Genomic DNA, 56,994 nt, shown 5'->3' on the forward strand with positions numbered 1-56,994 from the left:
CAACCGGGTATAACTACGCGTGGCCGCGGCCCCCCGGGGGTTGTGGCCGGGCGGGGGGGGGGGCGGGCCGGGGCGGCCCCCCAACCCCGGATGATCGGTAGAACGTCTGGTGGTCGGCAGCTCGAGCTGCCGACCACCTGACGTTCTACCGATCACCCAGGTTCGGGCGCCGGCCCGGTCCGGCACCGACGCGCTCCTGGCCTCAGCCCCGGGCGAGCAGCTCCAGCGTGTCGATCACGCGGTTGGAGAAGCCCCACTCGTTGTCGTACCAGGCCACGACCTTGACGTGCTTGCCGTCCACCCGGACCAGCGCGGAGTCGAAGATCGCCGAGGCCGCCTCGCCCGTGATGTCGCTGGAGACCAGCGGCTCGTCGGAGTAGTCGAGGATGCCCTTCAGGGCGCCGTCGGCCGCCGTGCGGTACGCCGCCAGCACCTCCTCGCGGGTGACCTCGCGCTCGACCGTGGTGTTCAGCTCCACGACGGAGCCCACCGGCACCGGCACGCGGATCGAGTCGCCCGACAGCTTGCCGTTCAGGTTGGGCAGCACCAGGCCGATCGCCTTGGCGGCGCCCGTCGTGGTCGGCACGATGTTGACGCCGGCGGCGCGGGCCCGGCGCGGATCGCGGTGCGGCCCGTCCTGCAGGTTCTGCTCCTGGGTGTAGGCGTGCACGGTGGTCATGAACCCGTGCTCGATGCCGGCCAGGTCGTCCAGCACCGAGGCCAGCGGCGCCAGCGCGTTCGTGGTGCACGACGCGTTGGAGACGATCACGTGCTCCGCCGGGTCGTACGCGTCGGTGTTCACGCCGTAGGCGAGCGTCACGTCCGCACCGGCCGAGGGGGCGCTGACCAGCACCTTCCGGGCGCCGGCGTCGAGGTGCGCGCGGGCGGCGTCGGCGGAGGTGAAGCGGCCGGTGGACTCCAGCACCAGGTCCACGCCGAGCTCCGCCCACGGCAGCTTGCCGGGCTCGCGCTCGGCGAGCACCTTGATGCGGTGGCCGTCCACGACGAGCTCGTCGCCGTCGACCTCGACCGGGCGGCCCAGCCGGCCGAGCGCGCTGTCGAACTTGAGCAGCTGGGCGAGGGCGTCGGGGGCGGTGAGGTCGTTGATCGCGACCACCTCGAGCGTGGTGTCGCGCTCGAGCAGCGCGCGCAGGGTGTTGCGTCCGATCCGGCCGAAGCCGTTGATGGCGATGCGGGTCATCGGTTTCCTTTCGTCAGCAACCATGCTGCGCTCACCGGCGCCGGCCCGAAAGCGGCTGGAAGGCCACTGTGCGCAAGGATCCCGCCAGAGGTTTCGCCACCGGTCGCAAGGATCCCGCCACCCCTTGTCGGAACCTCTCGCGCGGGTCGGGGCCCTGGAAGCTACGCGTCCCCGCCCGGGCCCGACGAGAACGTGTGCCGGTACTCCGTGGGCGACGTCCCCAGGATCCGGTGGAAGTGCAGACGCAGGTTGGCCGCGGTGCCGAGGCCGACCCGGTGCGCGATCTGCTCCACGCTCAGGTCGCTGCGTTCCAGCAGCTCGCGCGCCAGGTCCACGCGCGCCCGGAGCACCCACTGCATGGGCGTGTAGCCGGTGTCCTCGACGAACCTCCGGGAGAAGGTGCGCGCCGAGACCCGCGCGTTGCGCGCGAGCGCCTCCAGGGTCAGCTGCTCGGCGAGGTGCTCCAGGGCCCACTCGCGGGTCTCCGCGAACAGGTCGCCGAGCGGCTCGGGCACGCTGCGCGGCACGTACTGCGCCTGTCCCCCGCTGCGGTAGGGGGCAGCGACCAGCCGCCGCGCCACATGGTTGGACAGGCCCACGCCGTGGTCGCGCCGCACCAGGTGCAGGCACAGGTCGATGCCGGACGCCGCGCCCGCCGAGGTGAGCACGCCGCCCTCGTCCACGAACAGCACGTTCTCGTCGACCTGCACCAGGGGGTGCCGCTCGCGCAGCGCCCGGGTGTAGTGCCAGTGGGTCGTGGCGCGCTTGCCGTCGAGCAGGCCGGTCGCGGCCAGCGCGAACGCCCCGGTCGAGATGGCGGCCAGCCGCGCCCCGCGCGCGTGCGCGGCCTTCAGCGCGTCGACGACGACGGCGGGCGGGTCGGCGGCGGCCGGTGTCCGGTACCCGGGGACGAACACGGTCTCCGCGCGCTCGAGCGCGTCCAGGCCCTCGGCCACGTGGTAGGAGAGGCCGTCGCCGCCGGTCACGAGCCCGGGCGCGGCACCGCAGACCCGCACCTCGTACGGCATGCTCGGCCGGTTGGCGAACACCTGCGCCGGGATGCCGACGTCGAGCGGCTTGGCGCCCTCCAGCACGAGCACGGCGACCTGGTGGTTCCTCCGGTGGGCAGCACTCACGCGAGGAATCCTAGGCGGCGCGCCTCGCCGGCGGGTGCTCTCACGCTGGACTCCCGCGACTCCGTCATGCCGTTCTACGAGCGCCTGGGCTTCACGGCGCAGGGCGGCATGATGACGCGGTCCCGGCGCTAGCCGATCCGGCTCCCGGGGCCGGCACGGGCGCCGGCCCCGTGGACTCGCGCAGCACCAGCCGGTTCAGCGGCCGCCGCGCGGCCTCGGGCTCCGGCTCGCCACGAACCAGCGCGATGAGCCGCTCCATGGCCACCCGCCCCTGCTCCTCGCGGTCCACGACCACGGTGGACAGCGACGGCGTCGCGAACCGGCCCAGCTCCAGGTCGTCCCAGCCCGAGACGCTCAGCCGCTGCGGCACGCCCCAGCCCCGGTCCAGGGCGGCCCGGACCGCGCCGGTCGCCATCGGGTCGTTCGCCGCGATCACCGCCGTGACGGGACTGTCCTCGGCCAGGGCGCGCACCGCCTCGTACCCGCACTGCGCCGACCAGTCGCCGTCGACGACGCCGTGCGAGACGAGCCCGAGCCGCTCGATCACCTCGGTGTACACCTGCCGCCGGGCCCGGGCCGACGACCAGGCGTCCGGCCCCGCGACGTGCATGAAGTGCCGGTGCCCGAGGGCGGCGAGATGCTCGATGATCTCGCCGACGACGGAGGCGTCCGCGAGCTCGCCAATGCCGCGCAGCTCGTCGTCGTACTCCCCCACCACGACGAACGCGGCGCTGGACGCGGTCCGGGGCTGGTCGCTGAGGCCGGGCAGCGAGCTGAGCGAGAGCACGCCCTCGACCTGTCCCGAGGAGATCAGCTCCCGCGCGTGCTCGCTGCGCTCCACCGGTCCGCCCTCGACGCTGACGACCTCCATGAGGAACCCCGCTTCGTGCGCGACCGCGGCGGCGGCGCTGAGCAGGCGCGTCGGCAGCAGGAGCGCGGGGGCGGGCAGCACCACGGCGAGCCGGCCCGTGCGACGCGTGCGCATGGAGCGGGCCACCAGGTTGGGTCGGTAGCCGAGCTCCTCGATCGCCGCCTCGACGCGCCGTACGGTGTCGGGCTTGAGGCCGCCGTTGTGCCGCAGGTACCGCGAGACCGTCTGGTGGGAGACCTGCGCGAGGCGCGCGACCTGGACGATCGTCGGCCGGCGCACGGCATTCTCGGACATTCCGCCATCCTCTCGCTCGCGGCTGCCGGCGGGCCACCGACACCAGCGTTGACAGCATAGTGAACGTTCACTATGTTGACGCCGGACGGAAAGTGAACGATCACTATTCCGAGTGCACCACCTGCGAAGACGCATGACACGATCCGAAGGAGCATCTGTGTCCTCAGCTCCCACCACCCCTCACGGAGGGCCCGCCGCCGGCAGGCACACCCGTCCGGCCAGCTCGGAGCGCACGTCGTGAGCGCTATCGGCGAGCTGCGGACACTGCGTCGCGACGGCCGCGGCGGCCTGACCGCCGACCAGAAGCAGGCCCTGGCCAAGGAGCGCCGCCGGGACTCGAAGGCCGCAGCGGTCTTCCTCGCGCCCTGGCTCCTGGGCCTGGTCGGCATCACGATCGGCCCGATGATCGCCTCCCTGTACCTGGCGTTCACGGACTACAACCTCCTGCAGGACCCGAACTTCACGGGGCTGGAGAACATCCAGCGCATGCTCGGCGACGAGCGGCTGGGCAGGTCGCTGGTCGCGACGCTGACCTACGTGGTGGTCTCGGTGCCGATCCAGCTCGCGGTGGCGCTGGGCCTGGCGCTCCTGCTGGACCGAGGCATCCGCGGCCTCGCCCTGTACCGGTCCGTGCTCTACCTGCCCTCGCTGCTCGGTGCGAGCGTCGCCATCGCGGTGCTGTGGCGCCTCGTGTTCGGCGGAGAAGGCCTGGTCAACGCGTTCCTCGGCCTGTTCGGCATCCAGGGTCCCGCCTGGGTGGCCGAGCCGGACACCGCGCTGGGCACCCTGATCGTGCTGCACGTGTGGACCTTCGGCGCGCCAATGGTCATCTTCCTCGCCGGACTGCGGCAGATCCCGCGGCAGTACTACGACGCGGCGTCGACCGACGGCGCGAACAAGTGGCAGCAGCTGCGCAAGATCACGCTGCCGCTGCTGAGCCCGATCATCTTCTTCAACCTGGTGCTCGGGCTGATCGGCAGCTTCCAGTCGTTCACGCAGGCGTTCATCGTCTCCAACGGCAGCGGCGGACCGGCCGACTCGACGCTCTTCTTCTCGCTGTACCTCTACCAGGAAGGCTTCGCCGGCTTCCGCATGGGGTACGCCTCGGCCCTGGCCTGGCTGCTGCTCATCATCATCGGCGCGTTCACGGCCCTGAACTTCTGGGCCTCGAAGTACTGGGTGTTCTATGACGACTGAAACTCTCGCGACCACCGAACCGACCACACAGCCCGGCAAGCGCCCCCTCGTCATCAAGCACCGCCGACGCCGCCCGCGGGTCCTGGCCCACGTGGGTCTGATCCTCGTCGCGGTCGTGATGCTGTACCCGCTGCTGTGGATGGTAACCAGCTCGCTGCGGCCGAACGACGAGATCTTCACCAGCCCGGGGCTGCTGATCGACACGTTCGACCTCAGCCACTACCCCGACGGCTGGAACGCCTTGAGCAAGCCGTTCGGCAGCTACCTGCTCAACTCGGCCCTGGTCGTGCTGGGCTCCGTGGTGGGCAACCTCGTGTCCTGCTCGATGGCGGCCTACGCGTTCGCCCGGCTGCAGTTCCGCGCCAAGACCGTGGCGTTCGCCGCGATGCTCCTGACGATCATGCTGCCGGTGCACGTGCTGATCATCCCGCAGTACGTGATGTTCGCCCAGCTCGGCTGGATCAACACCTACCTTCCGCTCATCGTGCCCAAGCTGCTGGCCACCGACGCGTTCTTCGTGTTCCTCATGGTGCAGTTCGTGCGCGGCATCCCGCGCGAGCTCGACGAGGCGGCACGGATCGACGGCGCCGGGCACGCCCGGATCTTCCTCCAGGTGATCCTGCCGCTCATGGTGCCGGCGCTCGCGACCACCACGATCTTCACGTTCATCTGGACGTGGAACGACTTCTTCTCCCAGCTCATCTTCGTGACCGACCCCGACCTCTACACGGTCCCGGTCGCGCTGCGGCAGTTCATCGACGCCCAGTCCCAGTCCGACTTCGGGGCCCTGTTCGCGATGAGCGTCGTCTCGCTGATCCCCGTGTTCCTCGTGTTCCTGTTCGGGCAGCGCTTCCTGCTGCGCGGCATCGCGACGACGGGCGGCAAGTGATGAGCCGAGGACCTTCGACCGGAGGAGGAACCACGATGGAACGACGCGCGCGACGGGTTGCGCTGGCCGGGACGGCCCTCGCCCTGAGCGTGTCCGTGGCCGGGTGCGGCATCGCGCCCGACCCGGCCGACGCGGAGCTCAGCGAAGGGGAGGTGACCCTGACGATGACCTGGTGGGGCGCGGACGCCCGCCACCAGTCGACGCTCGACGCGATCAAGCTGTTCGAGGAGAAGTACCCCCGGATCACCGTCGAGCCGACCTACGCCGACTGGGGCGGGTACTGGGACCGCCTGGCGACCACGGCGGCGGCCGGCGACATGCCCGACGTCGTCCAGTTCGACCAGCTCTACCTCTCGTCGTACGCGGGGCGCGGGGCGCTCCTGGACCTCGACGCGGTGCCGGAGTTCCTCGACGCGAGCTCGCTGCCGGACAACGTGCTGGCGTCCGGCGAGGTCGACGGCAGCCTGTACGCCGTGCCGATCGGGGTGGCGGGGAACGGCGTCGTGCTGAACACCAGCCTCTTCGAGAAGTACGACGTGCCGGTCCCGGACACCGACACGTGGACCTGGGCGGAGTTCGACGCCGCCGCGCAGGCGATCACCGAGGCGTCGGGCGGCAAGGTGCGTGGCCTGTCCCCGTTCGGGGCGGACTCGTTCAGCCTGGAGGTGTTCGCCCGCCAGCACGGTGACCAGATCTTCGACGCCGAGGGCGACGTGACGATCGACCCCGCCACCGTCGCCGCGTACTGGCAGCGTGAGCTCGACTGGATCGAGTCGGGCGCGGCGCCGGACGCGGCCGCCCTGAGCGAGAAGGCGGGCGTACCCCTGGACCAGGGCGACACGGTCGTCGGCAGCACCGCCATGGCCTTCATCGCCGCCGGCCAGTTCACCGCGATCGCCGCCGCCGCGCCCGACTTCGAGTACGAGGTGGCGGACTGGCCCGCCGACCCGGACACGCCGGAGGGCTTCCAGTACCCCAAACCCTCGATGTACTGGGCGGCGTCGTCCCAGTCCGAGCATCCGGCCGAGGCGGCCCTGCTGATCGACTTCCTCGTCAACGACCCCCAGGTGGCCCGCGCCTTCGGGACCGACCGTGGGATCCCCGCCAGCGAGGCGTTCCAGGAGGCGCTCGAGCCCACGCTCGACGAGCCGGCGAGGAAGCTGCTCGACTTCACCAAGCTGGTGGGCGAGCGCTCCGGCGACGCCCCACCCATCACGCCGAACGGCGCGAGCGAGATCGAGACCATGCTGTCCCGGTACAACCAGCAGGTCCAGTTCGGGAAGCTCTCCCCGCAGGAGGCGGCCGCCGCCTTCATCGAGGAGCTGCAGTCCGCGGTCGACGCCGCGGGCTGACCCCGCCCGGTAGTGCTCGACCGGACCGCCTGCCCCCCTGGGACGGGCGGTCCGGTCGATCTGGTGCAACGTTGACTCACCCGCCGCGGATCACTAGCGTAAGGCCGAGATCAGAGTCGATCAGAGAGGCACCACCCATGGTCGTACGACGTTTCTTCGCCGTTCTCGCCCTCGCCACGCTCGCCCTGTCCACCGCCGTCGTGCCGGCCACGGCGACGAGCGGAGCCGAACCGCCACCGGGCGGGGCGGAGAACGGGACCCGCCTGATGGAGGGTGTCTCCCTGTACCCGCGGGCCGTCCGCCTGGAGCACTCGGGGGCGGCGAACGGCACCATCGTGGTCAGCACGGTCACGTTCGACGGCGACACCGGGCACGGCGCGATCTTCCGGAGCACGGACGCCGGCCGCAGCTTCGAGCGGGTCGGCACGGTCTCGGACCCGGGGGCGGCGCGGGGGCTGTGCTGCTCGACGCTGTTCGAGCTGCCGCGCAAGGTGGGCGACCTGCCGAAGGGCACGCTGCTCTGGTCGGCGTCGGTGGGCCAGCAGGAGGACGAGGCCACGCGCCGGATGACGCTGCCGGTGTGGGCCAGCCGCGACCAGGGCCGCACGTGGGAGCACGTGTCGACGGCGGCCACGGCGCCGGGCGGCAAGGGCCTGTGGGAGCCGGAGTTCGCCGTCTCCCCCGATGGCGAGCTGGTCCTGTACGTCTCGGACGAGAACCAGCAGCCGGCGCACAGCCAGGTGATCGTGCAGGCGACGTCGCCCGACGGCGTGACCTGGTCACCGCTGCGGGACGTCATCGCGCTGGCCGACTCCGGGCTGCGCCCGGGGATGCCGGTGGTGCGGCGGCTGCCGGACGGCGACTACCTGATGAGCTACGAGGTGTGCGGCCCGGTGCAGGACTGCCGGCACTACACGCGCCGCTCGGCCGACGGGACCACGTGGCAGCCGGTCACCGAGATCGGGAGCCCGGTCACGACGGCGGACGGCACGCACTTCCGGCACACCCCGAACATCTCCTGGTACGACGACGGCACGCGCGACGGGCGGCTGCTCGGCGTCGGACAGATGCTCTACGGGAAGGACGGGAGCGTCCTGCCGGGCAGCGGGTCGACGATCATGACCAACGAGGGCGTGCCGGAGGCCGCCTGGGCCACGGCGGAGGCGCCGGTGGGCATCCTCGACCCGTGGAACAACTACTGCCCCAACTACAGCCCCACGCTGCTGGCGCTGCCCGAGCGGGGTGAGCTGCTGGAGCTGTCCACGGGGTACGAGTCCGAGGGTGGAGCCTGCACCACGTACTTCGCGGTCGCGGGCCTGCCGGACTGAGCCGACGGCTCGGTGGCCGCCGCCTCACCGCGAGACGGCGGCCACCATCAGCACCACGGGCGCGACCACGAGCACGTACATCAGGCCGAAGAACAGCGTGTGCACGACGACGAAGCCGGCCAGCGTCCGCCAGTGCGCCGCCACGCGGAAGTGCTCGGCGAGCTTGCGCACGAACGACCAGGGGTGCAGCAGGTCCCAGGAGTTGAACCGGATGTACCGCCCCAGGTAGACGCCCACGCTCACCAGCACGAGGGTGACCCCGACCAGCACCCAGGAGTCGGGCTGCCGGTAGGGGTCGTCGTCGTTGGGCCGCACGATCAGCACGTAGGCGAACTGCACCAGCAGCACGTTCATCAGCATGTTCAGCACGCCCGACAGCGCCAGGGACAGCACCATGACGATGTCGTACCAGAGCGGTGCCGGGTCGTCGGTGGGCCGCCGGTGGGAGAAGTTCAGCTCGGTGACCAGGTAGGCCGCGTTCGGCAGCAGCAGCACCCAGACCAGGAGCACCAGCGCGATCACGGTCAGCATGAGCGCCTGGTTCGGCACGAACGTGATGATGCCCAGCACCAGCAGCAGCCCGATGCCGAGCACCACGGCCGGGGCCACGGACAGCCCGATGTTGAGCACCATCGGCCAGTACACCGGCAGGCGGAACAGCGGGGCCCGTAGCAGCACCAGCGCCAGGGCGAACACGTTGAGCAGGACGATGCCGGCGGGCAGCAGCAGGATCGCGTTCATCACCGGACATCATCACCGTGGCCCCGCCGTCGTGCCCGGTGAGGGACGACGGCGGGGCCACGTGTGCGTCGGCGCACCGGCGGCGTCAGCGCACGGGCGCCCCCGGCCCGAGCGGGATGCCCAGCGCCCACCAGGCGAAGAACAGCGCGGTCCAGGCCAGCGTCATGCACACGGCGAGCGGCAGCGTGTACGAGGCCAGGGTGCCGATGCCGGCGTCCTTGCGGTACCGCTGCAGGAACCCGAGCGCCATGATGAAGTACGGGCTCATCGGCGTGATCGCCGTGGACCCGGAGTCGGCGATGCGGAACAGGGCCTGCGTGGTCTCGGCGGGCACGTCGAGCAGCATCAGCATGGGCACGACGACGGGCGCCGCGATGGCCCACATGGCCGAGCCGCTGGTCACGAGCACGTTGACCACGGACAGCAGCGCGAGGATCGCCAGGAACACCACCCAGATCGGCACGCCGCTGGTCTCCAGCGCCTCCGCCGAGTTCACCGCGATGACGTCGCCGATGTGCGTCCAGTCGAAGTACGCCAGGAACTGCGCGATGGCGAAGAACAGCACGAGGACCGGCGCCATCTGCCGCACGCCCTCGGCCATCAGGCGCGGCACGTCCCCCGCCCTGGTGATCTCCCCGGACCGCCATCCGTACACGATGCCGACCAGTGCGAACAGCACGGCCACGATCGCCGCGATGCCGTCCAGGAACGGCGACTCGGTCAGGCTCCCGCCCTCGCCCCGCAGCGGGGACGACGGCAGCAGCACCGCCACGGCGATCAGCACGATCGCCGCCAGGCCGGACAGCAGCGCGACCCGCAGCGCCTTCCTGTCCCGCGGCGAGAGCTCGAGGCCTGCGACGTCGTCGAGGTCCGCGTCAGGATCCGCGCCCAGATCAGGCCGCTTGGCCAGCACCAGGTTGGTGACCAGGGTGATCACGATCGCCAGCAGCAGGGAGGAGCCGATGTTGAAGTACCAGTTGCTCACCGGCGAGACGTACGCGTTCGGGTCGATGATCCGCGCGGCCTCCGTGGTGATGCCCGCGAAGATCGCGTCGTTCGGCGTCGGGACGGGGCTCGCGTCGTAACCCGAGGCGATCGAGGTGTACGCCACGACGACGCCGAGGATCGGCGACTTGCCCACCGCCCGGAACGCCAGCCCGCCGAGCGGCACCAGGATGATGTACGCCGCGGCGCTGGCCACGTGCGAGACGGTGCCCGCGAACGCGACGGCGAACACCACCCAGGAGACCGGCACCCGGGAGACGGAGACCTTCATTGCCGCCGACAAGAACCCGGTGCGCTCCGCGATGGCGACCCCCATGATGACCACGACGATGGTGCCCATCGGTCCGAACGTCGCGAAGTTGTCCACCGCGGTGGACACGGCCATGGCCAGCCCCTCGCCGCTGAGCAGGTTCTGCACCACCACGGTCTCGCCGTCTGCAGGCGAGACCACGGACACGCCCGCCGCCGCCAGCCCGGCGCTCGTCACGCCGAGGATCGCCGCCAGAATCCAGAACAGCCAGAACGGGTGCGGCAGGGCGTTGCCCAGCCGCTCGACGACGGCGAGCGCCCGCAGCACGCGCGGCAGGCGGTCCGGCTCGGTGCCGGGAGCGGTCCGCTTCGAGGTCGCGGTCATGACGCCGCCCCCGTGTCGGCCCCGGCGAGGAACCGCACCGGCAGCCGCTCGTCGGCCAGGAACTCCCAGAGCACCTCGTGCGCCTCGATGCTGTGCGTCGCGTACCCGCCGCCGGAGTAGCTGTCCTCCCCCGGCCAGGTGTGCCCGCCGCCGAGCACCGCCACGTGCGTCACCTCGGCGCCCCGGTCGCAGCCGGTCCAGCGGGTCGTGGTGACGTCGAACGCCGTCTCCTCGACGTCGGGGCCCTCGGTGCACCCGTTGCGCTGCACCCAGCCGCCGGTCCAGTCGAGGATCGCCGGCAGGCCGCGGTCCGGGTCGCCCGCGTACGGGATGGTCACGTCGTCCGTGCCGTGGAAGTCGATCACCGGCACCGGCCGCGCCGGGTCGCAGTCCGGGTGGCCCGTGCCGTAGAAGGCTCCGGCCACCGGCGCGATCGCCGCGATCCGGTCCGACAGCTCGCACGCCAGGATGCCCGTGAAGCCCGCCCCGTTGGACTTGCCCGTCGCGTACACGCGCCGCGGGTCCACGCACAGGTCCCGCTCCAGGGAGTCCAGCAGGTCGTTCGTGTACGCGACGTCGTCGACGCCGGGGGCCGAGTAGGGCGCGCCCTCCCAGGCCTGCCGGTCGCCATCGCCCGTGCCGACCACACCGTTGCCGTACGCGACGATCGCGGGCAATGCGTCCAGCCCGGAGAACGCCTCCGTGCCCGCGCCCGTGTTGCCCCGGCCGTGGAAGACCAGGACCACGGGCCACGCCCGGTCGCCGCGGTAGCCGTCCGGCAGGTGGAGCTGCACGGTGCGCTCACGGCCGTCGCTGGTCAGGGTGCGCAGCACGCTGGTGCCGGGCTCCTGCCCGGGATCGGTGCCGCAGCCCGCGGAGCGCGGACCAGGGCTGGCGGACGCCGTCGTGGCGCCGACCGGCCCCGCCACGGTCGCCGCGGCGAGCGCCGCGGCGGCGAGGAGCGCCACGCGCCGGGCGGACCGACGTCGGCCCTCCCGGGCGGGTCGGGGTGCTGCTGTCGTCGTTGACATGCGAGTCCTTTCTGGGCGCCGGCCCGCGGCTGCGGGCACGGCGGAGCGGACACCCGGCGGGCCAGGTGCGTGCGGTGGGGGTTGCTCTGCTGTTCGGTGGTGTGCCGGCGCTACGCGGGCGGCCACTCCGTCAGGAAGGTCGTGATGCGGTCGACGATCGCCTTGACGATCGCGGCGCCGTCCTCGGCGGTGGCCCGGCGCGGGTCGCCGAGCACGCCGTTGGGGCTGAGCCGGTCGTACGGCAGGGTCAGGGCGGGCTGCGCGTGGCGGCGCGCCGTGCGGGAGACGTCGTCGAGCTGGTCCGGGCTGGTGGTGCCCGCCTCCAGGCGGTCGGTGTGCACCAGGTGCGGCGCGAGGTGCAGCATCTGCGCGGTCTCGGCCTCGCCGGAGTGCCCGTGTACGGCACTCGGATCCATCGCGGCCACGGCGTCGCCGGCGAGCGACGTCAGCGGCGACCAGGCGAGCTGGACCCCCGGGTGGGACACGAGCAGGTCCTGCGCCACCGTGGTCAGCGTGGCGTTGTTGCCCCCGTGCCCGGTGACCACGAGGAACCGGGTCCAGCCGTGCCGGTGCAGGCTGGTCACGTACTCCCGCACGACGGCGGCGAACGTTGTCGTCGTCAGGGTGACCGTGCCCGCGAACGCCATGTGGTGCGGCGAGACCCCCACGGGGATCGACGGGCCCACCACCACCCCGCCGGGCAGGTTCGCGGCGACCTGGGCCACCACGCCCTCGGCCCGCACCAGGTCGGTCCCGAGCACCATGCCGGGGCCGTGCTGCTCCAGCGCACCGGCCGGGATCAGCACCACTGTGCCGCGCGCGGCCGCGTCCGCCGCCTCCGCCGTCGTCATCTCCGCCAGGCGGAACGGGACGCTCACGGCGCCGCCTCCCCGAAGTCCGCCGCGTCCAGCGACTCCCGGATCGTGGTCAGGTGCACCCGCGTGAGGTGCTCCGCGGCCGCGCCGTCGCCGTCGCGCACCGCCGCCAGGATCTCCAGGTGCTCCGCGTGGTCGCGCTGCCGGTCGTCGTACCGGAACCGGATCTCCGTCTGCTCCGACGCCCGCACGTGCAGCAGCGCCTCCACCGTCTCGCGCAGCAGCCCGTTGCCCGACGCCGCCGCCAGCTCCACGTGGAAGTTCAGCGCCGGCCGGAACCCGTGCACCGGCGGCTGCAGTGCCGTCGCGGCCGCGGCCTCCAGCCGCTGCAGGGCGGCGGCGTCGCGGGCGCTCGCGGCGAGCGCGGCGATACCGGGCTCGATCACCAGGCGGGCCTGGACCAGCTCGATCACCGAGGAGCGCGTGATGTGCGGCCGGTGGGGGTTGGCCAGCACGGACCGCTCGATGCCCGGGCCGATGTAGGTGCCGGAGCCGTGCCGCAGCTCGACCACGCCGGTGGCCTCCAGCCGCCGCAGCGCCTCCCGGACGGTGGGCGTCGTGACGGCGAAGCGCTTGGCCAGGTCGCGGGAGGACTCCAGCACGTCGCCGGGGCCGAGGCTCTCGGAGCGGATCAGCTGGACGATGTCGTCCGCGAGCTGCTCGGAGAAGGAGGCTCTACCTTGAGTCATGGAAGTGACTAAATCACTTAACCACCGATCGGGTCAAGGTTGACCACAGCAGTCGCTGCCAGAACTGGGCCTCCTCCGGCAGCACCTGCTGTGGTCAACCACGCGGCTAGCGGCCGACCGCCAGGGCCGCGTAGTCCGGGAGGGCGATCTGGTCCACCGCCTTGTCGATGCCGCCCATCATCATGCTCGCCAGCGGCGTCCTCAGCAGCGCACCCATCACCGCCGTGCGGGCCCGGATCTCGAACCGCGACGGCGGCAGGAACCCCCGCGCGCCGCCCGGGAGCTGCTTCATGTTGACGGCGGCGTACGGCCGGACCAGCGCCTCGTACGCGGGAAACGCCACGGCGGGGTCGCCGCCCGCCCGCGCGAGCTCGCCCGCCAGCACGTACGCGCCCACCAGGGCGAGCGAGGTGCCCATGCCGACGGACCCGGCGGTGCACGCGTCGCCCAGGAGCGCGACGCGCCCGCGGTGCCACGAGGGCATCTCGATCCTCACGTGCCGGTCGAAGTAGAAGTCGTCGGCGCGCTCCATCACCGCCAGCAGGCGCGGCACCTCCCAGCCCTCCCCCGCCAGCACGCCGGCGACCAGACGCTTCTGCCCGGCGACGTCGCGCCGGTCGTACTCGAGCGGGTCCCCCGCGAAGTGCACCATGCCGCGGGCACCCCCGTGCGCCGGGTACAGGAGCACGTTGCGCCCACCGACGCCGTTGCCGGCCGGCATCGGGTACAACAGCTCCCAGCCGTCCAGGCCCCAGGTGTCGGCGCCGCCCGCGGGCTCGGCGGTGAACACCGCGCGGTGGTACCCGGAGTCGACGGCCCGCCAGGCGCCGTCGAAGGCCAGACGGCGCGTGGTGGAGAAGACGCCGTCCGCACCCACCACGAGGTCGAACCGGCGCGGGGCGGACCGCTCGAAGGTGACGTCGACGCCGTCGGGCCGCTGATCGAGCGCGACGACGCTGTCGTCGAAGAGGTACTCGACGCCGTCGGCGGCGTCCATGATGATCCGCATGAGGTCGCCGCGCAGGATCTCGATGTCCGCGATCACGCCGCCCGAGTGGCCGAACATCTCGGCGGGCAGCTCCATGGTGCGCCGCCCCGCGGCGTCGAGGTAGGCGATGCCCTTCACGCCCGTGTGGGCGGCGCGGACCTGCTCGGTGATGCCCATGCGGTCCAGCACGGCGCGGGCGGCGCCCCGCACGTCGATGCCCTGGCCGCCCGGGCGGGGCGCGGGGGCACGCTCGACCACGGTGACGTCGAAGCCGTAGCGGCGGAGCCAGAAGGCGAGGGCGGGGCCGGCGACGCTGGCGCCGGAGACGAGGACGTGGGTCATGGCTCTCCCTGTTCGAAGACTGGGCCCGCCGGGTTCGGCGAGCGGTTTCGTACACCGTACGAACCGTCCTATGCTGGGTAAAGGAAGCGGTAGTGCACCAGGTAGTGCACTTCGCGAACGCCCAGTTCAGCGGCTCGCACGCCAGCGAGAAGCCGCCCGGGTGCACTAGTACAGCGCGAGTACAGGGAGCCGCAGATGACCAGCACGTCCGAGCGCATCGCCGACGAGATCCGCGCGAGCATCCGGTCGGGCGAGCTCGCCCCCGGCGCTCCGGTGCCGTCCACACGCCGCATCGTCGCCGAGCACGGCGTCGCCATGGCCACGGCGAGCCGGGTGCTCGACGCCCTGCGCCGCGACGGGCTCGTCGAGGTGCGGCGCGGGGTGGGCACCGTGGTGGCGGCCGGGGCCGCGGACGGCACGGTGGCGGGCGGCACAGCGGCGGGTGGGCCACCCGCGAGCGCCCCCACGGTCGACGACGTGGTGCGCCTCGCGATGGCCACGGCCGACGCCGAGGGGTTGGGCGGGCTCTCCATGCGACGCATCGCGACCGACCTCGGCATCCCGACGATGACGCTGTACCGCTACGTCCGCGGCCGCGAGGATCTCCTGGCCCGGATGCTCGACACGGTGTACGCGACCTCCCCGCTCCCGGACCCGCTGCCGAACGGCTGGCGGGCCCGTGCGGAGGTCTGCGCGCGCACGATGTGGGCGGCGTTCCAGCGCCACCCGTGGGCGGCGCACGTGATGTCGATGACGCGGCCGCAGGTGCTGCCGCACGGCCTGCCGCACACCGAGGCGCTGCTGTCCGCGTTCGGCGACGTCGGCGGACGGCGGCTGGACCTGGACACGCGGATGCACCTGACCGTCTCGGTGTTCCAGCTCGTGCGCGGGCTGGGGGTGGGCATCGAGCCGGCGGTGCAGGCCCGCAAGGACGACGGGCTGACCGACGAGGAGTGGATGGACCGCACGCTGCCCGGCCTCCAGGCCGTCGCCGACGCGCGCCGCTACCCGCACCTCGCGGCGGCCACGGGCACCGAGATCGACCTCACGCTGGACACGCTGTTCGAGTTCGGCCTCGCGCGCCTGCTGGACGGGTACGCGGCGTTCCTCGGGGAGGCCAGCTGATGTCCCCGCGCGAGCGCGACAACCGGCTGCTGCTGCGCGCCCGGGACGCCATCGACCGGGACTACGCCCGGCCCCTCGACGTGCCGACGCTGGCCCGCATCGCGCACGTCTCGCCGTCCCACTTCAGCCGCAGCTTCCGGGCGACGTTCGGCGAGACGCCGCACCGCTACCTGCAGCGCCGGCGGCTGGAGCGCGCGATGGCGCTGCTGCGCAACACGGCCACGCCGGTGACGGAGATCGCGCTGCAGGTGGGCTCCAACAGCCTGGGCACGTTCAGCCGCACGTTCCGCGACGTCGTCGGCGTCTCCCCGACCGTGTACCGGCGGCGGACGCGGCCCGTGGCCGCGCCCGTCTGCTTCGTCAAGAGCTGGATGCGGCCCGCGGGCTGAGCAGTTTCGGAGAAGCGCGCCCCGCGGGGCCGGCCCTAGCGTGGCGGGCATGTTCAAGAACATCTCCATCACCGCCGTGACCGTGCTCGACCAGGACGAGGCCCTGGACTTCTACGTGGGCAAGCTCGGGTTCGAGGTCAGCAACGACGTCGACATGGGCTTTATGCGCTGGCTGACCATCTCCCTGCCCGGGGACCCCGACCGCCACCTGCTCCTGGAGGTGCCGGGCCCGCCGTCCCTGAGCGAGGAGGTCGCGGCCCAGGTCCGGGACCTGGTGACCAAGGGCGCGCTCGGCGTCGCGTGCATCCTCACCACCGACGACTGCCGCGGCACGTACGCCGACCTGAGCGCCAAGGGTGTCGAGTTCACCGAGGAGCCGGTCGAACAGCCGTACGGCATCGACTGCGCGCTGCGCGACCCGTTCGGCAACCACATCCGCATCACGCAGCCGGCCACGGGCCCGGTCGAGGTGACCGACGCCGACAGGGCCCGCTGGAACCCAGGCCAGGCGGGCTGAGGCTGGGTCAGGCTGCACCAGGCTCGCAGGCTGCACCAGGCTCGGCAGGCTTGGCAGTCGGCAGTCGGCAGTCGGCATCGAGATCGGCTCAGGCCTGGACCGATCTCGATGCCAACTGCCGAGTCCGCGGGGCAAACTGCCGCGCCTGCGGGGCAAACTGCCGCGTCCGCTCAGAGCCGCGGCGGGCCCGCCTCGACGCGGCGCAGCACCGCCGGCAGGGAGTACAGCTCCGGCGCGGTGTACCGGCCGCGTTCGTCCCACCAGGTCGCCCCGGCCGCGGCGAGCGGACCCACGACGTCGGCCGCGGCCTCCGGCGCGGTCAGCCCGCCGACGACGACGTCGTACGGGCCGGTCGCCTCGCGGTGCTCCGTGACGTACTCGGCGACCTCGCGCACCTCCTCGGGCGTCGGCGGCTCGCCGTGCCCGGACGCGAACAGCGGCACGACGCCGTCCCACCGCGCCGCGCGCCGGAACGGCCGGCGCGCGGGCCAGAACCCGCCCACCCACACCGGCGGCCGGGGCTGCTGCACGGTGGCCGGGAGGATCTCGACGTCGCGCACGCGGTAGTGCGGACCGTCGTGATCCACCCGCTCCCCCGCCCAGTAGCGGGCCAGCAGGCCGAGGCCTTCGTCGAGTCTCTCCGCGAGCACCACGGGGTCGGTCTCGTCGCCGAAGCTGCCGAACTCGTCCTCGACCGGCCCGCCCAGGCCCGCGCCGAAGACCACGCGCCCGCCGCTGAGGACGTCCAGCGTGGCGACCTGCCGGGCGAGCTGCTCGGGCCGGCGCCGTGCCACCGGGGTGACCAGCGTGCCCAGCCGGATCGTCGACGTCGCGAGCGCCGCGGCCGTGAGCAGCATCCACGGGTCGCCGAATGGCTGGCCGCGGCGCGCCGCCTTGTTGTGCACCACGTGGTCCCAGACGAACAGGCCGTCCCAGCCGGCGTCCTCGGCCGCGCGGGCCACGGTGGCGACGGCGCGGGCGTCGGCGAAGTCGCCGAAGTTGGGAACGTTGACCGAGAAGCGCATCAGCCCTCGCCCCCGGTGGCGGCGTCCCGCAGGTCGCTCAGGTGCCGCCACATGATCCGCAGCCCGACGTCGCCCAGCTCCGGGTGCCGGAACGCTCCCGGCGCGACGCCGAGGGTGACGAAGCCGAGGCTCTCGTACAGGTGGACGGCGGCGGCGTTCGTGTCGACCACGGCGTTGAACTGGATCGCGGCGAACCCCTCGCGGGCCGCCCACGCGATCATGTCCCGCACCAGGGCGCGGCCGGCTCCGGAGCCGCGCACCGCACGGTCGACCATGATGCTGCCCGACGCGATGTGGCTGCCCGGTCCCGGCCGGTTGGGGTACATGTTCGCGGTGCCGACCACGACGCCGTCGCGCACCGCGACCACCACGCGCCGCGGTACCTCCAGCCAGCCGGCGCGGGCGTCGGCCTCGCCCATGGCGGGGTCGTAGGCGAACGTGTCGGCGGCGCGGACGACCTCCTCGACGATGGGCCAGATGGCGGGCCAGTCCTCGGCGCCTGCCTCGCGCACGCTGGTCACGGGCTGGGCCCCGGCGTCGGGCACGGCGTCAGGGCGGGAGCCCGCTGTTGCATCACTGGGTGCGCTCATCCCCTCACCCTGCCGCACGCCCGCCCGACGCCGCCACGTCGATTCGGCGTCGAGCACAGCAGTTCCTGCCACGTGGGCCGTCTCCTGGCAGCGACTGCTGTGCTCGACACCGCCCGGGGACCGGGGCGGTGGGCGTCACGGCCGCGGCCAGTGGCGCTTCGAGCGGTCCTCGATGACGCGGTTGTAGCGCCCCAGCAGTTCGCCGAACCGGGCGCGGTCCGCCTCCGACCAGTCGTGCAGCAGCTCGGCCAGCAGCGCCCGGCTGGCCGCGCGCTCCTCGCCGAGCAGCCGGGCGCCCTCCGCGGAGAGCCGCAGCTTGCGGGCCTGCCCGCCGTCCGGGTCGTCGAAGCGCTCGGCCAGCCCGGAGCGGCGCAGCGCCGCCGTCTGCCGGTTCAGCGTCGAGACGTCGAGGCCGGTGGCGGCCGCGAGCTCGGCGAGGCTGGCAGGTCCCCCGGCGTCGAGCAGGCTGAGCAGCGTGTACGCGCTCTGGTCGAGCTGCCCGCCCTTGCGGCGCGTGCGGCCGGCGGGCAGCGCGGCCAGGTGCCGCCCGAACAGCATGCCCTCGTACTCGATCTCGTCGATCGCGGACGTCATCGTCGTCTTCCTCCGATCCTGCACCGGCTATTGCCTATGCATGATGCACAAGATATGGCATCCTGGGGCCGAACCCCAATGTGCATGATGCACAGCAATCTTTCGAGGAGACTCGTGACGACCACCGCGTCCCGCCCAGCGCCACCCCACGACACCGGGTCCACCGCCCCGGCGATCCACCCGAACCGCATCGTCGCCATCCTCGCGATCGGCGGCATCGTGGTCGCGATGACCCAGACCCTCGTGGTCCCGATCATCGCCTCACTGCCGACCATCTTCGACGCCCCGGCCTCCGACACGTCGTGGATCATCACGGTCACGCTGCTCGTCGGCGCCATCTGTACCCCCGTCTCCGGGCGGCTGGGCGACCTGTACGGCAAGAAGAGGATGATCCTGGTCTCGCTGGTGCCGCTGGCCCTGGGGTCGGCGATCTGCGCCGTGGCCACCACGGTCCCCGTCATGGTCACAGGCCGCGGCCTCCAGGGCCTGGCCACCGGGTTCATCCCGCTCGGCATCAGCATGCTGCACGACCTCCTGCCCAAGGAGCGCACCGCCGGCGCCATCTCCCTGATGAGCTCGTCGCTCGGCATCGGGGGCGCCCTCGGCCTGCCGTTCGCCGCCGCCGTCGCCGAGTTCGCGAGCTGGCGCATCCTGTTCTGGCTCATCGCCGTCTGCGCCGTCGTGGTCGGCGTCGTCGTCTGGCGGACGATCCCCGCCCCGGCCGCGGCAGCCAAGGTGCGCGCCCCGTTCGACTACGTCGGCGTGCTGGGCCTGGCCGCGGGCCTGGTGGCCCTGCTGCTCGCCGTCTCCAAGGGCGCCGAGTGGGGCTGGACGAGCCCGCTGGTGCTCGGCCTGTTCGCCGGCTCCGTGGTCGTGCTCCTCGCGTGGGGCTGGTGGGAGCTGCGCACGCGCGACGCCCTGGTCGACCTGCGCACCACCGCGCGCCCCGCCGTGCTGCTCACCAACCTGGCCTCGATCATGATCGGGTTCGCCATGTACGCGCAGTCGCTGATCCTGCCGCAGCTCATGCAGGCGCCGGCCGCGACCGGGTTCGGGCTGGGCCAGTCCATGCTGCAGATGGGCCTGTGGATGGCACCGTCGGGCATCGCGATGACCCTCATGTCGCCGGTGGGCGCACGGATCACCCGGGCCCGCGGGCCCAAGACGACGCTGGTGCTGGGCGGCCTCGTCATGGCGCTCGGCTACGGTCTGTCCACGCTGTTCATGGACACGCTCGTGGGCTTGTCGGCCACGGCGTTCGTCGCGGCGGCCGGCGTGGGCTTCGCCTACGGCGCGCTGCCCGCGATCATCCTCGGCTCCGTGCCCGCCTCCGAGAAGGCCGCCGCGAACGGCTTCAACGCTCTGATGCGGTCCATCGGCACCTCGGTGTCGGCCGCCGTGATCGGCGTGGTGCTGGCCCGGATGAGCACCACCTTCGGCGAGCACGCCCTGCCCACCGAGGACGGGTTCCGCGTGGCCCTGCTGCTCGGCTGCGGCATGGCCGTGGTGTCCGCGGCGATCGCCGCCACGATCCCGGTCAAGGGGCTGCGCGAGGTCACCGGCGGTCACTGAGCGCAGGCCGCGCTCGGCCCGCCCCTCGGACGGCGCCCCCCTCCCTCGGGGGCGCCGTCCGGCGTACGGTCTAAACATGTGCCGAAACATCACCACGCTGCGCGGCCTCGAACCGGCCGCCACCGACGAGGAGATCACCGCCGCCGCGCTGCAGTTCGTGCGCAAGGTCACGGGCGTGACCAAGGTGAGCGACGCCACCCGCGACCCGGTGGAGCGCGCCACCGAGGAGATCGCGGACATCGTGACGCGCCTGCTCGACGAGCTGCCCGAGCGCCGCCAGCCGCCCAAGACCGTGCCGCCGCTCCGCCGGGCCGAGGTCCAGGCGCGGATCGCGCAGCGCATCAAGGAGCGTGAGGAGCACGAACGCATGCACGAGCTGGGCATCGCGCACTCGCACTGAGCGGCCCTCGCCGCTACAGTTGCGGCGTGCTCGCACACCTCTCCTGTTGCTGTCACTGACCACCCACCCCGGTTCGTCAGTCCCCCACGCGCGCCGTCGCGCGTGCAGAACAGGAAGAGAAACAGGTGCAGTACGTCAATTCTGTCGTTGACCTCGTCGGCAACACCCCGCTGGTCCGGCTCACCCACGTGACCGAGGGCGTCACCCGCGCCACCGTGCTGGTCAAGCTCGAGTACCTCAACCCCGGGGGCTCCTCCAAGGACCGCATCGCGGGCCGCATCATCGACGCCGCGGAGCGCGAGGGCAAGCTCCTGCCCGGCGGCACCATCGTCGAGCCCACGTCGGGCAACACCGGCGTCGGCCTCGCCCTGGTGGCCCAGCAGCGCGGCTACCGCTGCATCTTCGTGCTGCCTGACAAGGTGGGCGAGGACAAGCGCAACGTCCTGACGGCGTACGGCGCCGAGGTGGTCGTGACGCCGACGGCGGTCGCGCCCGACAGCCCCGAGTCGTACTACTCGGTGAGCGACCGGCTGGTGCGCGAGATCCCCGGTGCCTTCAAGCCCGACCAGTACTCCAACCCGAACGGCCCCCGGTCGCACTACGAGACCACGGGCCCGGAGATCTGGCGGGACACCGACGGCCGCGTGACGCACTTCGTGGCCGGCGTCGGCACCGGTGGCACCATCACCGGCACCGGCCGCTACCTCCGAGAGGTCTCGGGCGACCGGGTGCGCATCGTCGGCGCGGACCCCGAGGGGTCGGTCTACTCCGGCGGCACCGGCCGCCCGTACCTCGTCGAGGGCGTGGGCGAGGACTTCTGGCCGTCCGCCTACGACCCGAGCGTGCCGCACGAGATCATCGCGGTGAACGACGCCGAGTCGTTCGCGATGACCCGCCGGCTCGCCCGCGAGGAGGGCATCCTCGTGGGCGGTTCCAGCGGCATGGCCGTCGTCGCCGCCCTGCGGGCCGCCCGCGACCTCACCGAGGACGACGTCGTGGTGGTCCTGCTGCCCGACGGCGGCCGCGGCTACCTCGGCAAGATCTTCAACGACACCTGGATGCGGTCCTACGGGTTCGCGCCCGCCATCGAGGACCACACCGTCGCGGAGGTGCTGGCCGCCAAGGCCGACCGCACCCCGCCCCTGCTCTACGTGCACCGGACCGACACGGTGCGGGAGGCCATCGACCGGATGACCCGGTCCGGCGTCTCCCAGCTGCTCGTGCTGACCGCGGAGCCGCCCGTGGTGCTCGGCGAGATCGCCGGCGCCGTGCACGAGGACGAGCTGCTCGACGGGGTGTTCGCCGGCAAGGCGAACCTGTCGGACGAGGTGGGCGGGCTCATCGGCCGCCCCCTGCAGCTCATCGGCGTCAACGAACCGGTAGGGACGCTGCGCGCGGCCCTCGCCGACGAGACCGCGCTGCTCGTGACCGACGGCGGCAAGGCCCTCGGCGTGGTGTCCCGCTCCGACCTGCTCGACTACCTCGCGGTCTGAACCGCTCGCACACCTTCGAAGAGAGACCTGACCATGACCGACGCCCGACCGAGCCGTTTCGACACGCTCGCCATCCACGCGGGACAGCACACCGACCCGACCACGGGTGACGCGATCCCCGCCATCCACGTCACCTCCACGTACGCGCAGGACGGCATCGGCGGCCTGCGCGACGGGTACGAGTACTCGCGCGGCGGCAACCCGACGCGCACGGCCCTTCAGGAGCAGCTCGCGGCGATCGAGGGCGGCGCGCACGGCATCTCGTTCGCGTCCGGTCTGGCCGCCGAGGACGCGCTGCTGCGCGCCGTCGTCGCCCCCGGCGACCACGTGCTGGTGCCGAACGACGTCTACGGCGGCACGCACCGCCTGATCCGCACCGTGCACGGCAAGGCGGGCGTGGCGCACACGACCGTGGACACCGCCGACCTAGACGCCGTGCGGGCCGCGATCCGGCCGGAGTCCAAGGTGCTGTGGGTCGAGACGCCGTCGAACCCGCTGATGAAGATCAGCGACATCCCCGCGCTCGCCGGGCTGGCGCACGAGAACGGCCTGCTCCTGGTGGTCGACAACACGTTCGCCTCCCCCGCGCTGCAGCGCCCGCTCGACCTGGGCGCCGACGTCGTGGTGCACTCCACGACCAAGTACCTCGGCGGGCACTCCGACGTCGTGGGCGGCGCCGTCGTCGTGGGGGCGGGGGCCGACGAGCTCGCGGAGCAGGTGCGCTACGTGCAGTTCGCCGCGGGCGCCGTCTCCGGCCCGTTCGACGCGTTCCTGACCACGCGCGGCATCAAGACGCTGTCGGTGCGCATGCAGCGCCACTCCGAGACGGCGCAGACCCTCGCGGAACGCCTGGTGCACCACCCCGCCGTCGCGCGCGTGCTGTACCCCGGCCTGCCGGACCACCCGGGGCACAAGGTCGCGGCGCACCAGATGTCACGGTTCGGCGGCATGATCTCGCTCGACCTGGCGGGCGGCGAGGCCGCCGCGCGCACGTTCGCGGAGTCGACCGAGGTGTTCCTGCTGGCCGAGTCGCTCGGCGGCGTGGAGTCGCTGGTCAACTACCCGAGCGCGATGACCCACGCGTCGGTGCGGGGCACGGAGGCCGAGGTCTCGCCGTCGATCGTGCGCCTGTCGGTGGGCCTGGAGGACGTGACGGACCTGCTGGACGACGTGCTGCAGGCCCTGGACCGCACGCACGCGGCCCACTGAGCCCGCCCGGCCGAACTAAGGTGGGGGCCGTGACCGAACATGCCCCCGTGAGCGCCGTGATGCACCGCGCCAAGGCGGACGCCCGCGCCTCCCACGTCACCGTGGGGCAGGTGCGGCACCTGCCCGGCGCCCGCGAGGAGATCGACTGCTCCTGCGGCATGACGCTCACGAACGGCCCCCACTGGTCGCTCGACGAGCACATCCGGCTGCACCGCGCCGAGGCGCGCTACCTCGCGCTCAGCGAGGTGGCGCCCGCGGGCATGCCGCGGCTCATCCCGGTGGGACCGGAACGGCTGCCCCGCTGAGGCGAACCGCCTCAGAACCGGGCCTCAGAGCTCGTCAGGGTCGTCCCAGGAGACACCGCTCGACGCGCCCGAGATGGGGTCGAGCTCGCAGCCGGCCAGGTTGCGCGGCGCCTTGGAGACGTCGCCGCCGCCGAGCAGGCCGCGGCGGGTCGCGACGCGGCGGACGGCCGACGGCGCGATGTGGGCGTAGGAGGCGTTGGACTCGTCGATGAGGTCGGTCGGGACCGAATCGGCAGAGTCACTGGTGGACTGGGGTTCCGCCGTGATCATGGCCTCATCTTCGCAGGGATCGGCCGATTCGCACATCCGCTTGGCACAGTATTTTGAATTCTCGTCAAAGCCTCCACGACCACGGCACGCCCACCACAGCATCTCCCCCCGCCCGCCGCGCGGGGGTGCCATGATCGTCCGATGCAAACCTGGCCCGGCCGCCCGTACCCCCTCGGCGCGACCTTCGACGGCACGGGGACGAACTTCGCGCTCTACTCCTCGGTCGCGCAGCGGGTCGAGCTGTGCCTCCTGGCGGACGACGACTCCGAGACCCGCATCGAGGTCACCGAGGCCGACGCGCACGTGTGGCACGTCTACCTGCCCGGCGTCGGCCCCGGGACGCGGTACGGGTACCGCGTGCACGGGCCGTACGACCCGAAGTCGGGCCACCGCTGCAACCCGGCCAAGCTGCTGCTGGATCCGTACGCCAAGGCCGTGGACGGCGACCTCGACGCCGACCCGTCGCTGTTCTCCTACCCGTTCTCGGACGTGGAGCAGGCCACGACGGGCACCACGCCCGACGCCGCCGACTCCCTGGGCCACACGATGGTCTCCGTGGTGGTCAACCCGTTCTTCGACTGGGGGCACGACCGCCCGCCGGACACGCCGTACCACGAGACCGTGATCTACGAGGCGCACGTCAAGGGCCTGACCATGCGGCACCCCGACGTACCGGAGGAGCTGCGCGGCACGTATGCGGGGCTGGCCCACCCCGCGATCATCGAGCACCTGACCGACCTGGGTGTCACGGCCATCGAGCTCATGCCGGTGCACCAGTTCGTCACCGACCCGTCGCTGGCCGCCAAGGGGCTGACCAACTACTGGGGCTACAACACGATCGGGTTCTTCGCCCCGCACAACGGGTACGCGGGCTACGGCAGCCGCGGCCAGCAGGTCATGGAGTTCAAGGCCATGGTCAAGGCGATGCACGAGGCCGGCATCGAGGTGCTGCTCGACGTCGTCTACAACCACACCGCCGAGGGCAACCACCTGGGCCCCACCCTGGGCTTCCGCGGCATCGACAACGCCGCCTACTACCGGCTGGTCGACGGCGACGAGGCGCACTACTTCGACACCACCGGCACGGGCAACTCGCTGCTCATGCGCTCCCCCGCGGTGCTGCAGCTCATCATGGACTCGCTGCGGTACTGGGTCGAGGAGATGCACGTCGACGGGTTCCGCTTCGACCTGGCGGCCACGCTGGCCCGGCAGTTCCACGAGGTCGACCGGCTGAGCGCATTCTTCGACATCGTGCACCAGGACCCGGTGATCTCCCAGGTCAAGCTGATCGCCGAGCCGTGGGACCTGGGCGACGGCGGCTACCAGGTGGGCGGGTTCCCGCCGCTGTGGACGGAGTGGAACGGTCGCTATCGCGACACAGTGCGCGACTTCTGGCGCGGCGAGCCGGCCACGCTGCCCGAGTTCGCCTCCCGGCTGACGGGGTCCAGCGACCTGTACGAGCACAGCGGCCGCATGCCCAGCGCGTCCATCAACTTCGTCACGGCGCACGACGGCTTCACGCTCGCCGACCTCACCTCGTACAACGACAAGCACAACGAGGCCAACGGCGAGGACAACCAGGACGGCGAGAACCACAACCGGTCCTGGAACTGCGGCGTCGAGGGCCCCACCGACGACGCCGAGGTGGCCGAGCTGCGCGCCCGCCAGCGTCGCAACCTGCTGGTGACCCTCATGCTCAGCCAGGGCGTGCCGATGATCGCGCACGGCGACGAGCTCGGACGCACCCAGCAGGGCAACAACAACGCCTACTGCCAGGACAACGAGCTCTCCTGGGTGGACTGGGGCGGCCCCGACGGGCTGGACGCCGAGCACGCCGCGCTCCTGGACTTCGCCCGGCAGGCGGTCCGCCTACGTCGCGAGCACCCGATCCTGCACCGCCGGAGGTTCTTCGACGGGCAGGTCTCCCCGGGGGCGGCGGGCGGCCCGGCGGACATCGAGTGGCTGGACCTGACGGGCGCACGGATGGACGACACGGACTGGAACCAGTCCTACGCCCGCACCGTGACCGTGTTCCTCAACGGCGACGCGATCACGGAGACCGGCAGGCGCGGCGAGGCCGTGGTCGACGACTCCTTCCTGCTGCTGCTCAACGCCCACTACGAGGACCTGGGCTTCACCCTGCCGCCCGCCGCCTACGGGTCGTCCTGGACCGTGGTCCTGGACACGGACGGCAGCGCCGAGCCGGGAACCACGCTCCAGGCCGGCACGGGTCTGTCCGTGACTGCTCGCAGCGTGGTCGTACTGACTCGCCCATCCGGAACACCGGGCTAGGCTGTCGGCCGTGACCGGACCGAGGAGTGGAACCGGAGGCAGCACCCCACCGCCCCGACCTGGCCCTGACATGCCTGTTCCCGGGCCCAGACCGGTGGTGTGGGCACCGCGCGCCCGCATCATCGAGGTGCTCGTGCCGTACGACCCGTACGAGGAGCCCGAGCACATGCCGCTGCGTCTCGTGGGCGCGGGCGAGCCCGGGTACTGGGGCGCCGACAGCGTGCTCGGGCACGGCACCGACTACGGGTACTCCGTGGACGGCGGCCCGCTGCTGCCCGACCCCCGCAGCGTGTGGCTGCCGCAGGGCATCCACGGGCCCACCCGGGTGTTCGACCCCGCCTTCGAGTGGACCGACGGCTCCTGGTCGCCGCCCGACCTGTCCACGAGCGTGCTCATGCACCTGGACGTGGAGACCTTCACTCCCGACGGCACGCTGGACGCCGCGGCGGAGCTGCTGCCCACCATCGCAGGGCTCGGCGTGGACGGCGTCGAGCTCGCGCCGGTCGCGGCCTTCGACCCGGCACGCGGCCCGGCCCGCGGCGTGCGCCTCTACTCCGTGCACGAGCCGTACGGCGGCCCGCGCGCCCTGCAACGGTTCGTCGACGCCGCGCACGCCGAGCGGCTCGCCGTCGTGCTGGACATCCCGTACCGCTGGGCCGTGGCCGACGAGCTCGGCCTGGAGGCCTACGGTCCCTACCTGACGGGCGGCGGTGGCCGGCCGCGCGTGCAGCGGCCCGACTTCGGCGACGCGGGCGAGCACGCCCTGCAGGCCATGCGCCCGCGCACCGGCCAGGTGCCGCTCGACCGGCCGCGTACCGGCCCCATCCAGCTCCGCACCGGCCAGGTGCCCACGATCGGCACCCGGGCCGGCAAGGTGCCGTCCTCGCCGACGGTGCGCACCGACTACGTGGGCGACCGCATCAACCTCGACGGGAGCGGCAGCCGCGGGCCACGGGACTTCCTCGTGGACGACGCGCGGCACTGGCTGCGCGAGTACCACGTCGACGGCCTCGTGCTCGACGTCGACGCGCTCGTGGACCGCTCCCCCACGCCGTTCCTCGGCGAGCTCGCCGACTACGTCGTGGGCCTGGGCGAGCAGCTCGACCGCCGGTTCAGCCTGCTCGTGGACGGCCCCGGCCGCAGCGACCGCCTCACCTCGATCCTGCTGCGCATCCTGTCCGGTCCCGGCAAGACCGAGGACATCCAGGCCCTGCAGATGCTCGCCGACCTGGTGCACCCCTCCGTGCGCCGCGCCACCCGCCAGAACGGTGGACGGCGCAACCGCGTGCGGGCCGGGGCAAGCGTGGTGGAGGACATCACCCGGCTGCCCGCCGCCCAGCTCACTGTGCCGTGGGCGGGCGAGGAGAGCCCCGCCACGGCCCTGCTGGGCGTGGACGACGTCGACATCCGGGCCAGCGTGCTCGCGACCGTCCTGCTCGCGGGCAACCCCCTGGTGCTGGACACCGTGCACGTGCCGGTGGTGCCGCGCAGCGCCAACGAGCAGCGCCTGGTGCGCTGGGCGCACGACCTGATCGGCATCCGGCACGCCATCGCCGACGAGCTGGACCTCCCCCTGGAGATCCGGTCCACCGCCGACCGGTCGGTCATCGCGGTGCTGCGGGGCAGCCTGGCGTTCGTGCTGAACACGGGCCACGGCCTGGCCGCCCTGCGGCTCGGCAGCCTGCTGCGCCCGGCCGAGGGAGCCAGCCGGGCACCGCTGCCGGGTGCCTTCCGGCTGGCGGCGGCGTGGGAGCCCGGCGCGACCCGCCTGGTGGGCGACACGCTGACCGTGCCGCCGCGCATGACCGCCGTGCTGCGCGCAGAGGTCTGACCTGGGATTCTGAGGTTCGGTGACCGGCGGCCGCCGGCCGGGCTCGAGGAGGCGTCCGATGGCGAAGGATCCGGCACGGAAGGCGGGCCGCTGGACGACCCCGGCCGACGAGGCGCTGCGGTGGGTGCGCGGCACCGACCTGACCACCCTGGACCCGGCGGGCACGCCCGGCTGGACCGGCACGCGGGCCGACGGCGAGAAGGAGATGACCGACCGCGGCGACGAGCTCGCAGATCTGCAGGAGCGCCTCTTCGCGCACGGTCGCACCGGCGGCGACCGATCCGTGCTGCTCGTGCTCCAGGGCCTGGACACGTCGGGCAAGGGCGGCATCGTGCGGCACGTGGTGGGCATGGTGGACCCGCAGGGCGTGATGCACCGCGGGTTCGGCGTGCCGACTCAGGAGGAGCGCGAGCGCGGGTACCTGTGGCGCATCCGCAACGCCCTGCCGCGGCCCGGCTACGTCGGCGTCTTCGACCGGTCGCACCACGAGCAGGTGCTGGTGGTGCGGGTGGACAAGCTGGAGCCGGAGGAGACCTGGCGCCGGCACTACGGCGAGCTGAACGAGTTCGAGGCCGAGGTGGCGAGCTCGGGCACCGAGATCGTCAAGGTGGCCCTCATGGTCTCGTCCGACGAGCAGAAGAAGCGCCTGGCCAAGCGCCTCGACCGGCCGGACAAGCACTGGAAGTACAACCCGAGCGACATCGACGTGCGGCTCAAGCTGCCGGAGTACCTCGCGGCCTACCAGGAGATGCTGGACCGCACGTCCACGGACGTCGCGCCCTGGTACGTGGTGCCCGCGGACCGCAAGTGGTACTCGCGCCTGGCCGTCACGGAGCTGCTGGCCGGGGCCCTGCGCTCGCTCGACCTGGGCTGGCCGCCCGCCGACTTCGACGTGGCGGCGGAGAAGGCACGGCTCGCTGCGACCTGACCCGGCTCAGTTCGGGCCAGGGACGAGCCTGCGCCCTTCCTCGGCCAGGGCGCCCAGCCGGGACAGCGCCCGGTAGTACTTCTTGCGGTACCCGCCGGCGAGCATCTCCTCGGTGAACAGCCCGCGGGTGTCGCCGGAGCCGGCGAGCAGCACGGGCACGTCGCGGTCGTACAGCCGGTCCACGAACACCACGAGGCGCAGCGCGACCGCCTGGGCGGTGACGGGGTGCACACCGGTCAGAGCGACCACGGAGACGCCGTCGAGCAGCGCGCCGTACCGGCTGGGGTGCACCGTGGCGAGGTGCTCCAGGAGGTCGTCGAACGCGTCGAGGGTGGCACCCGGGCGGGCCGCGGCGGCCGCGACCTCCGCGGCGCTCAGCGGCTCGGGGTCGGTGACGACGTCGCGGTGGCGGTAGTCCTCGCCGTCGACCCGCAGGGTCTCGAAGCGGTCGGACAGGGCCTTGATCTCGCGCTGGAAGTCCTGCGCGGCGAACCGGCCCTCGCCCAGGGCGCCGGGCAGCGTGTTCGACGTCGCGGCGAGCGCCACACCGCGGTCGGCCAGCTCGCGCATGAGGCGGGACATCAGGGTCGTGTCGCCGGCGTCGTCGAGCTCGAACTCGTCGATGCAGACCAGCTTCTTCGCGGCCAGCGCCTCGACGGTCGGCAGGAACCCGAGGGCGCCGACCAGGTTGGTGTACTCGACGAACGTGCCGTACGCGGCAGCACCCGATCCGAGGGCCGGGCCGGCAGCTTCCCCCACGGCGTGCGCGAGCGAGGTCAGCAGGTGCGTCTTGCCGACGCCGAAGCCGCCGTCGAGGTAGACGGCGGGGGCCGGCTGGCGGCGGGCGAACAGGCCGCGCCGGGGGGCGACGATCTGCTGGGCGATCTCCTGCAGCCGGTTCAGCGCGCGGCCCTGGCTGGGGTGCGCGGGGTTGGCGCGGTAGGTCGCGAAGCGGGCGGCGGCGAAGTGCCGCGGCGGGACGAGGTCGGTGACGAGCCGGTCGACGGGGACCTGCGGCCGGACGGCGCTGAGGGCTGCCCGGGTGGTGCGGGCGGCCTCGGTGGTCCGGGCGGTCTGGGTGTCGGCGGGGGCTGTCACGAAGCCAAAGATTACCGGCGCCCGGGGTCACCGGGCGGGCCACGAGAGCAACGTCACACGTGCGTGACCGGGGGCGCGGCGGCGTCGTCGAGCACCCCGCGCAGAGCCGTGACCACCTGGGCCGTCGTCCGGGTCTGGGCCGGGTCGGCGTTGCGGTCATCGCCCGCGACGGCGTGGTCGATGACGAGCTCATGGAACCGGACGGCACCGGACGGCGCCTGTTCCGCCTCCAGGCGCAGCACCTGGACCAGCATCGCGAGCCCGGCCCCGGTGACGCAGATCGCGCCGGACCCGGCCATGGGCTCCCGGGACGCGGCGCCGTTGAGCACCACGTAGGGGTCGCCCGGCCCGAGCAGCGGGGCGAGCGCGCGGGCGACGTCGAGGTGTGCGGTGAGGTGGGAGGCCAGCGTCGCCGTCCACCGGTCCGGGTCCTCGTCGAGCAGGGCGGCGCCCTTGTGCCAGCCGCCGATCGACGCCACGACGGCGCCGGGCAGCGGCAGGCCGTCCCGCGCGCAGACGTCGCGGACGGCGTCGGGCAGGGTGGCGGCCCGCTCGTAACCGACGGGCACGACGCCGTCGCCGGCGTCCGGCAGCGGGTGTCGCGCGGCGGCGAGCACGGCGTGCCCGCCGGCAGCCAGGCCGCGTGCGACCCGGCTGCCGACGTATCCGCTGGCCCCGACGACGAGGACGGGGCGGGGGCTGGTCATGCGGTTCAGACTAGGTCAGACCGTGACCGGCCGCGGCACTGCCCTGGGGTCGGGCCCGAACCGGTTGGGTCCGGGCTCGCCCGGCAGGGCCAGCAGCACGATGATGACGATCCCGCCCACGAACGGTACGAGGCACAGCAGGTAGAACCAGCCGGACTTCCCGGTGTCGTGCAGGCGCCGGACGCCGGCCGCGACCAGCGGGACGAACGCCCCGAGCGCCACGACCCCGACGAGCGCCGAGCCGATCGAACCGAGCACGCCCGGCTCCTGCGTGACCGGGTCCATCATGATCAGGGCCGGGAGCAGGAGCGCCACGAAGATCACGGCGTTCACGATCGCTAGCCCCAGGTAGAAGAGCCAGTACTCGGCGGCCCGGGCCCGGCCGGTGAAGACGCCGTACTTGCGCAGGCAGGTCCGGACGGCCTCGACGAGGGTCACGTGGGTCAGACCGCCGCGGCGGCGTCGACGGCCTTGGGGTCCGGGCCGTACTGGTTCGGGCCCGGGGTGCCGGCGGAGGCGCCCCACACGATGATCAGGATGAAGTTGACGACCGGGATCAGGAGCAGGAACGCCAGGGCGCCCGGCTTGTCGGTGTCGTGCAGGCGGCGCACGATGACGGCGAGCGTCGGCAGCAGCAGCGCGAGCGCGACCAGCGAGACCACGAGGTAGCCGGCGGTCAGGGAGCCCGGCATGGCGGGGATCGGCGCGGCGGGGTCGCCGGCCATGGCGTACTCCATGGTGGCCGTCGTGTAGGCCGTGAGGCCCGGCACGATGAGCGCGAAGTAGAGCACGCTCTCGACGATGGCCACGGCCAGGTAGTACCACCAGAACTCGGAGCGCCGGGCACGGCCGCTGAACGTGGCGTACTTCGACAGCACGGTCCGGATGGACTCGATGAACGACATCAGGAAAAAGCCTCTCTCACGGTTCTTACCGGAAATCTCCAGCAAGTGCGCACATAGTGTCCCGATCCGTCAATCGGTACGCAAGGCTTAAATCTGGGCAGAAGTACCCATGGGTGAGAAAGTCCCGGAACACGTCAGACGCTCAGGTCACCATGGTGACCTGAGCGTCTGACACGTTGGTGCGGCTCAGTAGCCCGTCGCGGTCGGCTCCGGGTAGTACTGGGCGTACTTGCGGCGGTAGTTCTGCGTGATCGCCTCGACGATGAGCCGGCGCTTGAGGCCGGAGTCGGCGTCGTACTTCAGCGGGTTGACCACGTCGCCGCTCGCCTTGAGCGCCTTGAGCCGTGACTTCAGCTCGGGGTCGAGCACGTACTTGGACAGCAGACCGAACGGCACCACGGTGTACAGCACCTCGCGTACCGCGCGCACGGCGCGGATCGGGCGGCGCAGCACCCAGTCCTCGACCAGCACGCGGGCCACGTTGGCCCCGCCCGCGGTCACGTAGTAGTTGTTCCGCCCGATCCGGGGGTTCACCTCGAAGTACACGTGCTTGCCCGTGCGCGGGTCCAGCTTGTAGTCGAAGTTCGCGAACCCCACGTAGCCCGTCAGGTCGAGGAACCTCGTGGCCGCGTCCATGGCGTCGTCGTACGGCTCGACCAGGATCGCCGCCGGGATGCCGAGCGTGCCCGGCGTGTGCTCCTCGAGGAGCACCCGGCCCGTCGCCAGGAGCGTCACCTCACCCGACGTGTCGCGGTACGCGGTCAGGGACCGCATCTGCGTCTCGTCGCCCGGGATGAACTCCTGCACCAGGAACGTGCCCGGGTACTCGGCGTCGGCCAGGTGGCCCAGGATCACGTCGAGCTCCTCGCGGGAGTCGATGTGGTGGATCTTCGCCTTGCCCGGGAAGTCCACGTAGTACCACTCGGCGCTGTTGGACGGCTTGCCGACCACCGGGTACTGCAGGTCCACCGCGAGCGCCGGCAGCGCGGCGCGGCCGCCCTCGGCCACCAGCTTGGCGACGTCGACCGGCACGGTGCGCGGCGTCGGGATGCCGAGCTGGTCGCAGACCTGGGCGAAGCCCTCCTTGCTGCTGACCTGCTCCAGCACCGGGAGCGACGGGTACGGCAGCACATAGCCCGCCGCCTCCAGCCGCTCCCGGTTCAGGATGACCGTGCGCACGTGCCAGTCGGCATTGGTGAGCAGCACGAGCGTCTTGTCCCGGTGCTGCTGCGCGATGCCCTCCAGCGTGGAGAGGAACACGTCCACCTCGTCCAGGCCGGGCACCACCACGTTCTCGGCGATCGCCGAGTCCTGCATGGCGCGGGTGGCGACCTTGGACAGCACGACGGCGCGCGTGCGGTACTGCTCGTGGAACGCGCGCACCAGGGCGTACATCCCGACGTCGCCGCCGATCCCCACCACCAGCATCTCGGGAGCGGCCTGCTCCCCTCCGCCTACCTGCCCCTGCTCCGCGGGGAAACCCCTCACGCCTCGGCCTCCGTGCGGTCGCCGGACCACTCGGTGTGGAACGTGCCCTCGCGGTCCACGCGCTTGTAGGTGTGGGCGCCGAAGAAGTCGCGCTGCGCCTGCACCAGGGCAGCCGGGAGCCGCTCGGCGCGGACGCCGTCGTAGTACGCCAGGGACGAGGAGAACGCGGGCGTGGGCACGCCGTTCTGTGCCGCGCCGGCGACGACGCGGCGCCAGGCGGGCAGGCCGCTCGCGACGGCGTCGGTGAAGTACGGGTCGGCGAGCAGCAGCGGCAGGTCCGCGTCACGCTCGTAGGCCTCGGTGATGCGGTTGAGGAACCGGGCGCGGATGATGCAGCCGCCGCGCCAGATGCGGGCCATGGCGCCCCGGTCGATGTCCCAGCCGAACTCCGCGGCGGCCGCGGCGATCTGGTCGAAGCCCTGCGAGTAGGCGACGACCTTGGAGGCGTACAGGGCCTGGCGCACGTCCTCGATGAACGCGTCCCGGTCCTTGACCTCCCAGGCCTGCACGTGGGCGGGCAGGCTGGCCCGCCCGGCCGCGCGCTGCGGCACCGAGCCGGACAGGGCACGAGCGAACGTGGCCTCGGCGATGCCGGTGATGGGCACGCCCAGGTCGAGGCCGTTCTGCACCGTCCAGCGGCCGGTGCCCTTCTGTTCGGCCTGGTCCAGCACGATGTCGACGAACGCCTTGCCGGTCTCGGCGTCCACGTGCTGCAGCACGTCGGCGGTGATCTCGATGAGGAACGACTCCAGGTCGCCCGTGTTCCACTGCGCGAAGATCTCGCCGATCTCCGCCGCCGAGGCACCCAGGCCCTGGCGCAGCAGGTCGTACGCCTCGGCGATGAGCTGCATGTCGGCGTACTCGATGCCGTTGTGCACCATCTTGACGAAGTGCCCGGCGCCGTCGGAGCCCACGTAGGTGCAGCACGGGGTGCCGTCCACCTTCGCGGAGATGTCCTCCAGGATGGGCCCGAGCGAGGCGTAGGACTCACGGGTGCCGCCCGGCATGATGGACGGGCCGTTCAGCGCGCCCTCCTCGCCGCCGGACACGCCGGTGCCGACGAAGTGCAGGCCGTGCTCCTTGAGCGCCGCCTCGCGCCGGATCGTGTCCGGGAAGTGGGCGTTGCCGGCGTCGACCACGATGTCGCCCTCCTCGAGGAGGGGGATCAGCTCGTCGATGACGGCGTCCGTGGGACCGCCGGCCTTGACCATGATGACGACCTTGCGGGGCCGCTCGAGCGAGGCGACGAAGTCGGCCATCGACTCGGACGGGACGAAGTTGCCGTCGTCACCGTGCTCCGCGACCAGCGACTCGGTCTTCGCGTACGAACGGTTGTGGATAGCCACCGTGTACCCGTGACGTGCGAAGTTGCGCGCGAGGTTGCGACCCATCACCGCCAGGCCGGTGACGCCGATCTGTGCTGTGCCAGACACGTTCTTGCTCCTTCTGCAGTGGAAACGGAGCGGCGTGCGCCGAGCGCGCGCCGCGACCCGCTGCCAGCCTAGTGCCCTGGCTCACTTCGCCACCGCGCAGATCACGATGCGGCGACGACCGCGCGCCTCCGCCTGCCGGCCCCGCGGCCGACGTACGGTGAACGGGTGACCAGCGGCCCGCCCACCGGGGTACCCGTCGACTTCGCAGCAGCCCTCGCCGACCTGCGGAGCGCGGCCCTGCGTGCCGAGGTGCGCCTCACGGAGATCCCCGCACCACGCCGGGTGGCGCCGTTCAGCGTGGCCCTGTCGGGCGACGTCCTGCCCGCCGCGCCGCCCGGACCCCGCGGCGCGGACCTGCGCGACGAGCACGACCACGACGTCGACCCGCTGGCCACGGGCCGGTTCGTCGTCCTGCACGACCCCGCGGGCCAGGAGGCGTGGCACGGCACCTTTCGCGTGGTGACGCTGGTGCGCGCCACGCTGGAGCCCGAGATGGCCGCCGACCCCCTGCTGGCCGACGTCGCCTGGTCCTGGGTGGGCGAGTGCCTCGAGACCGCGGGCCTCACCCCGGGCACCGACACCCTGGCCGACGGCGGCACCGTCACCCGGGTGCTGTCGCAGAGCTACGGCGCCCTGGAGGGCACGCCGGGCGCGGTGGACCTGGAGATCCGGGCGTCGTGGACGCCCGTCGGCACGCGGCTCGGCACGCACCTGCGGGCGTGGGCGGCGCTGCTGACGACGGCGGCGGGCGTGCCTCCGCTGCCCGAGGGCGTCGCGGCTCTCACCAGGCGTTTTACCGACCGATCCAGGCAACGCCATACGGTAGGTCCATGACCACCACGGAGCGAGGAGTCCCTGCGGAGACATCACCGCCCGTGCCGGCACCCGTCACCCCACTGACCGAGCCCGCCGACGGGCTGCCCGACGTCGTGGCGACACCAGGGGCCTTCGCACGGGTCGTCGAGGCGTTCGCCGGAGGGTCGGGGCCCGTGGCCGCCGACGCCGAGCGGGCTTCCGGGTACCGGTACGGCCAGGCGACCTACCTGGTCCAGGTGCGACGCGAGGGTGCGGGCACGGCACTGATCGACCCGGTCGGCGTGCCGGACATGTCGGCGCTCGGCGCTGCCGTGGGCGACGCCGAGTTCGTGCTGCACGCCGCCTCGCAGGACCTGCCCGGGCTCGCCGCGCACGGCCTGCACCCGGCGCGGGTCTTCGACACCGAGCTCGCGGCGCGGCTGCTCGGCATGGAGCGCGTGGGTCTGGCCGCCGTCGTCGCCGAGGTGCTCGGCCTCGGTCTGGCCAAGGAGCACTCGGCCGTGGACTGGTCCACCCGCCCGCTGCCGGAGGACTGGCTGCGGTACGCCGCGCTCGACGTCGAGGTGCTCGTCGAGCTGCGCGACCGCCTCGCCGAGCGGCTGCAGGCCGCCGGCAAGTCGGAGTGGGCCGCCCAGGAGTTCGAGGCGGTGCGCACCGCCGCACCCCCGGCGCCCCGGGTGGACCCGTGGCGCCGCACGTCAGGCATGCACGTGCTGCGCAACCCGCGCCAGGTCGCCGCCGTGCGGGCCCTGTGGGTGGCGCGGGACGCGAGCGCGCAGGCGCGCGACATCTCTCCGGGCCGGGTGCTGCCCGACCGCGCGATCGTCGCGGCCGCCAAGGCCATGCCCAAGACCGCGGGCCAGCTCGTGGCGCTGCCCGAGTTCGCGGGCAAGGGCACCAAGCGCCGTGCCGCGTACTGGCAGAAGGCCATCGACGAGGCGCGCGCCCTGCCGGACGCCGAGCTGCCGACCGTGCGGGGCCCGCGCTCCGACGGCCCGCCGCCGCCACGCACCTGGGGCGACCGCGACGCCGTCGCGGCGCGCCGCCTGAGCCTGGCGCGCGAGCTCGTCACGGCGCTGTCGGCGGAGCTGAACGTCCCCGTGGAGAACCTGCTGCAGCCCGACGCGCTGCGCCGGCTGTGCTGGACACCACCCGCGACCCCCGACGCCGCCGGGATCGCCGAGTTCCTGCAGGGCCGGGGCGCTCGCGAGTGGCAGACGGGGCTGCTGGCACAGCCCCTGGAGCGGGCGTTCGCGCAAGCCGCACAGGAGCCGGTGTGAAAGCCCCACGCCGACCCCAGTAGAGTCGTCCCCATGCCAGCCCTGTCGGAGCCCATCACGCTCGCCGTCGACGTCGTCACCGATCCTTCGACCTGGGACCGGGAGGTGCTCGCCCTCGGCGGCCACCCCCTCCAGCTGTGGGGCTGGGGCGAGGTCAAGGCGGCCGGGAACTGGCGTGCGCACCGCCTGCGCGTCACCGAGGACGGCTCCACCGTGGGCCTCGCGCAGCTCCTGGTGCGGCCGCTGCCGGCCCAGTTCCGGGCGCTGTCCTACGTGCCGCGCGGCCCCGTCGTCGCGCACCACGACGGCGAGACCGCGCAGGCCGTGTTCGGCGTGGGCGACACCGCCACGCGCAACGCCGTGACCAACACCGTGGTGGAGTGGGCGCGCGAGAACGTGGGCGGCGTCGGCATCACCATCGAGCCGGACTGGCCCGCGGGCACCCAGCTCGACCTCAACGGCCGGCGCTACGCGCCCAACCAGATCCTCATCCCGAGCACGCTCATCCTGGACCTCACCCGGCCCGCGGACGAGCTGATGGCGGACATGCGCAAGTCGACGCGGTACGAGATCCGCAAGGGCGGCCGCGCGGGCCTGGACATCCGCCGCGTCACGGAGGACGCGGAGGTGCTGCGTGTGCTCGACGTCTACAAGGAGACCGCCCAGCGCGCGGGCTTCGCCATCCACGCCGACGAGTACTACCTGGACGTCAACCGGAAGCTCGGCGACAAGTCGGTGCTGGTGGCCACCTACATCGACGACGCGCCGGCGTGCTTCGCGTGGTGCGTGAACTCGGCCAGCACGTCGTTCCTGCTGTACGGCGGCGGCAACGACGCGGGCCGCAAGGCCACCGCCACCGCGCCGACGTACTGGCGCACCATCGAGATCGCCCGCGAGCAGGGCCTGGTGCGGTACGACATGAACGGCCTGCTCAACGACGGCATCAGCGACTTCAAGAAGAGCTTCGCGAAGCACACCGACGAGCTCGTGGGCTCGATCGACGTCTCGTTCTCGCGCTGGTACACGACGTGGAACAGCGCGCTGCCGACGGCCAAGAAGGTCGTCCGCAAGCTCCGCGGCAACTGAGGAGGCGTGCCGCCGGGCGGCGCGCGCCGGCACGCCTCGGTCGGGTGATCGGTAGAAGGCCGGGTGATCGGTAGAAGGTCAGGTGGTCGGTAGCTCGGGCTGCCGACCACCTGACCTTTTGCCGACCGCTCGGCCGCGCCTTGCCGCGCGCCCCGCCGCACCCGCCGCACCCGCCGCACCCGCCGCGCGCCCCGCGCGCCCCGCGCGCCCCGCGCGCCCCGCCGCACCCGCCGCGCCCGCCGCACACCCCGCGAGACCGCGTTTCAGAAGCCCCCGGACCGGGTCTCACATCGTGCGTGCTTTTTACCGGTACTCGCGGTAGCGTGTATCTCGATCCAGCGGCGTCGCACATCGGACGCCGCCGTCCCGAAAACCCCCAGGAGTCCTGCTGATGACCGCAGCCCCGGAAACACCGCGCGCCCGCCGCGCCGTCCGCGACGTCGTCTTCGTCGACGGCGCCCGCACGCCCTTCGGCAAGGCCAAGCCCGACGGCATGTACGCGCAGACGCGTGCCGACGACCTGATCGTGAAGGTGGTGCGCGAGCTGCTGCGGCGCCACCCCGAGCTCCCCCCGGAGCGGATCGACGAGGTGGCCATCGCCGCCACCACCCAGCAGGGTGACCAGGGGCTCACCCTCGGCCGCACCGTCGGCATGCTCGCCGGCCTCCCCCAGTCCGTGCCGGGCTACGCCATCGACCGCATGTGCGCCGGCGCCATGACGGCCGCCACCACCACCGCCGCGGGGATCGCCATGGGCGCCGCCGACGTCGTGATCGCGGGCGGCGTGGAGCACATGGGCCGCCACCCGATGGGCTTCGACGCCGACGTCAACCCCCGGTTCGTGGCCGAGAAGCTCGTGGACCCGCAGTCGCTGAACATGGGCGTCACTGCGGAGAACCTGCACGACAAGTTCCCGCAGCTCACCAAGGAGCGCGCCGACCGGTTCGCCGTCGAGTCGCAGGCCAAGTACGCCAAGGCGCTGGCCAACGGGAACATCGACCCGGACCTGGTGCCGGTCGCCGTCCGCTCGGCGGAGCTGGGCTGGGGCCTGGCCACCACGGACGAGCTGCCCCGCCCGGAGACCACCTTCGAGTCCATCCAGGGCCTCAAGACGCCGTTCCGCCCCGGCGGCCGGGTCACTCCGGCGACGTCGTCCCCGCTGACCGACGGCGCCACCGCCGCGATCCTCGCCTCGGGCGACGTCGCGGCCGAGCTGGGCCTGCCCGCGAAGATGCGGCTCGTCTCCTACGGGTACGCCGGCGTGCCGCCGGAGATCATGGGCTACGGCCCGGTGCCCTCCACGGAGAAGGCGCTCAAGGCCGCGGGCCTGACCATCGACGACATCGGCCTGTTCGAGCTGAACGAGGCCTTCGCCGTGCAGGTGCTCTCGTTCCTGGACCACTACGGCATCGCCGACGACGACCCGCGCGTGAACCCGTACGGCGGCGCGATCGCCATGGGTCATCCGCTGGCGAGCTCGGGCGTGCGCCTCATGACGCAGCTCGCGCGCCACTTCGAGCAGCACCCCGAGGTCCGGTACGGGCTCACCGCCATGTGCGTGGGCCTGGGCCAGGGCGGCAGCGTCATCTGGGAGAACCCGCACCACGCCGACTACTCCGGCCACACGGACGAGGAGAACTGACCCGTGACCGAGAACTCTTCGACGACGACGTTCACCGAGCGCGTCACCCACGCGCTGGTCCGCGACGTCCAGCTCCCCGGCGGCGCCGGCGTGCTCGCGCTGGTCACGCTCGACAACGGCCTGGACCACACCAAGCCGAACACGCTCGGGCCGGGCGGCATGGCCGAGCTGCGGGCCGCCCTGGAGACCGTGCGCGGCCGCGCCGAGGCCGGCGAGATCGCCGCCGTCGGCGTGACGGGCAAGCCGTACTTCCTCGCGGCGGGCGCCGACCTCAAGGGCGTGACCACGCTGAGCGGCCACGACGAGGCCGTCGAGCTGGGCCGCATGGGCCACGCCGCTTACACGATCCTGGGCGACCTGCGCGCCACCACCGGGGTGCCGACCTTCGCGTTCGTGAACGGCCTGGCGCTCGGCGGCGGCCTCGAGGTCGCACTGAACTGCGACTACCGCACCGTGGCGTCCGACGCCGCCGCGCTCGGCCTGCCCGAGACCGGCATCGGCCTGGTGCCCGGCTGGGGCGGCGCCTACCTCGTGCCGCGCCTGGTCGGCGTGGAGAAGGCGATCGAGGTCATCCTGACCCGCCCGGCGGCGAACAAGCCGTACAAGCCGGCCGAGGCCCTGCAGATCGGCCTGGTGGACGCGCTGTTCGAGGCCGCCGACTTCCTGGAGCAGTCCATCATCTGGGCCGCGAAGGTCGTCACCGGCGAGATCGAGGTGCCCCGCCGCGAGCTGGACCCGCAGCCCGTGTGGGACGCCGTGATCGGCGCCGCCAAGGCGCAGCTCGACGCCGTTGTCGGCACCTCGCGCCCCGCCCCGGGCCGCGCGCTGGAGCTGATCGCGGGTGCCCGCGACGCCGCGAAGACGGACGCGTTCGCGGCCGAGGACGAGGCGCTGGCGGACCTCATCATGTCCGACGAGATGCGCGCCAGCATCTACGCGTTCAACCTCGTGGGCGCCGGCAAGAAGCCCGCGGGCGCGCCGGACCCGAAGCTCGCGCGGCCCATCACCCGCGTCGGCGTCGTGGGCGCGGGACTGATGGCCGCGCAGATGGCGTTCCTGTTCGCGCAGCGGCTCGGCGTGCCCGTCGTCATGCGCGACCTGGACCAGGAGCGCGTGGACAAGGGCCTGGCCTTCGTCCGCGAGACGGCCGAGAAGCTGGCCGGCCGCGGGCGCCTGACGCCGGAGGCCGCCACCCGCATCGTCGCCTCGGTGAGCGGCACCACGGACATCGGCGAGTTCGCCGCGTGCGACTTCGTGATCGAGGCCGTCACCGAGGTCATGGGGCTCAAGAAGAAGGTGTTCGCCGAGCTGGAGGGCATCATCTCGCCCGAGGCGATCCTGGCCACCAACACCTCGGCGCTGTCCGTCACCGAGATGGCCGCCGACCTGGCCCACCCCGAGCGCGTGGTCGGCATCCACTTCTTCAACCCGGTGGCCCAGATGCCGCTGGTCGAGGTGATCAACGCCGAGCACACCTCCGACGAGGCGCTGGCCACGGCGTTCGCCGTCACCAAGAAGCTGCGCAAGACCGCGGTCCTGGCGGGCGACCGCCCGGGCTTCGTGGTCAACCGGCTGCTGCTGCTGGTGATGGGCAAGGTCATGGACGCCATCGAGAACGGCACGCCGGTCGACGTCGCGGACCGCGCGCTCGCGCCGCTCGGCTTCCCGATGCCGACGTTCGAGCTGCTGGACCTGGTGGGCCCGGCCGTCGGCCTGCACGTGCTCACCTCGCTGCGCGAGGACCTGGGCGACCGCATCCCGGCCTCCCCCGGCCTGCAGAAGCTCGTGGCCGACGGCACCCGCGTGGTGCTCGACGCACCCGCCAAGGGCCTGCCCAAGCCCGTCGACCCGGCCATCCAGGCCGTGTTCGGCGAGGCGCTCGTCGCGGGCGAGACGGGCCGCCACGGCCAGGTCGTGCTCGACGGCGACGGCGTGCTGGACGCGGTGCTCACCACGCTGACCACCGAGATCGGTCTCATGCTGGAGGAGGGCGTCGTGCCCTCGCCGCAGCAGATCGACCTCGCGATGATCCTGGGCGCCGGCTGGGGCTTCCACACGGGCGGCATCACGCCGTACCTGGACCGCACCGGCTACAGCGAGAAGGTGCTGGGCAGGCGGTTCCTGCCCGACGGCGTGGCGAACGTGCCCGCCGTCTAGGCAGCAGACAGGCAGCGCCTGACCTGGCCCGACCCGGGCCGGACGCACTACCGGGACCCTCCGTCGGCGACACGCATCATGCGTGCCGACTGTCGGAGGGTCCCGCTACGCTCGCGCACATGACGGATGCCAGCTCGGGCACGCGAGCGCACTACGTCGTCGTCGGCGACGGCCCCCTCGCCTTCCGCCTCACCCGGGCCCTCGCCAGCCGCTTCCGCGGCACTGTCACGGTGGTGGTGCCCGACCGCGCCTCGCGGTACGCGCAGGACATGGTCGCGCTGGACGACGTCGACCTCGTCGAGGCGGACCGGGTCGACGAGGAGGCCCTGCAGGCGGCGGGCGTCGAGCGCGCCGCGGCGGCCGCGCTCGTGGACCAGGACGACGGCGGCAACGTCGCCCTCGCGCTCCTGCTGCGCGAGCGGTGGCCCGGGTTGCGCGTCGTGGTCCGCATCTTCGACGAGTCGCTCGGCCGGCACCTCGAGCACGACCGCTGCACGGTCCTGTCGTCCTCGGCGTTCTCCGCCCCCGAGATCGTGGGCGCGGCGCTGCGCCGCCAGGTCCGCCTCCCGGTGCGGCACCGTCGCCTGGTCACGGTGTCGGACGAGGAGGAGGCCCTGCCCACCCGCATGGTCCTGTTCGCGTCGGACGACGGCGACGACGTGGTGGCCCTGCCGACCGAGGGCGAGCTGGGTGGCCTGACGCCCAAGGTGCTTCTCGCGGACGCCGGCCCGGACGACGTGCTGCCGGAGGTCAAGGCGGAGCTGGAGCCCGACGAGGACGAGGTGGACCCGCACCGGCGCCGCCGGTTCGGCGACTACCTGCGCACCCTGGCGATCACGTCGGGCTGGAACCTGCTGCTGGCCGCCGCCGTGCTGCTGGTGGTGGTGCTCGTCGGTGCGGTGACCATCAAGCTGGCCACCGGCGCCTCGTTCCTCGGGGCGCTGTACGAGGCGGTGCTGCCGTCCCTGGCGGGCAGCGACCCCGACCACGACGCGCACCCGGTCGTCAAGGTCACCCAGGTGGCGCTGACGGTCGTGAGCGTCGCCGTGATCCCGTGGGTCACCGGTGTGGTGGTCGACGGCGTGGTGCGCACCCAGCGGCTGCTCGACACCGGCTCTCCGCTGCACGCGATGTCGGACCACGTGGTGGTCGTGGGCATGGGCGACCTCGGCACCCGGATCGTGCGGTCCCTGGACCGGCGCGGCGTCCCGGTCGTCGCCGTCGACGTCGACGAGTCGGCGCGGGGCATCGCGGTGGCGCGCGCCCGCGACGTGCCCGTGGTGATCGGCGACGCCCGGCGGGCCACGACCCTGCGCAGCGCGTACGTCGGGGCCGCCCAGGCCATCGTCGTGGTCACGAGCGGCGGCGCCACGACCATCGGGGTCGGCTTCGCGGCCCGCTCGGTCCCCCGGGCCAAGGACGCGCCGCCGAGCCTGCGCACGGTGCTGCGCGTGTTCGACCGCGACCTCGCGCGGCGCATCCGGCGCGAGATCCCTGACTCGGTGGGTCTCAGCTCGTCGTTCCTCGCCGCGCCGTCCTTCGCCGCCGCGATGATCGGCCAGGAGGTCAAGGCCACCATCCCGTACCGGGACCGCGTGCTGGTGCTCGCCGAGATCCGGGTCGAGCGCGGCAGCGCGCTCGACGGCGCGCACAGCAGCGACGTCAGCTTCGACGAGCCCGGCGCGGCGCGCAGCCGCCTGCTGGCGTTCGACACGGTGACCCACTCGAGCGGCGGGGGCGGGCGCATGTTCGAGCCGTCGCAGGGCCGCCCGCTGAACCCGGGTGACCGCGTCTTCGCCATCGCGACCACGACGGGGCTGCTGCACCTGCGCGAGCTGGCGGCGGCGGCACCGGTGAGCCCGGCGGCCCTGGCGCGGGCGCCGATCGGCCTGAACGACTGACCCGGGATCGGCCCGTTCGCCGGTCCATTACGACCCTAGGTTCTAGGTCATGAAGAACGGTCTCAGCGTCCCCCAGGGCGCGGCGCTCACCCTCGGCGCCATGCTCGGTACCGGCGTCATCTCGCTCCCGGCGCTGGCCGCCGGCGTCGCGGGCCCCGCCTCGCTCGTCGCCTGGGGAGCTCTCGTGCTCCTCTCCGTCCCGCTCGCCACGACGTTCGCCGCCCTGGGCGCCCGGCACCCCGACGGCGGCGGCGTGGCCACGTACGCCCGGCTCGCGTTCGGCGAGCGGGCCTCGACGATGGTCGGCTGGGCGTTCTACGCGACCATCGGCGTGGGCGCGCCCGCCGCGGCGGGCTTCGCGGGCGCCTACGTGGCCGACGCGACCGGCGGCGGCGTCGGCACCGCCCTGACCACCACCGTGGTCATCATCGCGGTCTGCGCCGTCATGAACTGGTTCGACCTGCGGGTCTCCGGCACCGCGCAGCTCGTCATCGCGGGCACGGTCGCGCTGCTGCTCGCCGTCGCCGTCGTGGTGGCGCTGCCGCACGCACAGCCCGGCAACCTGACGCCGTTCGCCCCGCACGGCTGGGGCGCGGTGGGCTCGGCGGCGGCGCTGCTGGTCTGGGCGTTCGCCGGGTGGGAGATCCTGGGCTCGCTGTCGGCCGAGTACCGGGACCCGGCCCGCGACATCCCGCGGGCCACGGCGATCGCGGTGGCCGCCGTCGGCGTGCTGTACCTCGGCGTCGCCTTCGCGACGGTCGCCGTGCTGGGCCCGACGCCGGGGCCTGCGCCGCTCTCGGACCTGCTGGTGCTCGGGTTCGGCGAGCACGCCCGGCCCGTGACCACGGTGGTGGCCGTGCTGCTGACCGTCGGGGCCATCAACGTGTACTTCGCCGGTGGCAGCCGGATGGGCGCCGCGCTGGCCCGCGACGGCGCGCTCCCGGCCTGGCTGGGCGCCGCGCCGGGCCGCACGCCGCGCCGCTCCCTGGCGCTGATCACGGTGGTGGCGCTCGGCACGACGGCGACCCTCGCCCTGCTGCACCTGTCCACGGACGCGATCCTGCTCATGGCGACGGCCACGTTCTCGCTGCTCTACGTGGTGGGCACCGCCGCGGCGCTGCGGCTGCTGCCCCGCTGGCGCGCGTCCTGGTGGTGCGCGGCGGTGTCGCTCGCGGCGGCGCTCGGCCTGCTCGTGATGACGGGCGCGCACATGACCGGGCCGGTGCTCGCCGCGCTGGGCGGGCTCGCCTGGACCACGTGGCGGCGGCGCCGGGCGCGGACCGCGACGCCCGTCACGTCTCCAGCAGCCGCCCCAGCGTCTGGATCCCTGGCCGGATCGAGCTCGTGACCGCGGCGCCGACGCCGAGCACCACCCCGTCGCGGTGGGGCCCGGTCGCGAAGGCGGCCAGCGACTCCAGGCCGACCGACCGGCGTCGGGCCCGGGCGACGAGGGTCTGCGAGCCCACGGGGACGCCGCCCGCGAGGTAGGCCGCCACGTGCAGGCCGGCGGCCGACGGGACCACCTCGAGCGGCAGCCCGGCCAGGGCGTCGAGCAGGATCTCGTGCCGCTCGGCGTAGACGGCGGACGCCTTGCGGACGTGCCGGGCCAGCAGGCCGTCGTCGATCAGGCGCGCCAGCGCCCCCTGCACGTGCACGGCCCCGTGCCCGTCGGTGAGCTGCCGGGCGGCGAGCAGCGCGTCGCGCAGCGACGGGGGCGCCACCAGGTACCCCACGCGCAAGCCGGGCAGCAGCGACTTGGAGAAGGTGCCCACGTAGACCACGCGGCCGTCGCGGTCCAGGGCCTGCAGCGGCTCCAGCGGGCGGTTCACGCGGCGGAACTCGCTGTCGTAGTCGTCCTCGACCACGGCAGCGCCGTACCGGGCCGCGTGCGCCAGGAGGGCACGGCGCCGGGCGAGCGACAGCGGCATCCCGAGCGGGAACTGGTGCGACGGCGTGGTGTAGACCAGCCGGGCACGCGCCGGGATCTGGTCCACGACCAGGCCGTCGGCGTCGACCGGCACGGGCACCACCTCGGCCCCGTGCAGCGCGAAGAGCTCGCGTGCCTCGGGGTAGCCAGGGTCCTCGACGGCGACGACGTCGCCCGGTTCGAGCAGCACGCGGGCGACGAGATCGAGGGCCTGCTGCGCGCCGGTGGTGGCCACGACGTCGTCGGCCCCCACGCGGACGCCGCGGTGGCCCGCCGCGTACCGGGCCACCGCGGCGCGGAACCGGGGCAGGCCCGCCGGGCCGCCGTACGAGCCCGCGACGGGGCCGCCCGCACGTGACTCGGTCGCCAGCAGCCGCCGCCAGGTGTCGAACGGGAAGAGGCCCGCGTCGGGGATGCCCACCCGGAAGTCGTGGGCGGGGGCCGGCCGGTCGCCGCTCGCGGGCCGCACCTGCCAGCGCCAGCCGGCCCGGGGCCGCAGGACGCCGGGGTTGCGGGGGCGTGCGGGCGCCGCGTCGCTCGCCGCCGCGGTGACGAAGGTCCCGGCGCCGGTGCGGGTCTCCAGGAATCCCTCCGCGACGAGGCGCTCGTACGCCGTGGCGACGCTGGCGCGCGAGACGCCGAGGTCGCGCGCGAGGTCACGGGTCGAGGGCAGCCGCTCCCCCGCCGGCACGCGGCCCGTGGTCAGTGCCGAGTGCAGGGCGCGGTAGATCGCGTCCGTGCGTCCGGTGCGGCTGCTGAGCTCCACGGCGAGATCCATCCGCCGATCATGACGCATCGGGCGCGCCCGCTCGTCACAGTTCGGACTCAGCGGATAAATCACCCGGTCAACCGGCGGTTTTCGGGCTTTTCGCCCCCGTCGCGGATCTAGCATCCCGGCACATGAGCACCGATACCGCACCGGACGCGGCCCCGACGGGGGAGCCGGCCGGCGCGACATCCAAGGGCCATGACGCGGCCGAACAGGTCGTCTCCGAGCCGAGGTCCGAGGCGGCGGCACGGGCGGCGGCGTGGGCGGCGACGGCTCGGGCGGCAGCCACGGGGGCAGGGGCTCCGAGGAGGGCGCAGGCCGCGTCCCCGACCGGGGCCGAGGCGACGACCGAGGCGTCGTCCGACACGACGTCTGAGGCGTCGTCGACGGCCGAGGCGACGCCCGACGCGAGGTCCGACCTCGCGCCCGACACCACGCCCGGCCCGTCGCCTGAGGCGGCCCCCGCGGCGACGCCGGACCCGGGCGTGCCGGACGAGGCGCCCGGCGACCTGCCGCCGTCGACCCGCCCGCTGACCACCGCCCTGCTCAACCTGAGCGGCCTCGGGCTGGGCTACCTGCACCTGCGGGCGTGGCCCCGCCTGGTCGTCGCCCTGGCCGCGACCGCCGGCCTCGCCTGGGTCGCGCTGCCGATCGGGCGCGAACCCGTCGCCGCCTGGTGGGCCGTGGGGTACGCGGGCGCGCTCGCCCTGTTCGCCCTCGACGCCGCGCTGCTCGCCCGGCACCGCGCCCGCCGCACGGCCGGGTCCGCGAACCGGCGCCGCACGACCTGGTCGCCGCGCACCGCGGGCCGGCTCGCGTGGGCGACGCTCGCGATCGTGCCGCTGCTGGGCGCGGGGTACGCCGTGGCGCAGCACGAGGTGCTGGAGGCCCACCTGGCCTTTGACCTGGAGCGCGCCGAGGCGAGCCTGGAGTCGACGGGCACGGCGTTCGGCCCGTTCAGGAAGACGTACGACGCCGCGTACGCGACCTACCTGGCAGTAGCGGCGGACCACCCCGCGACGCGCGCCGCCGACCGGGTGCCGGGTCTCATCGACGACCTGTACGCGCAGGCCAAGACCGACGACCCGTGCACGGGGCTCGTCGTCGTCCGGCACTTCGCCGAGCCCGGCACGCCCGGACCGCTGCAGGGGGTCGCCGAGAGCGAGATCCCGGGCGCGCTGCACGACTGCGGCCTGCGCTCCGCCGAGGCCGGCAACTTCGACATGTCCCGGACCTACCTCACCGAGCTCCTGGCGGACCACCCGGCCAGCGGGCCGGCGTCGGCGGTGCCCGGGGACCTCGCGGAGTGGCGCGACGGCGTGCTCAAGGAGCTGAGCGGCGCGAAGCGCTGCACCGACACCGGCGCCGCCGCGGCGTCGGCGGGCTTCCTCGCGAAGTTCGACTCCGGCAAGGTCAGCTCCCTGGCCGACGAGGCTCGCGAACAGGTGCCCGCCGGGCTGCTGAAGTGCGGGCTGCAGGAGTTCGAGCGCGAGCGGTACGCGACGGCGGTGCAGGCCCTGAACGGCCTGGTGGAGTCGTACCCACGGGCGAAGGAGGCCGACTACGCGGAGCGCGTGCGGATCGCGGCGGGGATAGCGCTGGTGGATCCGAAGGCCGGCGTCCGGCTCCCCGCCCGGGACGAGCCCGAGGGTACGGTCACGCTGACCGTCTACAACTACAGCCCCGACCCGTTCGAGATGGTCTTCACCGGGCCGGCGACCGGCGTCGTGAAGATCGACGCGTGCGACGACTGCGAGTACCTCCCGGAGGGCGAGCAGCCCGTGTGCAGCGGCTACTCGCTGACCCTCCCCAGCACCACGATCACCATCCCGGCCGGCGACTACCTGACGGCCACCCGCCGTGACAAGACGGTGCTCGGGTGGGAGGACGACGGCGTCGACAAGGTGTCCTTCACCGCCGACAGCGGGTTCTGCACCTGGTCGTACCGGTACTGACGGCGGGACCCGCCACGCCCGGGCCGCCCAATTCGGTTCCCTCGGCGGCCCGGGCCCGGTTGAATACGCCCTGACATGACTACGTACTACACGTCCGACCTGCACTTCGGACACCTGAACATCATCCGGTTCTGCGACCGCCCGTTCGCGGGCGTCGGGGACATGGACGCCGCCCTCGTGCGGCTCTGGAACGAGACCGTCACCGAGGACGACACCGTGTGGGTGCTGGGCGACGTCGCCCTCGGCTCCCTGGCCGACTCCCTCGCCAACATCGGGCGGCTCGCCGGGCACAAGATCCTCGTGCCGGGCAACCACGACCGCTGCTGGGAGGGCGACCGCGCGCTGCGCAAGGGCGAGCCGGACGCGCGCGAGCGGCGTCGGGCCACGGAGCACGAGCGCTACCTGGCCGCGGGCTTCGCCGAGATCCACGACCGGCCCGAGCCGGTCGTCGTGGGCGACCGGACCGTCGAGCTGTCCCACTTCCCCTACGAGGGTGACTCGCACGGCGCGGACCGGTTCGTCGAGTACCGGCTCGCGGACCGAGGCGGCTGGGTGGTGCACGGCCACGTGCACGACACCTGGCGGCAGCGGGGGCGGCAGATCAACGTCGGCGTCGACGCCTGGGGCGGCCGGCCCGTCTCCGACGCGACGATCGCGGGGCTGATCGCCGCCGGTCCGCGCGACCTGGAGCCGCTGGGCTGGGCGTGAGGCCGGCCCGGTTCGGCGCGGTCCGGACATGACAAGAGCGCACGTTCGCGGTGATGAACGTGCGCTCAGGCGTCAGGGTGCGTGGCTTCGCAGGTTCGCGGGCCGCACGCACTGCGTCAGCGGAAGCGCCAGGGCGTCTGCCGCCGCGCGGGGGTCATGCCGATACGAGCGACTCCGAGTCGCGGTGCTCACGGTCGAACTTGTAGGACTCGATCTCAGCGGCGCTGAACATCAGGTCCGACCCGACCATGTGATAGTCGATCTCACCGGCCTCGAGCAGGTCGATGACGTGCAGCTTGGACACGCCCAGCATGCGGGCGGCCTCGAGCGTCGTGAGGTCCTTGTGCTGATTGCTGGCTTCGGCTTCCAATGTGATCTCGTTCACACGGCCAGTCTTGCGCGTTCCGGTGCCCAGAGTCCAGTCGAATCGGTGCGAGTTTCGATATCCACCGATGATTCTTTTCTCCGCAAGACCGATGCGCCGGGCAATTACTCACGCCTGTCGCGGGGATATTCCTGGCATTGATCGCGCGCCCTTCGCTACGCCGCTGGTCACGGCGCCTGGAGCCCCCGATATACCGCGGTCCGCAGCTCCGTGGCGTACGGCGCGAGCTCCGGCATGCCCAGTCGGGCGGCGACGGCGATCTCGGCCTCGGCGTCGTACGGCACGCGCACGAACTGCAGGCCGAACGGCGCCGGCCCCGGCTCGCCGACCACGCCCTCGAGGATCACGTACCCGGGGACGGGCTCGTCCAGGGGGTTGCCGACGCTCCCCACGTTGAACAGCGTGCGCCCCTGGTTCATCTCGAGGAACGCCTCGTGGATGTCGCCGTAGCCGACCATCGACGGCGGCGTGCCGTCGCCCGTCATCGGGGTGTTCCGGAACATGCCGTCGAACTCCTCGGCGGTGTGCCGGGCACGCACGCGCACGTGGGGGCTCGTGGCCGAGGCGTGGAACAGCCGGATGTGCCGCCCGCTCAGCAGCAGGTCGTGGCTCAGCGGGAGGCTGCGCAGCCACTCGTGCTGGTCGGCGCGCAGCTCGTCACGCCACCAGACCATCCCGGGGGACGCATCGTCGCCGAGCGTCGGCAGGAAGTCGTCCCAGTTACCGCGGATATTGACGTCGCACACCTTGCCGCACCTATCCACCACCTCACTCCCCCGGGGCCCTTTCCCGACGAAGTCGCCCAGGTTGATGATCTGATCGACCTCACGCGTCTCGATGTCATCGAGCACCGCGTCCAGTGCGGTGAGGTTGCCGTGGACGTCACTGATGAGGGCAATCCGCTCTAAAGGCACACTGGATCGTGCCACATGCCCATGACGCTCGGGCACACTCCGGCAGCGAACATGGATGTGCATGAACTTGCGATCTCTGCCAAGATCCCACCCAGTTACAGAATCTTCACGATCGATCCCGTCAACGACGCCCGAGGAGCCGAATGCCGGCTGCACCCGCCAGCGCAGAGCCTGCGCTGGAGGCAGACCTCACCTCGATACTTGCGACAAACCTCGTCGCATACCAGGCACTCGCGAGCGAGTACCGTGTCACGTCGAGACAACGCTTGAAGCACGCCGCTGAATGGCTGGCCGTTGTGTTCCAGCGAAATACCCGCAGCAGACGATTGCAGGCGCTCGACATTGGGTGCGCCGACGGATCGCACGCCTATCTTCTCGCAGCACACGGCTATGACGTCACCGGGGTCGATTTCTCCCCACGCATGATTCAGATAGCCAGGTGGCGCTTGCAACGGTTCCGGCTCCGAAAGGATCACCGCCCCCGTTTTCTCACCGGCGAGTTCCACGCCGGCACGTTCCACGATGCGGCAGGCCGTACCGAACTTCTCGGCGACCGCCAGTTCGACCTGGTGGTCGCCAACGCATTCGTCCACCTCTTCCCCCGGCCCTACGACCGCGCCGTGGTGAAGAAGGCTCTCGATCTTGTCGCGTTCCAGGGCACGGCGCTGTTCTCCACCACCATCGAGGACAGCCGCGAGGAGGGGTACTTCGTGAAGTACCGATCCGACGGGACGGGCGTAGACCGGTGGCGCGGGCACTATCCGAAGGACGAGTTCCTGGCCTTGATCCGAGACGCAGCAGGCGAGCCGTTCGACCTGCAGGACGCGACCTCAACAGACATGCGAGGAAGGTCCTGGCTCACCATCGCCGCACGGCGCGCAAGGGTCGGATAGGGACCGTCGCGGAGAAGTCGTATCCGCTCAGGTCGGAGATCGCGTCGACGATCTGCGACACCACGGACCGGTCCCGCGGCCCGTCCCGGTAATAGCGGACGCCGAACCGGATACGCCGGAGAAGTCGACCTGTCACGTGGAACTCGACGAATCCGTTCGCCTCCGGCGTCCCGGGCTCAGCGATCGTCGCTCCGAACGTGGAGATCGCACGATAGGTATGCACCCGCACCCTCTCCTCGGCGCACTCGGCGTTGACCTCGCGCGCGATCGCCTGAAGGTCACGGTGCGCCTTCTCGATCCGGAGCAACATCCTGGGCTCGTCGTAGAAGCGTCCGACCACCCCTGCCATGCCCACGCGCCAGCGCAGCCAGCGCGGGTCGACCATCACGAAATGAATCTCCAGGCCGTTCAACGCCGCCGTACGAATCAAGTCACCCTCGCGCGAGACGTTGGTCATACCCACGCCGTGGACGATCAGCCGACGGCGCGCGCCGAGCAGCGTCTCCGAGAACTCCGCGCCTCGGACCCGCTCGCGACCCGCCGACACGACGCCTCGCAGCTCGCGCCGGGCCTCCTCCGCTTCCTCCTCGGCCCGCGCGGCGGCCGCCGCCACGCCGAGCGACTGCCTGATGCGCCGGACGAGGACCGCGGCCGCCACGAGCACGAGCGTCGCCGAGGTGCACACGACCACCGCACTCGCGACCCACGCCGGCACGACGTCAGGAGCAAACGTGAGCAGCAGGTTCATCGAGACACCGAGCACGACGACCAGAAGGCCCCCGCCAGCCCACCGACGCCCCGGGCCACGCCCACCGGTCGCCGTCCGGCCTGCCGGCCGATCCGCGACCAGGAACTCGGGAAGGTTCGCAGCCCCGCGGCGACCACGAGCACCGGTACCCGATGTCAGGAGATCAGCACTTGCCCATCGCTTCACCTGGACCACCTCAGGCTCAACCGAAGGCCCGCCAGCCCCGCTGGAGATTCAAGCCTTGTCAAATTTTTGCAAAGTCTAGCGGGTTCTGGACACTTTGGTACAGACTGCTCAATTTCCGTGTCGCGAAACTACGCCGCCACCAGTCCCCCGAGCTCCTGCGCCTCCGCCCGCGCCCGCCGGGCCTCGTCGAACCGCTCCTGGTCGTGGAGCGTGAGTGCCAGCGTGCGCAGCGCCTCGGCGAGCCGCGGCCGGTACCGCGCGGCGTTCTCGGCCAGGAGCTCGCGCAGCAGGGCCACGGCCTCGCGCACGAGCTCGACGGCCTCGTCGCCGAGCTTGAGCACCGTGAAGATCGCACCAAGGTTGCTCAGTGACTGGGCCAGCCGGGGCCGGTACCGTTGCGGGTCCGCGTCGACGAGGTCCCGCCAGACCAGGGCCGCCTCGTGCTCGGCGTCCAGCGCCTCCTGCGACCGGTGCAGCCGGGAGTGGGTCACGCCCAGGGCCGACAGCGCCTCGGCGAGCTCCGGGACGTGCCGGGCCGGGTCCTCGGCCGCGAGCCGGCGCAGCACCTCGACGGCCTCCTGCTGGAGCGAGGCGCCCTCCTCCCACCGGCCGACGTCGGACAGCCCCGTGCCGAACGCCCGCAGCGACCGGGTGAGGTCGGTGAGGTACCGGCCCGGGTTCTCCAGGGCGGTCCGACGGCGCAGCGCGACGGCCTGCCCGAGGTGGGCCAGGGCCTCCTCGGCCCGGTCCAGGTCGAGCAGCGCGTCGCCCATGGCCTGGAGCGCGTCGGCGAGACCGGGCAGGTGCCGGTCGGGGTCGGCAGCGGCCAGCCGGCGCTGCAGCTCCAGTGCCTCCTCGGCCGGGTCCAGCGCCTCCGCGCCGAACCCCAGCTCCCGCAGCACGCGCGCCACGCCCGTCAGGGACCGGGCCAGGTACGGGGCGCACTGGTCGGGACGCCGGCGGGCGAGCTCGCGCCAGAGGGCTTCGGCCTCCCGGGCCGGTTCGAGCGCAGCCGACGGCTGCCCCAGGTCGGTGAGGAGCGCCGCGCGGGTGTGCCGTGCCACCGTCAGGTCGAACCGGGCGGTGGCGGGATGGTCGGCGGCGGCCAGCCGTACCAGCGCCGTGGCCTCTTGCGCGTGGCGCAGCGCCTCGGCCGGGCGTCCCTGGACCGCGCACGTGGCGCCGAGGTCGGCGAGCAGGCCCGCCAGGCGCGGCCGGAACCGGTCGGGGTCGACCTCGGCCTCCGCGCGCAGCAGGGCGACCGCCTCCCGCTGGTAGGGCTCCGCGTCGGCGGCCCGGCCCGCCTCCTCGAGCGCGGTCCCGGCCTCGCCCAGCGCGTCGGCGTACCGCGCCGCGTCGTCGCGGCCGGTGGCGGCCAGGGCCCGCAGCGTCACCTCTGTGCGCAGCTCGCCGAGCGTGAGCGACGGGCGCGGGAGCACGCCCGCGACGGTGCGCAGCGTGTCGGCGTCGCCGGGCAGGATCGCGAGCGTGGCGCCGAGGCCGTCGAGCGCGGCGTCGAGGTCGCCGGTGCGGCCGTCGAGCCGGTCGGCGACCATCCCGGCCGTGCGCAGCGCGGCCCTGCGCAAGGACGGCGCGCCCGCACCGCGCAGCGCCGCCCCGAGCAGCTCCGGCACGTCCGTGAGCTCCCCCAGGAGGTGCGGGTCCACCAGGGCGCCCGGCAGGGCCCGGTGCGGGTCCAGGTCGAGCAGCCAGCGGCCGACGGCGTGCTCCGCGCCCGCCCGTACGCCCGGCAGGACGGCGGCGACGCTGCGCACCAGGCGCTCGGCCGCGCCGGGCGTCCGCACGCCGGTGAGCGTCGCAGCGGCGACCAGCCCGTCCAGTGCTGCCGGACCGAGGCCCGCGTCGCCGAGCAGCCCGGCCTCCTCCACGGAGCGGAACCAGGTCCAGCGCTCGTGCTCCAGGAGCTCGTCGAGCGTGTCGGACACGTCGACGGGCAGCACGCCCCGCGGTCCCTGCTCCTGGGCGCGCAGCACGGCGCTCAGCGCCGCGGTGTGCAGGTCGAGCATCCGGGCGCCGCCCGGGACGGAGGCGACCGAGACCTGCGGCACGGCCAGGCCCAGGGCCTGCGCGTACGGCTCGGCGAACGCGGCCACGACCCGCGCGTCGACCTGCCCGGGCAGGACGGCGTCCGGCAGGCCCGCGGGGGCGCGGCCGTCCTCGAGCAGCTCCCGGAGCACCGGGTCGAGCGTCCCGAGCCGGTCGAACCACGGGCCGGCGGACCGCTCGACCAGCAGGACGCGGAGCGCGCCGTTGCGCCCCCGTGCGGCGGCGGCCAGGAGGTCCGCGAGCGCCGGGCCGCGGGTGCCGGCGTCGTCGACGAGGAGGAGGGCGGGGGCTCCGTCGGGGACGAGGGCCAGGGTCTGGCTCTCCGCGCCGTCGGGCACGTTCAGGCAGGTCCAGCCGGCGCGGGCCATGTGGTGTGCGAATTCGCGGGCGAGGCGGGTCTTGCCGACGCCGCCCGGACCGGTGACCAGCCGGATCCCGACGGGGTCCGGGCTGGTGCACCACACGGCGAGCGACGCGAGCTCGGCGGTGCGCCCGACGAACGGGACGATGCGTCGTTCCGGCGCGAGCAGCCGCCCCGGCGACGTCGTGTGTGCGGCCCCCGCCCGGGGCCTTGACGACAACGTGGACACTCCGTCAGTGAACCCGAATCCCCCTTGATGCGGATATCACACTTAAATGGGCGGCGAAGGGTCAGGTCATGGTGTGCGGCTCAGCCGCTCCTGTTCCTCGGCGAGGATGGTCCGTGACAGCGTGGTCTCCGTCGGCGCGGCGACGTCCACGGCCGACGGCGAGGCGTCGGTGATCTCGGACTGGCGGGCGAACTCCTCGAACAGCGCCGACTTGGACCCGAGGATCTCCATCATCCGCTGGTCCACGGACTGCTCGACCAGGAGCCGGTGCACCTGGACGGTGCGGGTCTGGCCCATGCGGTGGGCACGGGCGACGGCCTGGGCCTCGATGGTGGGCTTGACCTGCGGCTCGCAGAAGATGACGACGCTCGCGGCCTGCACGTTGAGGCCCACTCCCCCGGCGGTGATCTGGCTGACCAGCACGGACGGCCCGCCGGGGGTGGACAGGGCGTCCACCATGGTCTGCCGCTCGGGCACCGGCACCGAGCCGGTCAGCGGCCCGACGGCGAGGTCGCCGAGCAGGTCCATCACCTGCTCCAGGACGGACAGGAAGTAGGAGAAGACGATGACGCGGCGGCCCGCGTCGACGGCCTCGGTGACCAGCTCGCGCAGGCGCACCAGCTTGGCGGAGTCGCCGGCGTCCGACACCGCGAACGCCGCGCGGCGCATGGCCATGAAGTTCCCGGCCAGCACGGCGTCGCGGTAGGCGGCGCCGTCGACGGGGCCGAACTGCTCCCACTCCTCGACCTGCACCATCTCGGGCAGCTCCGTGAGCACGTCCTCCTGGTTGCGGCGCAGGTAGGCGGGCGCGACGATCCGGCGGAACGCCTTGGCGCCCGACAGGCCGGCGTTCGGGTCGAGCTGGCCGGCCACCTCGGGCTGCAGGTAGGCCACCATGTTCTTGAACTCGGCGACCTTGTTCTCCATCGGGGTGCCGGACAGGAACAGGACGCGGTCGGACCGGTCGGCCCAGCGCCGCACCTCGCGGCCGCGCAGCGTCTCGGGGTTCTTCACGTAGTGCGCCTCGTCGACGACCATCAGCGCGGGCCGCAGGTCGTGGGGCAGGTCGAGCCGGCCGAGCACCTCGAAGGTCGTGACGGCGACGCCGCCGCCGGTCACCCAGCGCGCGGCGGCCTGCTCGCGGTCGGTGCCGTGCAGCACCACGGCGCTCAGGTCGGAGTGCTGCTCCACCTCGCGCTTCCAGTTGGTCACCACGCTCGCGGGGCACACCACCAGCACGTGCGTGCCTCCCGTGGCCACCAGGTGCGCGGCCACCGCGATGGACTGCATGGTCTTGCCGAGCCCCATCTCGTCGCCGAGGATCGTGCGCCGCTGCACCAGCGCGTACTTCGCGCCGAACTGCTGGTAGCCGCGCAGGTTGGCGCGCAGCAGGGACCGGTCCAGGGGCTGCGCCTCGACCCGCCGCACGACGTCGGCGGGCAGGCCGCCCTCGGCGGCCTCGTGGTCGTCGCCCAGGTCCACGACCTGGGAGAGCAGGCCGTAGTACTCGGCGGACCGCGCCTCGAAGTCGGCCCACACCTCGCCGCCCTCCGGCGGCTGCCCGACGGCGGCACGCACCGCCCGCGCGTCGTCCGCCAGCCGGGCGGCGCGCACCTGGGCGTCGAGCACGGAGACGGCGGCGAAGGCGGCGGCCTTCTTGTCGGCGGGCGCGACCAGGCGCCGCCAGACGCTCGTGGCGAGCTGGGCGGGCTCGAGGTTCCCGGGGACGACGTCGGCCACGCGGCGGGCCTCGTCGAGGTGCCGGTGCCGGGCGTCGGTCGCCAGGCCGAACGCGTACAGGGCCTGGACCAGCACGGTGGCGTACGGGTCGTCGGGGTCCACGTCGATGCGGAACCGGAGGTCGGCGTCGACCTCGTCGGCCAGCTCACGGGCGGCCGACGTGGCGAGCTTCGCGGTGCCGGCGCCGATGCCGGCCTCGACCAGCCGGTCGGTACCCGCCACCAGCACCTGGGCGACGTGCTGGTAGCCGGCCTTCTCCAGGACGGCGACGCGCAGCTTCTTGCGCCGCTCCTCCAGCGCCGTGACGGACACGGCGCGCAGGTCCGCGTGGACCCGCACCTCACGGGTTGCCGTGTAGGCGTCGCGGACGCGCTCGCGCAGGCCGAGGTCCGCGGTGGTGAGCAGCCGGGCGTCGTCGAGCAGCGCCTCGGCCTGCTCCAGGACGCGGCGGGCCGCGCGGGCCTTCCAGGGCCGGAGCGGGCCGGT

50 protein-coding genes (1 of these 50 only partly in view) are annotated in these 56,994 nt (G+C 73.0%); 25 read left to right on the forward strand and 25 right to left on the reverse strand.

From position 1 onward, the window contains the following. Positions 1-202: 202 nt before the first annotated feature. The 3 genes from gap to ACH47X_RS05750 form a co-directional block, all read right to left on the reverse strand. Entirely contained in the window at positions 203-1,201 is a 999-nt protein-coding gene (gap, locus tag ACH47X_RS05740) for a type I glyceraldehyde-3-phosphate dehydrogenase (protein WP_397402265.1), read from the reverse strand. 161 nt (positions 1,202-1,362) lie between these two features. Further along, positions 1,363-2,337, reverse strand: coding sequence for a GlxA family transcriptional regulator (locus ACH47X_RS05745; RefSeq protein ID WP_397402267.1), 975 nt, complete (start codon positions 2,335-2,337; stop codon positions 1,363-1,365). Positions 2,338-2,428: 91 nt separating this feature from the next. Next, positions 2,429-3,502 (reverse strand): LacI family DNA-binding transcriptional regulator, encoded by a 1,074-nt coding sequence (locus ACH47X_RS05750; protein WP_397402269.1) that lies wholly within the window; start codon positions 3,500-3,502, stop codon positions 2,429-2,431. A gap of 288 nt (positions 3,503-3,790) precedes the next feature. Here ACH47X_RS05750 and ACH47X_RS05755 point away from each other — a divergent pair, with 288 nt between their 5' ends. The 4 genes from ACH47X_RS05755 to ACH47X_RS05770 all read left to right on the forward strand — a co-directional run bounded on the left by ACH47X_RS05755 (position 3,791) and on the right by ACH47X_RS05770 (position 8,268). Next, positions 3,791-4,699, forward strand: coding sequence for a carbohydrate ABC transporter permease (locus tag ACH47X_RS05755; RefSeq protein WP_397402880.1), 909 nt, complete (start codon positions 3,791-3,793; stop codon positions 4,697-4,699). Next, positions 4,689-5,588, forward strand: a complete 900-nt coding sequence (locus ACH47X_RS05760) for a carbohydrate ABC transporter permease (RefSeq protein WP_397402271.1) — start codon at positions 4,689-4,691, stop codon at positions 5,586-5,588. Before ACH47X_RS05755 ends, ACH47X_RS05760 begins: the two co-directional genes overlap by 11 nt. 35 nt (positions 5,589-5,623) lie before the next feature. Beyond that, complete coding sequence (locus ACH47X_RS05765; RefSeq protein WP_397402273.1) at positions 5,624-6,940, forward strand: ABC transporter substrate-binding protein; 1,317 nt, start codon at positions 5,624-5,626, stop codon at positions 6,938-6,940. A 137-nt stretch (positions 6,941-7,077) separates the two neighbouring features. Next, positions 7,078-8,268, forward strand: a complete 1,191-nt coding sequence (locus ACH47X_RS05770) for a sialidase family protein (RefSeq protein ID WP_397402275.1) — start codon at positions 7,078-7,080, stop codon at positions 8,266-8,268. Between the two features lie 24 nt (positions 8,269-8,292). Here ACH47X_RS05770 and ACH47X_RS05775 read toward each other — a convergent pair whose 3' ends face one another. The 6 genes from ACH47X_RS05775 to ACH47X_RS05800 form a co-directional block, all read right to left on the reverse strand. Further along, complete coding sequence (locus tag ACH47X_RS05775; protein ID WP_036963187.1) at positions 8,293-9,009, reverse strand: DUF1361 domain-containing protein; 717 nt, start codon at positions 9,007-9,009, stop codon at positions 8,293-8,295. Positions 9,010-9,094: 85 nt separating this feature from the next. Next, positions 9,095-10,648: an AbgT family transporter gene (locus tag ACH47X_RS05780; RefSeq protein ID WP_397402277.1), complete on the reverse strand. Its 1,554-nt coding sequence runs from the start codon at positions 10,646-10,648 to the stop codon at positions 9,095-9,097. Next, complete coding sequence (locus tag ACH47X_RS05785; RefSeq protein ID WP_397402279.1) at positions 10,645-11,679, reverse strand: alpha/beta hydrolase family esterase; 1,035 nt, start codon at positions 11,677-11,679, stop codon at positions 10,645-10,647. Before ACH47X_RS05785 ends, ACH47X_RS05780 begins: the two co-directional genes overlap by 4 nt. 110 nt (positions 11,680-11,789) lie before the next feature. Next, positions 11,790-12,557 carry a creatininase family protein gene (locus ACH47X_RS05790; protein WP_397402281.1) on the reverse strand — a complete coding sequence of 256 codons (768 nt, stop codon included), beginning with the start codon at positions 12,555-12,557 and terminating at the stop codon, positions 11,790-11,792. Next, positions 12,554-13,243, reverse strand: coding sequence for a FadR/GntR family transcriptional regulator (locus ACH47X_RS05795; protein WP_397402283.1), 690 nt, complete (start codon positions 13,241-13,243; stop codon positions 12,554-12,556). The genes ACH47X_RS05790 and ACH47X_RS05795 overlap by 4 nt, the downstream gene beginning before the upstream one ends. Positions 13,244-13,349: 106 nt before the next feature. Further along, positions 13,350-14,573 (reverse strand): FAD-dependent monooxygenase, encoded by a 1,224-nt coding sequence (locus tag ACH47X_RS05800; RefSeq protein WP_397402285.1) that lies wholly within the window; start codon positions 14,571-14,573, stop codon positions 13,350-13,352. Between the two features lie 195 nt (positions 14,574-14,768). On the opposite strand from ACH47X_RS05800, the gene ACH47X_RS05805 reads away from it, so the two are divergent. From ACH47X_RS05805 to ACH47X_RS05815, 3 genes are read left to right on the forward strand one after another with little or no spacing between them, the layout of a single operon-like run. After that, complete coding sequence (locus ACH47X_RS05805) at positions 14,769-15,698, forward strand: GntR family transcriptional regulator (RefSeq protein ID WP_397402287.1); 930 nt, start codon at positions 14,769-14,771, stop codon at positions 15,696-15,698. Beyond that, the gene (locus tag ACH47X_RS05810; RefSeq protein ID WP_397402289.1) at positions 15,698-16,087 is read left to right on the forward strand and encodes a helix-turn-helix domain-containing protein; all 390 of its coding nucleotides are present in this window, start codon (positions 15,698-15,700) and stop codon (positions 16,085-16,087) included. Before ACH47X_RS05805 ends, ACH47X_RS05810 begins: the two co-directional genes overlap by 1 nt. A gap of 49 nt (positions 16,088-16,136) precedes the next feature. Next, complete coding sequence (locus ACH47X_RS05815) at positions 16,137-16,604, forward strand: VOC family protein (RefSeq protein ID WP_397402291.1); 468 nt, start codon at positions 16,137-16,139, stop codon at positions 16,602-16,604. Between the two features lie 170 nt (positions 16,605-16,774). Here the strand turns inward: ACH47X_RS05815 and ACH47X_RS05820 are convergent, their stop codons facing one another. From ACH47X_RS05820 to ACH47X_RS05830, 3 genes are all read right to left on the reverse strand, one after another. After that, positions 16,775-17,629: an LLM class flavin-dependent oxidoreductase gene (locus ACH47X_RS05820; RefSeq protein WP_397402293.1), complete on the reverse strand. Its 855-nt coding sequence runs from the start codon at positions 17,627-17,629 to the stop codon at positions 16,775-16,777. Then, on the reverse strand, positions 17,629-18,219 hold the full coding sequence (locus tag ACH47X_RS05825; protein ID WP_397402295.1) for a GNAT family N-acetyltransferase: 591 nt from the start codon (positions 18,217-18,219) through the stop codon (positions 17,629-17,631). Before ACH47X_RS05825 ends, ACH47X_RS05820 begins: the two co-directional genes overlap by 1 nt. 135 nt (positions 18,220-18,354) lie before the next feature. Then, positions 18,355-18,813 carry a MarR family winged helix-turn-helix transcriptional regulator gene (locus ACH47X_RS05830; protein ID WP_397402297.1) on the reverse strand — a complete coding sequence of 153 codons (459 nt, stop codon included), beginning with the start codon at positions 18,811-18,813 and terminating at the stop codon, positions 18,355-18,357. A gap of 114 nt (positions 18,814-18,927) precedes the next feature. Between ACH47X_RS05830 and ACH47X_RS05835 the strand changes: the two genes are divergently transcribed. From ACH47X_RS05835 to ACH47X_RS05855, 5 genes are all read left to right on the forward strand, one after another. After that, complete coding sequence (locus ACH47X_RS05835; protein ID WP_397402299.1) at positions 18,928-20,385, forward strand: MFS transporter; 1,458 nt, start codon at positions 18,928-18,930, stop codon at positions 20,383-20,385. Positions 20,386-20,461: 76 nt separating this feature from the next. Further along, on the forward strand, positions 20,462-20,785 hold the full coding sequence (locus ACH47X_RS05840; protein WP_036969584.1) for a DUF2277 domain-containing protein: 324 nt from the start codon (positions 20,462-20,464) through the stop codon (positions 20,783-20,785). Between the two features lie 125 nt (positions 20,786-20,910). Next, positions 20,911-22,278, forward strand: a complete 1,368-nt coding sequence (locus tag ACH47X_RS05845; protein ID WP_397402302.1) for a cystathionine beta-synthase — start codon at positions 20,911-20,913, stop codon at positions 22,276-22,278. A 33-nt stretch (positions 22,279-22,311) separates the two neighbouring features. Beyond that, positions 22,312-23,487: a cystathionine gamma-synthase gene (locus ACH47X_RS05850; protein ID WP_397402304.1), complete on the forward strand. Its 1,176-nt coding sequence runs from the start codon at positions 22,312-22,314 to the stop codon at positions 23,485-23,487. A gap of 47 nt (positions 23,488-23,534) precedes the next feature. Further along, complete coding sequence (locus ACH47X_RS05855) at positions 23,535-23,792, forward strand: hypothetical protein (protein ID WP_020014591.1); 258 nt, start codon at positions 23,535-23,537, stop codon at positions 23,790-23,792. A 24-nt stretch (positions 23,793-23,816) separates the two neighbouring features. On the opposite strand, the gene ACH47X_RS05860 is transcribed toward ACH47X_RS05855, so the two are convergent. Beyond that, positions 23,817-24,062: a hypothetical protein gene (locus tag ACH47X_RS05860; RefSeq protein ID WP_397402306.1), complete on the reverse strand. Its 246-nt coding sequence runs from the start codon at positions 24,060-24,062 to the stop codon at positions 23,817-23,819. A 141-nt stretch (positions 24,063-24,203) separates the two neighbouring features. Between ACH47X_RS05860 and glgX the strand changes: the two genes are divergently transcribed. The 3 genes from glgX (at position 24,204) to ACH47X_RS05875 (ending at position 29,113) form a co-directional block, all read left to right on the forward strand. Beyond that, positions 24,204-26,354 carry a glycogen debranching protein GlgX gene (gene glgX, locus ACH47X_RS05865; RefSeq protein ID WP_397402308.1) on the forward strand — a complete coding sequence of 717 codons (2,151 nt, stop codon included), beginning with the start codon at positions 24,204-24,206 and terminating at the stop codon, positions 26,352-26,354. A 94-nt stretch (positions 26,355-26,448) separates the two neighbouring features. Next, complete coding sequence (locus tag ACH47X_RS05870; RefSeq protein WP_397402310.1) at positions 26,449-28,185, forward strand: hypothetical protein; 1,737 nt, start codon at positions 26,449-26,451, stop codon at positions 28,183-28,185. 58 nt (positions 28,186-28,243) lie between these two features. Further along, positions 28,244-29,113: a PPK2 family polyphosphate kinase gene (locus ACH47X_RS05875; protein WP_397402312.1), complete on the forward strand. Its 870-nt coding sequence runs from the start codon at positions 28,244-28,246 to the stop codon at positions 29,111-29,113. A 6-nt stretch (positions 29,114-29,119) separates the two neighbouring features. Here ACH47X_RS05875 and zapE read toward each other — a convergent pair whose 3' ends face one another. From zapE to gndA, 6 genes are all read right to left on the reverse strand, one after another. Beyond that, entirely contained in the window at positions 29,120-30,211 is a 1,092-nt protein-coding gene (gene zapE, locus ACH47X_RS05880; protein ID WP_397402314.1) for a cell division protein ZapE, read from the reverse strand. A gap of 53 nt (positions 30,212-30,264) precedes the next feature. After that, positions 30,265-30,918 (reverse strand): hypothetical protein, encoded by a 654-nt coding sequence (locus ACH47X_RS05885; RefSeq protein ID WP_397402316.1) that lies wholly within the window; start codon positions 30,916-30,918, stop codon positions 30,265-30,267. A 15-nt stretch (positions 30,919-30,933) separates the two neighbouring features. After that, the gene (locus tag ACH47X_RS05890; protein WP_397402318.1) at positions 30,934-31,356 is read right to left on the reverse strand and encodes a DUF805 domain-containing protein; all 423 of its coding nucleotides are present in this window, start codon (positions 31,354-31,356) and stop codon (positions 30,934-30,936) included. A 5-nt stretch (positions 31,357-31,361) separates the two neighbouring features. Further along, the gene (locus ACH47X_RS05895) at positions 31,362-31,823 is read right to left on the reverse strand and encodes a DUF805 domain-containing protein (protein ID WP_036969573.1); all 462 of its coding nucleotides are present in this window, start codon (positions 31,821-31,823) and stop codon (positions 31,362-31,364) included. A 186-nt stretch (positions 31,824-32,009) separates the two neighbouring features. Beyond that, entirely contained in the window at positions 32,010-33,311 is a 1,302-nt protein-coding gene (locus ACH47X_RS05900) for a carboxylate--amine ligase (RefSeq protein ID WP_245605974.1), read from the reverse strand. Then, a complete protein-coding gene (gene gndA, locus ACH47X_RS05905; RefSeq protein WP_036969564.1) occupies positions 33,308-34,744 on the reverse strand; it encodes an NADP-dependent phosphogluconate dehydrogenase in 1,437 nt (478 codons plus the stop codon). Before gndA ends, ACH47X_RS05900 begins: the two co-directional genes overlap by 4 nt. Positions 34,745-34,909: 165 nt before the next feature. Between gndA and ACH47X_RS05910 the strand changes: the two genes are divergently transcribed. From ACH47X_RS05910 to ACH47X_RS05940, 7 genes are all read left to right on the forward strand, one after another. Next, entirely contained in the window at positions 34,910-35,578 is a 669-nt protein-coding gene (locus ACH47X_RS05910; RefSeq protein WP_397402321.1) for a DUF3000 domain-containing protein, read from the forward strand. Continuing rightward, positions 35,575-36,840, forward strand: a complete 1,266-nt coding sequence (locus tag ACH47X_RS05915; RefSeq protein WP_397402323.1) for an HRDC domain-containing protein — start codon at positions 35,575-35,577, stop codon at positions 36,838-36,840. The genes ACH47X_RS05910 and ACH47X_RS05915 overlap by 4 nt, the downstream gene beginning before the upstream one ends. Positions 36,841-36,873: 33 nt before the next feature. After that, positions 36,874-37,926: a lipid II:glycine glycyltransferase FemX gene (locus ACH47X_RS05920; protein ID WP_397402325.1), complete on the forward strand. Its 1,053-nt coding sequence runs from the start codon at positions 36,874-36,876 to the stop codon at positions 37,924-37,926. 391 nt (positions 37,927-38,317) lie between these two features. Continuing rightward, complete coding sequence (locus ACH47X_RS05925; RefSeq protein ID WP_397402327.1) at positions 38,318-39,568, forward strand: thiolase family protein; 1,251 nt, start codon at positions 38,318-38,320, stop codon at positions 39,566-39,568. A 3-nt stretch (positions 39,569-39,571) separates the two neighbouring features. Then, entirely contained in the window at positions 39,572-41,725 is a 2,154-nt protein-coding gene (locus tag ACH47X_RS05930; protein WP_397402329.1) for a 3-hydroxyacyl-CoA dehydrogenase NAD-binding domain-containing protein, read from the forward strand. A gap of 119 nt (positions 41,726-41,844) precedes the next feature. Then, complete coding sequence (locus ACH47X_RS05935) at positions 41,845-43,626, forward strand: potassium channel family protein (protein WP_397402331.1); 1,782 nt, start codon at positions 41,845-41,847, stop codon at positions 43,624-43,626. A gap of 49 nt (positions 43,627-43,675) precedes the next feature. Further along, entirely contained in the window at positions 43,676-44,974 is a 1,299-nt protein-coding gene (locus tag ACH47X_RS05940) for an APC family permease (RefSeq protein ID WP_397402333.1), read from the forward strand. Here the strand turns inward: ACH47X_RS05940 and pdxR are convergent. Then, entirely contained in the window at positions 44,919-46,331 is a 1,413-nt protein-coding gene (gene pdxR / locus ACH47X_RS05945; RefSeq protein WP_397402335.1) for a MocR-like pyridoxine biosynthesis transcription factor PdxR, read from the reverse strand. The genes ACH47X_RS05940 and pdxR overlap by 56 nt on opposite strands. Positions 46,332-46,453: 122 nt before the next feature. On the opposite strand from pdxR, the gene ACH47X_RS05950 reads away from it, so the two are divergent. Both ACH47X_RS05950 and ACH47X_RS05955 read left to right on the forward strand, forming a co-directional pair. Then, the gene (locus tag ACH47X_RS05950; protein WP_397402338.1) at positions 46,454-48,277 is read left to right on the forward strand and encodes a hypothetical protein; all 1,824 of its coding nucleotides are present in this window, start codon (positions 46,454-46,456) and stop codon (positions 48,275-48,277) included. Positions 48,278-48,352: 75 nt separating this feature from the next. Beyond that, positions 48,353-48,985 (forward strand): metallophosphoesterase, encoded by a 633-nt coding sequence (locus ACH47X_RS05955; RefSeq protein WP_397402340.1) that lies wholly within the window; start codon positions 48,353-48,355, stop codon positions 48,983-48,985. A gap of 154 nt (positions 48,986-49,139) precedes the next feature. Here ACH47X_RS05955 and ACH47X_RS05960 read toward each other — a convergent pair whose 3' ends face one another. Then, the gene (locus ACH47X_RS05960; protein ID WP_200836061.1) at positions 49,140-49,370 is read right to left on the reverse strand and encodes a helix-turn-helix domain-containing protein; all 231 of its coding nucleotides are present in this window, start codon (positions 49,368-49,370) and stop codon (positions 49,140-49,142) included. 167 nt (positions 49,371-49,537) lie between these two features. After that, complete coding sequence (locus ACH47X_RS05965; protein ID WP_397402883.1) at positions 49,538-50,347, reverse strand: metallophosphoesterase family protein; 810 nt, start codon at positions 50,345-50,347, stop codon at positions 49,538-49,540. A gap of 80 nt (positions 50,348-50,427) precedes the next feature. On the opposite strand from ACH47X_RS05965, the gene ACH47X_RS05970 reads away from it, so the two are divergent. Then, entirely contained in the window at positions 50,428-51,177 is a 750-nt protein-coding gene (locus ACH47X_RS05970) for a class I SAM-dependent methyltransferase (protein WP_397402343.1), read from the forward strand. On the opposite strand, the gene ACH47X_RS05975 is transcribed toward ACH47X_RS05970, so the two are convergent. The 3 genes from ACH47X_RS05975 to ACH47X_RS05985 form a co-directional block, all read right to left on the reverse strand. Beyond that, a complete protein-coding gene (locus ACH47X_RS05975) occupies positions 51,143-51,925 on the reverse strand; it encodes a hypothetical protein (RefSeq protein WP_397402345.1) in 783 nt (260 codons plus the stop codon). The genes ACH47X_RS05970 and ACH47X_RS05975 overlap by 35 nt on opposite strands. A gap of 314 nt (positions 51,926-52,239) precedes the next feature. Next, a complete protein-coding gene (locus tag ACH47X_RS05980) occupies positions 52,240-54,759 on the reverse strand; it encodes a tetratricopeptide repeat protein (RefSeq protein ID WP_397402347.1) in 2,520 nt (839 codons plus the stop codon). A 75-nt stretch (positions 54,760-54,834) separates the two neighbouring features. After that, on the reverse strand, positions 54,835-56,994 hold the 3' portion of the coding sequence (locus tag ACH47X_RS05985; protein ID WP_397402349.1) for a DEAD/DEAH box helicase. The gene runs 51 nt beyond the window's last position; 2,160 of the gene's 2,211 nt are visible here — the last part of the coding sequence; its start codon lies off the right edge, out of view — the gene reads right to left on this strand; it ends in the stop codon at positions 54,835-54,837.

Origin of the sequence: Promicromonospora kroppenstedtii, from assembly GCF_044389675.1 — a bacterium.
In the GTDB taxonomy this organism is placed as follows: domain Bacteria; phylum Actinomycetota; class Actinomycetes; order Actinomycetales; family Cellulomonadaceae; genus Promicromonospora; species Promicromonospora kroppenstedtii.

Excerpts from the sequence above, each read along its gene's own strand:
- ACH47X_RS05895 (WP_036969573.1), bottom strand. The coding sequence starts at position 31,823 with ATGTCGTTCATCGAGTCCATCCGGACCGTGCTGTCGAAGTACGCCACG.
- ACH47X_RS05800 (WP_397402285.1), bottom strand. The coding sequence starts at position 14,573 with ATGACCCACGTCCTCGTCTCCGGCGCCAGCGTCGCCGGCCCCGCCCTC.
- ACH47X_RS05780 (WP_397402277.1), bottom strand. The coding sequence starts at position 10,648 with ATGACCGCGACCTCGAAGCGGACCGCTCCCGGCACCGAGCCGGACCGC.
- ACH47X_RS05970 (WP_397402343.1), top strand. The coding sequence starts at position 50,428 with ATGCCGGCTGCACCCGCCAGCGCAGAGCCTGCGCTGGAGGCAGACCTC.
- ACH47X_RS05810 (WP_397402289.1), top strand. The coding sequence starts at position 15,698 with ATGTCCCCGCGCGAGCGCGACAACCGGCTGCTGCTGCGCGCCCGGGAC.
- ACH47X_RS05885 (WP_397402316.1), bottom strand. The coding sequence starts at position 30,918 with ATGACCAGCCCCCGCCCCGTCCTCGTCGTCGGGGCCAGCGGATACGTC.
- ACH47X_RS05815 (WP_397402291.1), top strand. The coding sequence starts at position 16,137 with ATGTTCAAGAACATCTCCATCACCGCCGTGACCGTGCTCGACCAGGAC.
- ACH47X_RS05940 (WP_397402333.1), top strand. The coding sequence starts at position 43,676 with ATGAAGAACGGTCTCAGCGTCCCCCAGGGCGCGGCGCTCACCCTCGGC.
- ACH47X_RS05935 (WP_397402331.1), top strand. The coding sequence starts at position 41,845 with ATGACGGATGCCAGCTCGGGCACGCGAGCGCACTACGTCGTCGTCGGC.
- ACH47X_RS05765 (WP_397402273.1), top strand. The coding sequence starts at position 5,624 with ATGGAACGACGCGCGCGACGGGTTGCGCTGGCCGGGACGGCCCTCGCC.
- ACH47X_RS05775 (WP_036963187.1), bottom strand. The coding sequence starts at position 9,009 with ATGAACGCGATCCTGCTGCTGCCCGCCGGCATCGTCCTGCTCAACGTG.
- ACH47X_RS05875 (WP_397402312.1), top strand. The coding sequence starts at position 28,244 with ATGGCGAAGGATCCGGCACGGAAGGCGGGCCGCTGGACGACCCCGGCC.
- ACH47X_RS05965 (WP_397402883.1), bottom strand. The coding sequence starts at position 50,347 with ATGCACATCCATGTTCGCTGCCGGAGTGTGCCCGAGCGTCATGGGCAT.
- ACH47X_RS05920 (WP_397402325.1), top strand. The coding sequence starts at position 36,874 with ATGCCAGCCCTGTCGGAGCCCATCACGCTCGCCGTCGACGTCGTCACC.
- pdxR (WP_397402335.1), bottom strand. The coding sequence starts at position 46,331 with ATGGATCTCGCCGTGGAGCTCAGCAGCCGCACCGGACGCACGGACGCG.
- ACH47X_RS05955 (WP_397402340.1), top strand. The coding sequence starts at position 48,353 with ATGACTACGTACTACACGTCCGACCTGCACTTCGGACACCTGAACATC.
- ACH47X_RS05750 (WP_397402269.1), bottom strand. The coding sequence starts at position 3,502 with ATGTCCGAGAATGCCGTGCGCCGGCCGACGATCGTCCAGGTCGCGCGC.
- ACH47X_RS05795 (WP_397402283.1), bottom strand. The coding sequence starts at position 13,243 with ATGACTCAAGGTAGAGCCTCCTTCTCCGAGCAGCTCGCGGACGACATC.
- ACH47X_RS05760 (WP_397402271.1), top strand. The coding sequence starts at position 4,689 with ATGACGACTGAAACTCTCGCGACCACCGAACCGACCACACAGCCCGGC.
- ACH47X_RS05785 (WP_397402279.1), bottom strand. The coding sequence starts at position 11,679 with ATGTCAACGACGACAGCAGCACCCCGACCCGCCCGGGAGGGCCGACGT.
- gap (WP_397402265.1), bottom strand. The coding sequence starts at position 1,201 with ATGACCCGCATCGCCATCAACGGCTTCGGCCGGATCGGACGCAACACC.
- ACH47X_RS05825 (WP_397402295.1), bottom strand. The coding sequence starts at position 18,219 with ATGAGCGCACCCAGTGATGCAACAGCGGGCTCCCGCCCTGACGCCGTG.
- ACH47X_RS05830 (WP_397402297.1), bottom strand. The coding sequence starts at position 18,813 with ATGACGTCCGCGATCGACGAGATCGAGTACGAGGGCATGCTGTTCGGG.
- ACH47X_RS05950 (WP_397402338.1), top strand. The coding sequence starts at position 46,454 with ATGAGCACCGATACCGCACCGGACGCGGCCCCGACGGGGGAGCCGGCC.
- ACH47X_RS05840 (WP_036969584.1), top strand. The coding sequence starts at position 20,462 with ATGTGCCGAAACATCACCACGCTGCGCGGCCTCGAACCGGCCGCCACC.
- ACH47X_RS05925 (WP_397402327.1), top strand. The coding sequence starts at position 38,318 with ATGACCGCAGCCCCGGAAACACCGCGCGCCCGCCGCGCCGTCCGCGAC.
- ACH47X_RS05820 (WP_397402293.1), bottom strand. The coding sequence starts at position 17,629 with ATGCGCTTCTCGGTCAACGTTCCCAACTTCGGCGACTTCGCCGACGCC.
- ACH47X_RS05860 (WP_397402306.1), bottom strand. The coding sequence starts at position 24,062 with ATGATCACGGCGGAACCCCAGTCCACCAGTGACTCTGCCGATTCGGTC.
- ACH47X_RS05805 (WP_397402287.1), top strand. The coding sequence starts at position 14,769 with ATGACCAGCACGTCCGAGCGCATCGCCGACGAGATCCGCGCGAGCATC.
- ACH47X_RS05850 (WP_397402304.1), top strand. The coding sequence starts at position 22,312 with ATGACCGACGCCCGACCGAGCCGTTTCGACACGCTCGCCATCCACGCG.
- ACH47X_RS05915 (WP_397402323.1), top strand. The coding sequence starts at position 35,575 with ATGACCACCACGGAGCGAGGAGTCCCTGCGGAGACATCACCGCCCGTG.
- ACH47X_RS05770 (WP_397402275.1), top strand. The coding sequence starts at position 7,078 with ATGGTCGTACGACGTTTCTTCGCCGTTCTCGCCCTCGCCACGCTCGCC.
- glgX (WP_397402308.1), top strand. The coding sequence starts at position 24,204 with ATGCAAACCTGGCCCGGCCGCCCGTACCCCCTCGGCGCGACCTTCGAC.
- ACH47X_RS05975 (WP_397402345.1), bottom strand. The coding sequence starts at position 51,925 with ATGAACCTGCTGCTCACGTTTGCTCCTGACGTCGTGCCGGCGTGGGTC.